At 53.1% G+C, this 56,635-nt stretch carries 54 protein-coding genes (2 of these 54 only partly in view); 33 read left to right on the top strand and 21 right to left on the bottom strand.

The window, feature by feature from the left end:
• Positions 1-190, bottom strand: the 5' portion of a protein-coding gene (locus OGV69_RS01180) for a GNAT family N-acetyltransferase (protein WP_069325170.1). The gene continues 401 nt to the left of window position 1, outside the view; only the first 190 of its 591 coding nucleotides appear in the window; the start codon lies at positions 188-190; the stop codon falls past the left edge of the window.
• A gap of 232 nt (positions 191-422) precedes the next feature.
• On the opposite strand from OGV69_RS01180, the gene OGV69_RS01175 reads away from it, so the two are divergent.
• Positions 423-899: a GNAT family N-acetyltransferase gene (locus OGV69_RS01175; RefSeq protein WP_069325171.1), complete on the top strand. Its 477-nt coding sequence runs from the start codon at positions 423-425 to the stop codon at positions 897-899.
• A 158-nt stretch (positions 900-1,057) separates the two neighbouring features.
• Here the strand turns inward: OGV69_RS01175 and OGV69_RS01170 are convergent, their stop codons facing one another.
• Positions 1,058-1,219, bottom strand: a complete 162-nt coding sequence (locus OGV69_RS01170) for a hypothetical protein (RefSeq protein WP_006688333.1) — start codon at positions 1,217-1,219, stop codon at positions 1,058-1,060.
• Between the two features lie 141 nt (positions 1,220-1,360).
• Here OGV69_RS01170 and OGV69_RS01165 point away from each other — a divergent pair, with 141 nt between their 5' ends.
• Together OGV69_RS01165 and rluF are read left to right on the top strand one after the other, a co-directional pair.
• Positions 1,361-1,726, top strand: a complete 366-nt coding sequence (locus tag OGV69_RS01165) for a hypothetical protein (RefSeq protein ID WP_069325172.1) — start codon at positions 1,361-1,363, stop codon at positions 1,724-1,726.
• Positions 1,727-1,990: 264 nt separating this feature from the next.
• Positions 1,991-2,866: a 23S rRNA pseudouridine(2604) synthase RluF gene (gene rluF, locus OGV69_RS01160; protein WP_069325173.1), complete on the top strand. Its 876-nt coding sequence runs from the start codon at positions 1,991-1,993 to the stop codon at positions 2,864-2,866.
• Here the strand turns inward: rluF and OGV69_RS01155 are convergent.
• The 3 genes from OGV69_RS01155 to lysC form a co-directional block, all read right to left on the bottom strand.
• A complete protein-coding gene (locus OGV69_RS01155) occupies positions 2,863-3,135 on the bottom strand; it encodes a YjbD family protein (protein WP_003826541.1) in 273 nt (90 codons plus the stop codon). The genes rluF and OGV69_RS01155 overlap by 4 nt on opposite strands.
• Before the next feature lie 143 nt (positions 3,136-3,278).
• Positions 3,279-4,205 carry a ketopantoate/pantoate/pantothenate transporter PanS gene (gene panS / locus OGV69_RS01150; RefSeq protein ID WP_069325174.1) on the bottom strand — a complete coding sequence of 309 codons (927 nt, stop codon included), beginning with the start codon at positions 4,203-4,205 and terminating at the stop codon, positions 3,279-3,281.
• Between the two features lie 92 nt (positions 4,206-4,297).
• Complete coding sequence (gene lysC / locus OGV69_RS01145) at positions 4,298-5,647, bottom strand: lysine-sensitive aspartokinase 3 (protein ID WP_038636225.1); 1,350 nt, start codon at positions 5,645-5,647, stop codon at positions 4,298-4,300.
• Between the two features lie 314 nt (positions 5,648-5,961).
• Between lysC and pgi the strand changes: the two genes are divergently transcribed.
• The 5 genes from pgi (at position 5,962) to OGV69_RS01120 (ending at position 11,985) form a co-directional block, all read left to right on the top strand.
• Positions 5,962-7,611, top strand: a complete 1,650-nt coding sequence (pgi, locus tag OGV69_RS01140) for a glucose-6-phosphate isomerase (RefSeq protein ID WP_069325175.1) — start codon at positions 5,962-5,964, stop codon at positions 7,609-7,611.
• 421 nt (positions 7,612-8,032) lie between these two features.
• Positions 8,033-8,275, top strand: coding sequence for an exopolysaccharide production protein YjbE (yjbE, locus tag OGV69_RS01135; RefSeq protein ID WP_003826562.1), 243 nt, complete (start codon positions 8,033-8,035; stop codon positions 8,273-8,275).
• A 241-nt stretch (positions 8,276-8,516) separates the two neighbouring features.
• Complete coding sequence (locus tag OGV69_RS01130) at positions 8,517-9,155, top strand: YjbF family lipoprotein (RefSeq protein ID WP_069325176.1); 639 nt, start codon at positions 8,517-8,519, stop codon at positions 9,153-9,155.
• Positions 9,152-9,889 (top strand): capsule biosynthesis GfcC family protein, encoded by a 738-nt coding sequence (locus OGV69_RS01125; protein ID WP_204564441.1) that lies wholly within the window; start codon positions 9,152-9,154, stop codon positions 9,887-9,889. The genes OGV69_RS01130 and OGV69_RS01125 overlap by 4 nt, the downstream gene beginning before the upstream one ends.
• The gene (locus tag OGV69_RS01120) at positions 9,889-11,985 is read left to right on the top strand and encodes a YjbH domain-containing protein (protein WP_038636233.1); all 2,097 of its coding nucleotides are present in this window, start codon (positions 9,889-9,891) and stop codon (positions 11,983-11,985) included. The genes OGV69_RS01125 and OGV69_RS01120 overlap by 1 nt, the downstream gene beginning before the upstream one ends.
• Positions 11,986-12,059: 74 nt before the next feature.
• On the opposite strand, the gene OGV69_RS01115 is transcribed toward OGV69_RS01120, so the two are convergent.
• Together OGV69_RS01115 and OGV69_RS01110 are read right to left on the bottom strand one after the other, a co-directional pair.
• Complete coding sequence (locus OGV69_RS01115; RefSeq protein ID WP_069325179.1) at positions 12,060-12,512, bottom strand: acyltransferase; 453 nt, start codon at positions 12,510-12,512, stop codon at positions 12,060-12,062.
• Between the two features lie 13 nt (positions 12,513-12,525).
• Positions 12,526-13,035 carry a GNAT family N-acetyltransferase gene (locus tag OGV69_RS01110; protein ID WP_069325180.1) on the bottom strand — a complete coding sequence of 170 codons (510 nt, stop codon included), beginning with the start codon at positions 13,033-13,035 and terminating at the stop codon, positions 12,526-12,528.
• Between the two features lie 139 nt (positions 13,036-13,174).
• Here OGV69_RS01110 and psiE point away from each other — a divergent pair, with 139 nt between their 5' ends.
• The gene (gene psiE, locus OGV69_RS01105; RefSeq protein WP_003031674.1) at positions 13,175-13,585 is read left to right on the top strand and encodes a phosphate-starvation-inducible protein PsiE; all 411 of its coding nucleotides are present in this window, start codon (positions 13,175-13,177) and stop codon (positions 13,583-13,585) included.
• Between the two features lie 45 nt (positions 13,586-13,630).
• Here the strand turns inward: psiE and xylE are convergent, their stop codons facing one another.
• From xylE to malE, 4 genes are all read right to left on the bottom strand, one after another.
• On the bottom strand, positions 13,631-15,106 hold the full coding sequence (gene xylE / locus OGV69_RS01100; RefSeq protein WP_038636240.1) for a D-xylose transporter XylE: 1,476 nt from the start codon (positions 15,104-15,106) through the stop codon (positions 13,631-13,633).
• Between the two features lie 323 nt (positions 15,107-15,429).
• On the bottom strand, positions 15,430-16,320 hold the full coding sequence (gene malG, locus OGV69_RS01095; protein ID WP_038636242.1) for a maltose ABC transporter permease MalG: 891 nt from the start codon (positions 16,318-16,320) through the stop codon (positions 15,430-15,432).
• A gap of 14 nt (positions 16,321-16,334) precedes the next feature.
• Positions 16,335-17,879 carry a maltose ABC transporter permease MalF gene (gene malF, locus OGV69_RS01090; RefSeq protein ID WP_069325181.1) on the bottom strand — a complete coding sequence of 515 codons (1,545 nt, stop codon included), beginning with the start codon at positions 17,877-17,879 and terminating at the stop codon, positions 16,335-16,337.
• A 130-nt stretch (positions 17,880-18,009) separates the two neighbouring features.
• On the bottom strand, positions 18,010-19,200 hold the full coding sequence (malE, locus tag OGV69_RS01085) for a maltose/maltodextrin ABC transporter substrate-binding protein MalE (RefSeq protein ID WP_032940895.1): 1,191 nt from the start codon (positions 19,198-19,200) through the stop codon (positions 18,010-18,012).
• Positions 19,201-19,560: 360 nt separating this feature from the next.
• Between malE and malK the strand changes: the two genes are divergently transcribed.
• From malK to ubiA, 5 genes are all read left to right on the top strand, one after another.
• Positions 19,561-20,670, top strand: a complete 1,110-nt coding sequence (gene malK, locus OGV69_RS01080; RefSeq protein WP_038636246.1) for a maltose/maltodextrin ABC transporter ATP-binding protein MalK — start codon at positions 19,561-19,563, stop codon at positions 20,668-20,670.
• Between the two features lie 91 nt (positions 20,671-20,761).
• Positions 20,762-22,120, top strand: a complete 1,359-nt coding sequence (locus OGV69_RS01075; protein WP_069325182.1) for a maltoporin — start codon at positions 20,762-20,764, stop codon at positions 22,118-22,120.
• A 113-nt stretch (positions 22,121-22,233) separates the two neighbouring features.
• Entirely contained in the window at positions 22,234-23,181 is a 948-nt protein-coding gene (gene malM / locus OGV69_RS01070; protein ID WP_069325183.1) for a maltose operon protein MalM, read from the top strand.
• 180 nt (positions 23,182-23,361) lie between these two features.
• Positions 23,362-23,859 carry a chorismate lyase gene (ubiC, locus tag OGV69_RS01065; RefSeq protein WP_038636252.1) on the top strand — a complete coding sequence of 166 codons (498 nt, stop codon included), beginning with the start codon at positions 23,362-23,364 and terminating at the stop codon, positions 23,857-23,859.
• 13 nt (positions 23,860-23,872) lie between these two features.
• A complete protein-coding gene (ubiA, locus tag OGV69_RS01060) occupies positions 23,873-24,745 on the top strand; it encodes a 4-hydroxybenzoate octaprenyltransferase (protein WP_069325184.1) in 873 nt (290 codons plus the stop codon).
• A gap of 54 nt (positions 24,746-24,799) precedes the next feature.
• On the opposite strand, the gene plsB is transcribed toward ubiA, so the two are convergent.
• Entirely contained in the window at positions 24,800-27,220 is a 2,421-nt protein-coding gene (plsB, locus tag OGV69_RS01055) for a glycerol-3-phosphate 1-O-acyltransferase PlsB (protein ID WP_038636254.1), read from the bottom strand.
• 171 nt (positions 27,221-27,391) lie between these two features.
• Between plsB and OGV69_RS01050 the strand changes: the two genes are divergently transcribed.
• The 4 genes from OGV69_RS01050 (at position 27,392) to OGV69_RS01035 (ending at position 30,276) form a co-directional block, all read left to right on the top strand.
• The gene (locus tag OGV69_RS01050) at positions 27,392-27,760 is read left to right on the top strand and encodes a diacylglycerol kinase (protein ID WP_003826594.1); all 369 of its coding nucleotides are present in this window, start codon (positions 27,392-27,394) and stop codon (positions 27,758-27,760) included.
• A gap of 109 nt (positions 27,761-27,869) precedes the next feature.
• Positions 27,870-28,478: a transcriptional repressor LexA gene (lexA, locus tag OGV69_RS01045; protein ID WP_003826596.1), complete on the top strand. Its 609-nt coding sequence runs from the start codon at positions 27,870-27,872 to the stop codon at positions 28,476-28,478.
• Between the two features lie 131 nt (positions 28,479-28,609).
• Complete coding sequence (dinF, locus tag OGV69_RS01040) at positions 28,610-29,935, top strand: MATE family efflux transporter DinF (protein ID WP_069325186.1); 1,326 nt, start codon at positions 28,610-28,612, stop codon at positions 29,933-29,935.
• 131 nt (positions 29,936-30,066) lie between these two features.
• Positions 30,067-30,276, top strand: coding sequence for a CsbD family protein (locus tag OGV69_RS01035; RefSeq protein WP_006688302.1), 210 nt, complete (start codon positions 30,067-30,069; stop codon positions 30,274-30,276).
• 41 nt (positions 30,277-30,317) lie between these two features.
• On the opposite strand, the gene zur is transcribed toward OGV69_RS01035, so the two are convergent.
• A complete protein-coding gene (gene zur, locus OGV69_RS01030; protein ID WP_038636258.1) occupies positions 30,318-30,836 on the bottom strand; it encodes a zinc uptake transcriptional repressor Zur in 519 nt (172 codons plus the stop codon).
• Between the two features lie 114 nt (positions 30,837-30,950).
• On the opposite strand from zur, the gene OGV69_RS01025 reads away from it, so the two are divergent.
• The 3 genes from OGV69_RS01025 to pspG all read left to right on the top strand — a co-directional run bounded on the left by OGV69_RS01025 (position 30,951) and on the right by pspG (position 32,921).
• On the top strand, positions 30,951-31,439 hold the full coding sequence (locus OGV69_RS01025) for a cupin domain-containing protein (RefSeq protein ID WP_069325187.1): 489 nt from the start codon (positions 30,951-30,953) through the stop codon (positions 31,437-31,439).
• Positions 31,440-31,545: 106 nt separating this feature from the next.
• Positions 31,546-32,544, top strand: a complete 999-nt coding sequence (gene dusA / locus OGV69_RS01020; RefSeq protein WP_286468998.1) for a tRNA dihydrouridine(20/20a) synthase DusA — start codon at positions 31,546-31,548, stop codon at positions 32,542-32,544.
• Positions 32,545-32,678: 134 nt separating this feature from the next.
• Positions 32,679-32,921 (top strand): envelope stress response protein PspG, encoded by a 243-nt coding sequence (gene pspG / locus OGV69_RS01015; RefSeq protein ID WP_016155352.1) that lies wholly within the window; start codon positions 32,679-32,681, stop codon positions 32,919-32,921.
• 164 nt (positions 32,922-33,085) lie between these two features.
• Here pspG and OGV69_RS01010 read toward each other — a convergent pair whose 3' ends face one another.
• Positions 33,086-34,069, bottom strand: a complete 984-nt coding sequence (locus tag OGV69_RS01010; protein WP_038642960.1) for a quinone oxidoreductase — start codon at positions 34,067-34,069, stop codon at positions 33,086-33,088.
• Between the two features lie 64 nt (positions 34,070-34,133).
• Here OGV69_RS01010 and dnaB point away from each other — a divergent pair, with 64 nt between their 5' ends.
• The 5 genes from dnaB (at position 34,134) to OGV69_RS00985 (ending at position 39,545) form a co-directional block, all read left to right on the top strand.
• Complete coding sequence (dnaB, locus tag OGV69_RS01005) at positions 34,134-35,549, top strand: replicative DNA helicase (RefSeq protein ID WP_003826610.1); 1,416 nt, start codon at positions 34,134-34,136, stop codon at positions 35,547-35,549.
• A gap of 145 nt (positions 35,550-35,694) precedes the next feature.
• The gene (gene alr, locus OGV69_RS01000) at positions 35,695-36,774 is read left to right on the top strand and encodes an alanine racemase (RefSeq protein WP_069325108.1); all 1,080 of its coding nucleotides are present in this window, start codon (positions 35,695-35,697) and stop codon (positions 36,772-36,774) included.
• Positions 36,775-36,909: 135 nt separating this feature from the next.
• Entirely contained in the window at positions 36,910-38,103 is a 1,194-nt protein-coding gene (gene tyrB / locus OGV69_RS00995; RefSeq protein WP_069325109.1) for an aromatic amino acid transaminase, read from the top strand.
• 245 nt (positions 38,104-38,348) lie between these two features.
• Positions 38,349-39,062, top strand: coding sequence for an acid phosphatase AphA (gene aphA, locus OGV69_RS00990; RefSeq protein ID WP_038636269.1), 714 nt, complete (start codon positions 38,349-38,351; stop codon positions 39,060-39,062).
• Between the two features lie 126 nt (positions 39,063-39,188).
• Complete coding sequence (locus OGV69_RS00985; protein ID WP_038636271.1) at positions 39,189-39,545, top strand: MmcQ/YjbR family DNA-binding protein; 357 nt, start codon at positions 39,189-39,191, stop codon at positions 39,543-39,545.
• Between the two features lie 85 nt (positions 39,546-39,630).
• On the opposite strand, the gene uvrA is transcribed toward OGV69_RS00985, so the two are convergent.
• Positions 39,631-42,453 carry an excinuclease ABC subunit UvrA gene (uvrA, locus tag OGV69_RS00980; protein WP_069325110.1) on the bottom strand — a complete coding sequence of 941 codons (2,823 nt, stop codon included), beginning with the start codon at positions 42,451-42,453 and terminating at the stop codon, positions 39,631-39,633.
• Between the two features lie 251 nt (positions 42,454-42,704).
• On the opposite strand from uvrA, the gene ssb1 reads away from it, so the two are divergent.
• Positions 42,705-43,229 carry a single-stranded DNA-binding protein SSB1 gene (gene ssb1 / locus OGV69_RS00975; RefSeq protein ID WP_069325111.1) on the top strand — a complete coding sequence of 175 codons (525 nt, stop codon included), beginning with the start codon at positions 42,705-42,707 and terminating at the stop codon, positions 43,227-43,229.
• A gap of 65 nt (positions 43,230-43,294) precedes the next feature.
• Here the strand turns inward: ssb1 and OGV69_RS00970 are convergent, their stop codons facing one another.
• The gene (locus OGV69_RS00970; RefSeq protein ID WP_038636276.1) at positions 43,295-43,576 is read right to left on the bottom strand and encodes a YjcB family protein; all 282 of its coding nucleotides are present in this window, start codon (positions 43,574-43,576) and stop codon (positions 43,295-43,297) included.
• A gap of 549 nt (positions 43,577-44,125) precedes the next feature.
• Here OGV69_RS00970 and pdeC point away from each other — a divergent pair.
• Positions 44,126-45,712 (top strand): cyclic di-3',5'-guanosine monophosphate phosphodiesterase PdeC, encoded by a 1,587-nt coding sequence (gene pdeC, locus OGV69_RS00965; protein ID WP_204564449.1) that lies wholly within the window; start codon positions 44,126-44,128, stop codon positions 45,710-45,712.
• A 2-nt stretch (positions 45,713-45,714) separates the two neighbouring features.
• Here the strand turns inward: pdeC and soxS are convergent, their stop codons facing one another.
• A complete protein-coding gene (soxS, locus tag OGV69_RS00960) occupies positions 45,715-46,038 on the bottom strand; it encodes a superoxide response transcriptional regulator SoxS (protein ID WP_005132611.1) in 324 nt (107 codons plus the stop codon).
• Positions 46,039-46,124: 86 nt separating this feature from the next.
• Here soxS and soxR point away from each other — a divergent pair, with 86 nt between their 5' ends.
• From soxR to OGV69_RS00945, 3 genes are all read left to right on the top strand, one after another.
• Positions 46,125-46,583 (top strand): redox-sensitive transcriptional activator SoxR, encoded by a 459-nt coding sequence (gene soxR, locus OGV69_RS00955; protein WP_003826630.1) that lies wholly within the window; start codon positions 46,125-46,127, stop codon positions 46,581-46,583.
• 608 nt (positions 46,584-47,191) lie between these two features.
• The gene (gene ghxP, locus OGV69_RS00950) at positions 47,192-48,541 is read left to right on the top strand and encodes a guanine/hypoxanthine transporter GhxP (protein WP_038636284.1); all 1,350 of its coding nucleotides are present in this window, start codon (positions 47,192-47,194) and stop codon (positions 48,539-48,541) included.
• Positions 48,542-48,697: 156 nt separating this feature from the next.
• Entirely contained in the window at positions 48,698-50,344 is a 1,647-nt protein-coding gene (locus tag OGV69_RS00945; protein WP_038636287.1) for a Na+/H+ antiporter, read from the top strand.
• A gap of 49 nt (positions 50,345-50,393) precedes the next feature.
• Here OGV69_RS00945 and OGV69_RS00940 read toward each other — a convergent pair whose 3' ends face one another.
• Positions 50,394-51,284, bottom strand: a complete 891-nt coding sequence (locus tag OGV69_RS00940) for a LysR family transcriptional regulator (protein ID WP_038636290.1) — start codon at positions 51,282-51,284, stop codon at positions 50,394-50,396.
• Between the two features lie 101 nt (positions 51,285-51,385).
• On the opposite strand from OGV69_RS00940, the gene OGV69_RS00935 reads away from it, so the two are divergent.
• A complete protein-coding gene (locus tag OGV69_RS00935) occupies positions 51,386-51,796 on the top strand; it encodes a CidA/LrgA family protein (RefSeq protein WP_038636293.1) in 411 nt (136 codons plus the stop codon).
• Positions 51,789-52,478, top strand: coding sequence for an LrgB family protein (locus tag OGV69_RS00930; protein ID WP_038636296.1), 690 nt, complete (start codon positions 51,789-51,791; stop codon positions 52,476-52,478). Before OGV69_RS00935 ends, OGV69_RS00930 begins: the two co-directional genes overlap by 8 nt.
• Positions 52,479-52,523: 45 nt before the next feature.
• Here OGV69_RS00930 and actP read toward each other — a convergent pair whose 3' ends face one another.
• From actP to acs, 3 genes are all read right to left on the bottom strand, one after another.
• Entirely contained in the window at positions 52,524-54,173 is a 1,650-nt protein-coding gene (gene actP, locus OGV69_RS00925; RefSeq protein ID WP_042312968.1) for a cation/acetate symporter ActP, read from the bottom strand.
• The gene (locus OGV69_RS00920; protein WP_006688274.1) at positions 54,170-54,484 is read right to left on the bottom strand and encodes a DUF485 domain-containing protein; all 315 of its coding nucleotides are present in this window, start codon (positions 54,482-54,484) and stop codon (positions 54,170-54,172) included. Before OGV69_RS00920 ends, actP begins: the two co-directional genes overlap by 4 nt.
• A gap of 237 nt (positions 54,485-54,721) precedes the next feature.
• Positions 54,722-56,635 carry the 3' portion of an acetate--CoA ligase gene (gene acs / locus OGV69_RS00915; RefSeq protein ID WP_038636301.1) on the bottom strand. The gene runs 45 nt beyond the window's last position, so 1,914 of the gene's 1,959 nt are visible here — the last part of the coding sequence; its start codon lies off the right edge, out of view — the gene reads right to left on this strand; its stop codon occupies positions 54,722-54,724.

Below are 56,635 nucleotides of genomic sequence, written 5' to 3'. Positions count from 1 at the left end.
GCATGACTGTGCCTTCAGTTTGCCCCTTCAGGGCTTTCTGAATGTACGAATCAGCTGTGTCAGCAGACGGAACTACCGTAAATGGCAGGGACCAGAGTTCCCCATCCGCAGCCGCATCAATCAATAGCTGAGCATCTGTCTTAAGCAGAGGACGGAGCGTGACAAGAGATCCTTGCAATGTAGGCGTCATATTTGTGACCTTACAGTTATTTTGTGTCGATGGATAGGACTGCATAATCCTGTACCGAATGACTTACTATGCTCCGTTTACATTTAATAATCGACTTCTGCTTACTGCTCATGATGGCAGCTTGTCCGCTCCGTGCCTGGAGTGGACTTTCCTCTTTTGTAAAACAAAGATATTGAAACGAAACCGTTTCATGATAAATCTATAAATATAATAAGACGAAAAGGAAGAACAAATGAAAATCAGACTTGCAGTACCTGAAGAGGCAGAGGAATGCTGGAATATAAGGAATCTTTCTATTCGGGAAGGATGTAAGCCAAGTTATTGTGCCAGGGTGCTTGAGGCCTGGACGCCTGAAGCTATGCCTGAACATTACAGAGTGGTTATTACGGAAAATCCTTTCTTTGTTGTCGAGCTGCCTGATGCAGGATTGGTAGCAACGGGATATCTGGATCTTACCCAAGGTAGCGTAGAAGCTATTTTTACATTGCCGGATTATTTTGGTAAAGGTTTTGCTAGCCTGATTATTGAAACGATTAAAGCTGAAGCGATTAAAAGAGGGGTGAAACAGTTAACCTTGACCTCAACGCCAAACGCGCAAACTTTCTACGAAAAGCATGGTTTTATGTTTATCAAGGAAACTACATCCCCATCAAGACTTGCCCAAACAGATCTGCGTTGCATGGATATGTCCATCGCATTATCAGCCTGAGTTTTCTTTTGTTCTGGCAGGAAAGCTCACCAACGGAAATCTAATCGCTACGAGGTCAGTACAGCAGCTTCGAAGCCTTGGGCTGACATAACTCATATGTTCAATGTCCGTTCCCCGCTCTAAACAGACCTTCAGAAAACGATACATAATGCCGACCACTAGACTTCGATCCCTTTCTGCTTCAGCTCTTTTCTGATAATACGCTTAATCCATGCTGCCAACGATTCATCGCCATCCTGCCGCTGTGCTTCTTCCATCGCTTTGCGAAGTTCCGGATCCAGACGGAATTGAAACGGAGGATTGCCTCTTCTTTCGTTCATGTGTGTTGACACCTTAATTACACAAGAGTGGTGTGAGTATGTGTGATGACACATTACTCTCACACACCCAAAATGACAACGCCCCGAAAGTGCGGGAACACGATCAGGGCGTCTAACCACAACATTATACGAGGTAATGCTATGGCTGATGCTAATAGTACCACTAACGCCTGTTTTGCGTCTTCTTCTCCCATTCCGCAAGCCGATCTGCTTTATTTTCCCCTCACCGAGGCGTTCCGCCATCTTGATTGTAGCCGTCTTACTAGCGAAGAAAATCTGGCGCTATCGTTTGGCTGCGAAGAGGCGCTGGCAGGGCTGTACCAGACGCTGAATTTTATGGGCGAAAGCCTGCTGACCATGGCGGGTGAAGGCCAGGAACATTTTGCGTATGAGAGCGTATGCCAGTTAGGACACAGTCTGGTCAACATCAGCCAGTTGATTCCCGCACTGGCGCAGCTGGAAGCAAAAGCTGACCAGCAACTGTTTGTCAGCGACTCCCTAAACTAATCTGGAAAGCGCCTCGCAGACTTCTTCTTCGGGGCGTGACAGACCTGAAAAAGCGGCATAGTTTCAATCGCACATTTACACGCTGTTCTTTTTTATCGCCCGCAAGGTAGGGTATATTTCGCTTTTAATACACAAAATCATTCAAGTTGTATCAAGGCGGCAAGGGAACGAATCCCTGGGAGCATAGATTGCTATGTGACCTGGGGGAGTGAGGGCAGCCAACGCAGAGACAGCTTGAAGGATGAAGTGTATACAGGAGAAACTATGCTGCCCGACTCATCTATCCGACTAAATAAATACATCAGTGAAAGCGGAATCTGCTCGCGTCGCGAGGCGGATCGCTTTATCGAACAAGGGAATGTCTTCCTGAATGGCAAACGCGCCACCATTGGCGATCAGGTAAAGCCTGGCGACGTCGTAAAAGTGAATGGTCGGTTGATTGAGCCGCGTGAAGCGGAAGATCTGGTCTTTATCGCGCTGAATAAGCCGGTTGGGATTGTCAGTACCACCGAAGACAGCGAACGCGACAACATTGTTGATTTCGTGAATCACAGCAAGCGTGTATTCCCAATCGGTCGTCTGGACAAAGATTCCCAGGGACTTATCTTTCTGACCAACCACGGCGATCTGGTGAATAAAATCCTGCGTGCCGGTAACGATCACGAAAAAGAGTATCTGGTGACAGTAGATAAGCCGGTCACTGATGACTTTATCCGTGGAATGGGGGCTGGTGTGCCAATCCTCGGCACCGTCACCAAAAAATGTAAGGTGAAGAAAGAAGCGCCGTTTGTGTTTCGTATCACGCTGATTCAGGGGCTGAACCGCCAGATCCGCCGCATGTGCGAGCACTTTGGCTATGAAGTTACCAAACTTGAGCGTACGCGTATCATGAACGTTAGTTTATCCGGCCTGCCGCTTGGCGAATGGCGCGACCTGACGGATGACGAACTGATCGAACTCTTTAAGCTGATCGAGAACTCGTCCTCGGAAGCCAAACCGAAGGCGAAAGCGAAGCCAAAAACCGCAGGCATTAAGCGCCCGGTAGTGAAAATCGAAAAATCTGCGGAGAAAGAGAAATCGCGCCCGGCAGCAAACGGCAAACGCTTTACCTCGCCGGGGCGTAAGAAGAAAGGGCGTTAACGTCTGCCGCGCGTTGGCGTATTCGCTGACCAGGAAAACGATGCTTCCGCATCCGGTTTATAAGCCTGCTTTTTCTTTAACTGGCGGGCTTTTTTTGCTTCCGCTTCGCGCAAGGCCATCAGTTTATCGATGTACTCTTTCTTGATGCTGTTGGTCTCTGCGTTGGTCAGCAGCCGACCATGCGCTATGCGCGCGCGGTCGAGCAGCGTTTTCAGTTCACGCTGCTCGCGCTCGGTCATCTCTTTTTGGGTAATGCGGGGGAGTGCCATAGGGGTGCCCTCTGTTAGCCGATGTCCTCAGTGTACGGCAAAGTGCAGAGGCTGGGTAGGCCGGATAAGGCGTTAGCCGCCATCCGGCGACGTGTACGCACTATGCTTGATAGCGCTACACTTATCAGGCCTACAGCCGACAATTAGCGGCGTGCTTTCTCTTTAATCGGCTTACCGGACCAGTAGCCTGCCAGCAGCGAACCGGAAAGGTTGTGCCAAACGGAGAACAGCGCGCCGGGCAGGGCGGCAAGCGGGCCGAAATAGATTTTGCCCAGCGCAGCGGCCAGGCCTGAATTCTGCATGCCGACTTCGATAGCCAACGTACGACAGGTCGACTCGTCGAAACCAAACAGTTTTCCGCCCCAGTAGCCGCCGAGCAGGCCAATGGTGTTATGCAGGATAACGGCGATAATCACCACAAAGCCAACGGACGCAATGTGCGAAGCGGAGCCTGCCACGACGGCGCTGATGATCGCCAGGATGCACACCATAGAAAACGCGGGCAGAAACGGCTCGACGGCTTTTACGACACGTGGGAACAGATGGTGAATGACCAGTCCCAGGGCAATCGGAATGACCACGATCTGCAGAATACTCAGCAGCATACCCATCACATCCACCTGAATATGCGCATCGACATACAGCCGTGTCAGCAGCGGTGTGGCGACGACGCCGACCAACGTTGAAACGGATGAAATAGTCACGGAGAGCGCCACATCACCTTTTGCCAGATAGATCATGACGTTAGACGCTGTTCCACTGGCGACGCTACCGACCAGCACCATGCCTGCGGACAGTTCCGGCGGCATATTAAAAGCCAGCGCCAAAATCCAGGCGGCGAGCGGCATCACCAGATAATGCAGGAAAATACCCGCGGCGACGGGCGCAGGACGTGAGAGTACACGTTTAAAGTCATCCACCTTCAAATGGACGCCCATGCCGAACATAATCAGCATCAGTAACGACGGCACGAATGGCCCGACAGGTGTAAAGGTGGAGGGCGTGTAATACGCAATAACAGAGAGCAGCAGCGCCCATAATGGGAACAGCCGCGTCAGAGTAGCGAGCATGTTATATTCCTTGCGATTGAAATGTGTTGTGTTGTTATAAAAAAGCCGGGTTCGAGCCCGGCTATAGTTATTGTTTATCGCGTGATGAAATATTATTCAAACAAATTATGGTGCAGCTTCTGTACCACCTGTTCGGCTTCGGTACCTGGCACCAGGAAGCACAGGTTATGGCTGGACGCGCCGTAGCAAATCATGCGGATGTTGAACGGCTCCAGTACGCCGAACACCTCTTTACCCACGCCGCAGGCTTTGGACAGGTCGTTGCCAATCAGCGCCACCAGCGCCAGGTCTTCTTCCACTTCAACCCGACACAGGGCAGACAGTTCCATCAGCAGAGACTGTGTTAACAGCGTATCGCCAGTAGACGTTGAACCGGTGGTATCCAGCGTCAGCGCCACGCTGACTTCCGATGTGGTAATTAAATCTACCGAGATGTTGTGGCGCGCCAGGATGCCGAACACTTCCGCTAAAAAGCCGCGAGAGTGCAGCATATTCAGGCTATGCAGCGTTAGCAGCGTTTGCTTACGGCGTAGCGCCAGGGCACGGAACAACGGTGGATTTTGGGTTTTATTGCATACCAGCGTACCGCCTGCTTTTGGATCCTTACTGGAGCCAACAAACACCGGGATATCGCTACGTACGGCAGGTAACAGGGTTGCCGGGTGCAGCACTTTCGCGCCGAAGGTCGCCATTTCCGCGGCTTCTTCGAAGGCGATTTCATCAATACGTTTAGCGGCTGGAACGACGCGCGGATCGGTGGTGTAAATGCCGGGAACATCGGTCCAGATATCGACGCGCGTTGCGTGCAGCGCTTCAGCCAGCAGGGCGGCCGTATAATCACTGCCGCCGCGTCCCAGCGTGGTAGTGCGGCCTTTGCTTTCGCTGCCGATAAAGCCTTGGGTAATCACCAGACCTTCACTCAGACGTGGGGCTAACTGAAGCGTTGCCAGTTCGGCCAGCGCCGCGACGTCGGGTTCTGCACGACCGAAACGATCGTTAGTGCGCATCACTTTACGCACGTCAAACCACTGCGCTTGCACGTTGCGCTCACGCAGGATCTCAACAAACAGGAGGGTAGACATCAGCTCGCCGTGGCTGACCAGTTCGTCGGTCAGCGCGGTTGAGGTCGCCAGTGACGCCGCCTCTGCCAGCGTGGTGATGTTTTCCAGCAGGCGTTCGATCTCTTCACGAATCACGTTTGGATAACGCAGGCGTTCCAGAATATTGAACTGAATTTGACGAATGGCGTCGAGTTTTTCGAAGCGCTCGGTTGGCTCCAGCCCTTCCGCCAGAGCAACCAGCAGGTTGGTAATGCCTGCCGATGCGGAAAGCACCACTAATCGGACGTTCGCATCAGAAAGCACCACATCAGCGCTGCGATTCATGGCATCAAAGTCCGCCACGCTGGTACCGCCAAACTTGGAGACAACTACATCAGTCATAACTACCTCGTGTCAGGGAGTGAATAGAGCGACCATGGCACATAAGGCAGAACGGAAACCGGTGCAGGCGCAAATGCAAATACCGTATTTATAAATAAAATGTGTAGCTTGCACTGTCAACGCTGGGATTATGCGGATTTTTCATGCTGCAACTGCGTTGAGTAACGGTACTAATAACAACGCTGATAACGGCTATACTTTGTAGCCTCGTTTGGCGGATGCCCTGGCAATGGCATTAAAACAATCACACTTTTCTGTGACTGGCGTTACAATCGATCTCAGTCACAATTCTCAAAATCAGAAGAGTATTGCTAATGAAAAACATCAATCCAACGCAGACCTCAGCCTGGCAGGCACTACAAAAACACTTTGAAGAGATGAAAGACGTTACTATCGCCGATCTGTTCGCGAAAGATAGCGATCGTTTCACCAAATTTTCCGCGACATTTGACGATCTGATGCTGGTGGATTTCTCCAAAAACCGCATCTCTGAAGAGACGCTGGCCAAACTGCAGGATCTGGCGAAAGAGACCGATTTGGCAGGCGCCATTAAGTCCATGTTCTCCGGTGAGAAAATCAACCGTACCGAAGACCGTGCCGTGCTGCACGTGGCGCTGCGTAACCGTAGCAATACCCCAATCATCGTTGACGGCAAAGATGTGATGCCGGAAGTGAACGCGGTGCTGGAGAAGATGAAATCCTTCTCGGAAGCGATCATTTCCGGAAACTGGAAAGGCTATACCGGCAAAGCCATTACTGATGTAGTGAACATCGGTATCGGCGGTTCCGACCTTGGTCCGTTCATGGTGACCGAAGCGCTGCGTCCGTATAAAAACCATCTGAACATGCACTTTGTGTCTAACGTCGATGGGACGCACATCGCTGAAGTGCTGAAGAAAGTGAACCCGGAAACCACGCTGTTCCTGGTCGCTTCTAAAACCTTCACCACCCAGGAAACCATGACTAACGCCCATAGCGCGCGCGACTGGTTCCTGAAAACCGCCGGTGATGAAAAACACGTTGCCAAGCACTTCGCAGCCCTTTCCACTAACGCGAAAGCGGTCGGCGAATTCGGTATTGATACCGCCAATATGTTCGAATTCTGGGATTGGGTTGGCGGCCGTTACTCCCTGTGGTCAGCGATTGGTCTGTCGATCATCCTGTCCGTCGGTTTCGACAACTTCGTAGAGCTGCTGTCCGGCGCGCACGCGATGGACAAACACTTCTCCACTACCCCTGCGGAGAAAAACCTGCCGGTGCTGCTGGCGCTGATCGGTATCTGGTACAACAATTTCTTCGGTGCTGAAACCGAAGCGATCCTGCCGTATGACCAGTATATGCACCGTTTCGCGGCCTACTTCCAGCAGGGCAATATGGAATCCAACGGTAAATACGTGGACCGTAACGGCAATGCGGTGGATTACCAGACCGGCCCAATCATTTGGGGTGAGCCGGGGACTAACGGCCAGCATGCGTTCTACCAGCTGATCCACCAGGGTACAAAAATGGTGCCGTGCGATTTCATCGCCCCGGCTATCACCCACAACCCGCTATCGGATCACCATCCGAAACTGTTGTCTAACTTCTTTGCTCAGACTGAAGCGCTGGCGTTCGGTAAATCTCGTGAAGTGGTTGAGCAGGAATACCGCGACCAGGGTAAAGATCCGGCAACGCTGGAACACGTGGTGCCGTTCAAAGTGTTCGAAGGCAACCGCCCGACCAACTCCATCCTGCTGCGTGAAATCACGCCGTTCAGCCTGGGGGCGCTAATTGCGCTGTATGAGCACAAAATCTTTACTCAGGGCGCAATCCTGAACATCTTCACCTTTGACCAGTGGGGCGTTGAGCTGGGCAAACAGCTGGCAAATCGCATCCTGCCTGAGCTGAATGATGATAAAGAGATTACCAGCCATGATTGCTCGACTAACGGTTTGATTAACCGTTATAAGTCCTGGCGCGCCTGATGACGCTGCGCTTATCCGGCCTACAGGCACACATTTGTAGGCCGGATAAGGCGTTTAGCCGCCATCCGGCATTAATGCAATAAAAAAGCCGATATTAATATCGGCTTTTTTTATAAGATTGCTCCAGGATCTCGACATTTTTGCTTCACACCTTAATTGAGTTTAATCCTAAAATAATTAACTTAACGGAATTTGATTTCTGTCCTTTTCAGAATTTACGGATATTGTATTTCTGGTGTGTATATTTTAACTGATTGATTTTACTGTTTAATGCTATTAATTAATAATAGCAATCTACTTTCTTTTCTCATTATCCTAAATTCCCGCCAGGCGTAATTTGCACACTTTGGCTTGTGTATACTCGATCTCGCCCGAAATTCTTTTGGGTAAATCTCCATTCATTAAATGAAGGGAATTTGTGATGAAAAAAGTTCTGTATGGCCTTTGGGCTATATCTGCGCTTGCGGCGACCTCTGTCTATGCTGCCCCCGTTCAGGTGGGTGAAGCTGCAGGGTCGGCTGCCGCGTCGGTTTCGGCAGGAAGTTCCTCTGCCACCAGCGTGAGCACCGTAAGTTCTGCGGTGGGGGTGGCCCTTGCGGCGACCGGTGGTGGTGATGGTTCTAATACCGGAACGACAACCACGACAACCACCAGTACCCAGTAATACCGGTACGTAGCCCCTAAATAATTCGCGTTGCAGGAAGGCGGCAAGTGAGTGAGTCCCCGGGAGCATAGATAGCTATGTGACCGGGGTGAGTGAACGTAGCTAACGCATCTGCAACGTGAAGTATGACGGGGATTAATTCTAACCACACTTCGGTGTGGTTATTTTGAATTGCCAAAAGCCTGCGGGATTTGTAGGCCGGGTAAGCGTTGCGCACCCGGCAATAATGCGGAGAAGTGTCGTGAAGCGACCAGCGCTCATATTGGTTTGCCTGTTACTACAGGCGTGCTCGGCCACCACCGAAGGGCTGGGCCATTCGCTGTGGGAGAGTGTGTTTGGTACTCCCGGCGTTCAGATGACGGATGATGAAATCCAAAACATGCCCTACGCCAGCCAGTATATGCAGCTCAATGGTGGTCCACAGCTGTTTGTCGTACTCGCGTTTGCAGAAAACGGACAACAGAAATGGGTGACTCAGGATCAGGCCATTCTCGTCACGCAGCATGGGCGCATTGTGAAAACGCAGCTCGGCGGTGACAACCTGATTGAGGTGAATAATCTGGCAGCGGACCCGCTCATCAAACCCAATCAGATAGCCGATGGCGCAACATGGACCCGCACGATGGGCTGGACTGAACATCAGCAGGTGCGCTATGCCACCGCCCGCTCTGTTTTCACATGGGATGGCACTGACAGTATTCAGGTCGGCAGCGATGAAACGCCAGTGCGCGTCCTTGATGAAGAGATAACGACCGATCAAACGCGCTGGCATAACCGCTACTGGATCGATAGCGAAGGGCAAATCCGTCAGTCGGAACAGTATCTGGGAGCTAACTTCTTCCCGGTGAAAACCACGCTGATTAAGGCGGCAAAGTCATGATGAAACGAGCCGTAATGGCGCTGGTTTTTAGCCTGAGCGCACCCTCTATTTTTGCTGCGGGCAATGTCAAAGTCATGATTGCAGGCAGCGCTGAACCCAAAATATTGACCGGTGCGGAGCGTCTGATCGATCTGGTTGGACAGCCGCGGCTGAGTAATAGCTGGTGGCCCGGAGCGGTCATCAGCGAAGAGCGGGCAACGGCGGCGGCAGAACGCCAGCAGCAGACACTACTGGCTCGTCTGGCAGCGCTGAGTGCTGAAGAAAGCGGTGACGATGCGGCGGCTATCAACGCATTACGCCAGCAAATTCAGGCGCTGAAGGTGACCGGCAGACAGAACATTAACCTTGACCCGGATGTGGTGCGCGTCAGCGAGCGAGGCAACCCGCCGTTGCAGGGCAACTACACGCTATGGGTTGGATCGCAGCCAACGGATATCACATTGTTTGGTTTGCTAAGCCGTCCGGGTAAACAACCGTTTGTGCCCGGGCGTGATGTCGCCAGCTATCTCGATGGGCAAAGTCGGCTCAGCGGTGCGGATCGCAGCTACGCGTGGGTCATCTATCCCGATGGACGCTCGCAAAAAGTCCCTATCGCTTACTGGAACAAACGTCACGTTGAGCCGATGCCCGGCAGCATCATTTTTGTCGGACTCTCTGATGTCTTCTGGAGCAGTACCCCGGATGAAATCAATGCCGATATTCTTCACACCCTGACCCAGCGGATACCTGAATAATGAGAAAAACTTATCTGCTCAGCTTACTGGCGCTGGGCGTAAGCGTTGCCTGTCACGGTGAAACATGGCCTGCGCCCATTGGTCCATCCCAGTCCGATTTTGGCGGCGTGGGCCTGCTGCAAACCCCGACTGCACGTATGGCGCGTGAAGGGGAAATGAGCCTCAACTACCGGGACAACGATCAGTACCGCTACTACTCTGCGTCGGTGCAACTGTTCCCCTGGCTGGAAACCACGCTGCGCTATACCGATGTACGTACCAAAAAATACAGCAGCGTAGAGTCATTTTCTGGCGATCAGACATACAAGGATAAAGCGTTTGATCTCAAACTGCGGCTGTGGGAAGAGAGCTACTGGATGCCGCAGGTGGCCGTTGGCGCGCGGGATATCGGCGGGACGGGTCTGTTTGATGCGGAGTATATTGTAGCGAACAAAGCCTGGGGCCCGTTTGATTTCTCGCTCGGTCTGGGCTGGGGGTATCTTGGCACCAGCGGCAACGTCAGCAATCCGTTTTGCTCATACAGCGATAAATTCTGTCATCGCGATAACAGCTACAAGCAGGCTGGTTCTATTGACGGCAGTCAGATGTTTCATGGTCCGGCATCGTTATTTGGCGGCGTGGAATATCAGACACCCTGGCAGCCGCTGCGCCTGAAACTGGAGTATGAAGGCAATAATTACCAGCAGGATTTTGCGGGCAAGCTGGATCAAAAGAGCAAGTTTAACGTCGGCGCTATCTATCGCGTCACCGATTGGGCCGACGTTAACCTCAGCTATGAGCGCGGGAACACCTTTATGTTTGGGTTTACGCTGCGGACTAACTTCAACGACTTGCGACCAAACTATAACGATAACGCCCGTCCGAAGTATCAACCACAGCCGCAGGATGCGATTCTGCAACATTCGGTAGTGGCGAATCAGTTAACGCTGCTGAAATATAACGCCGGGCTGGCGGATCCCAAAATCCAGGTGCAGGGCGATACGCTGTATGTGACCGGCGAACAGGTGAAATACCGTGATTCGCGAGAAGGGATCGAACGCGCCAATCGGATCGTGATGAACGATCTTCCCGACGGGATCCGCACGATCCGGATTACCGAAAATCGCCTTAACTTGCCGCAGGTGACGACCGAAACGGATGTTTCCAGCCTTAAGCGACACCTGGAAGGTGAGCCGCTGGGTCATGAAACACAACTGGCGCAAAAACGCGTTGAGCCCGTGGTGCCGAAAACGACCGAGCAGGGTTGGTATATTGATAAGTCTCGCTTTGATTTTCATATCGATCCGGTGCTCAATCAGTCGGTGGGCGGCCCGGAAAACTTCTATATGTACCAGTTGGGCGTAATGGGAACTGCGGATTGGTGGGTGACCGATCATCTGCTGACCACCGGGAGTTTGTTCGCCAACCTCGCCAATAACTATGACAAATTTAACTACACCAACCCGCCGCAGGATTCGCATTTACCACGCGTGCGTACTCATGTGCGCGAGTATGTGCAAAACGATGTCTACGTGAATAACCTGCAGGCCAACTACTTCCAGTCACTCGGAAACGGGTTCTACGGACAGGTTTACGCTGGTTACCTGGAGACCATGTACGGCGGGGCGGGAGCCGAGGTGTTGTATCGTCCGTTAGACAGCAACTGGGCGTTTGGCATTGACGCCAACTATGTGAAACAGCGTGACTGGCGTAGCGCGCAGGATATGATGAAATTCACCGACTACAGCGTGAAGACCGGGCATTTGACGGCTTACTGGAATCCTTCATTCGCCCAGGATGTACTGGTGAAAGCCAGCGTCGGCCAGTATCTGGCGGGAGATAAGGGTGGCACGCTGGAAATTGCCAAACGCTTCGACAGCGGTGTGGTGGTGGGCGGCTATGCGACCATCACCGACGCCTCGCCGGATGAGTACGGAGAGGGCGATTTTACCAAAGGGGTGTACGTTTCTGTGCCGCTGGATCTCTTCTCTTCAGGCCCAACCCGCAGTCGTGCGGCGATTGGCTGGACACCGTTGACGCGTGACGGTGGGCAGCAGCTTGGACGTAAGTTTGGTCTGTATGATATGACCAGCGACAGAAGCGAGAACTTCCGTTAATGTTTGATCAACCGCTGCGCTTATCCGGCCTACATTGCCGGTCGGATAAGGCATTTATGCCGCCACCCGGCAACTTACAAACGACGCAATAATTTTGCCGGGTTGCCCGCGTACACGCCTTTCTCGGTAATCGATTTTGTCACCACGCTTCCCGCGCCGATGACTGCGCCATCGCAGATTGTGACTGCCAGAATGGTCGCCCCACTGCCGATAGAGACATCATTACCAATCGTAATTCTTCCCCAACTGGTGCGGTCGGCATTGGGTTTTCCTTGCCGAAACATATCGTTAGCGAACATCACGCCATGACCGATAAAACAGCGGGAACCGATGGTGACATATTCGCAGATGAAGGTGTGCGACTGAATTTTGCTATCTGCGCCAATCTGCGTGTTGCCCTGGATTTCAACAAATGGTCCGACAAAAACGTTGTCTTCCAGTATGCAGTCGTACAGGTTCGCCGGTTCATAAACCACCACATTCTCACCGCACGTGACGTTGCGGACAGCGGATTGACGAATATTCATCATTTATATCCTCTTAAATCTGCTTTTCCATAACGTACAAAATACTGGTCTGGGAGGCGGTAGTGAAAGCAGTTTCCTTCACAAGCGTCATCCCTTGCCGTTCATAGAACTGCCGTGCCTTAGGATTATCAGCCAGTACCTCAAGCCAGAGCCATTTTTCATCCTGCTCTTTGGCCTGGCGAATAACTTCGGCAAAAAGCTGCTCACCGTACTGTTTGCCCGTTGCATCTGGCATCAGGTAGATCTTATGTAGCAATGCCCCTGAACGCTCTTCTGGATCAATAGAGTGGCGGAGACTGTATTTGGCAAAGCCAACCGGCGCGTCGGCAAAGGCGATAAGCCAGAAGGTTCCGGGTTCGGCCAAACTGCTGGATATCGCTGGTAAGGAATATTCCTGCTCAAGATAAGCGTCGAGCTCGCTTGGGTTTTTCCACAAAGGCGCAAAGTGATGTCGATAGCTGATATAGCCCATTGCGCTTAGCAAGCTGGCATCGTCGACGGTTGCCATTTCAATCTTAAGCATTTCTATTCCGTTCAAGATGTTAGTGTCAGAAGCATTGTTGCACTATTATTGAGCTGCACAAAACATAAACAAAAAATGTAGATCTCTGTCACATTTCTGCGTTATACAGGAACCTTGTTACTGAACAGGAGGGGCCGTTATGACGTCGTTATCTCGTCCGCGCGTGGAGTTTATCTCCACCATCTTGCAGACCGTGTTGAATCTGGGGCTGTTGAGTCTGGGCCTGATCCTGGTTGTATTCCTTGGGAAAGAAACGCTACACCTGGCGGATGTACTGTTCGCGCCTGAACAGACCAGCAAGTATGAGCTGGTGGAAGGGCTGGTGGTTTACTTTCTCTATTTTGAATTTATCGCGCTGATTGTGAAGTACTTTCAGTCAGGGTTTCACTTTCCGCTGCGCTACTTTGTTTATATCGGGATCACCGCAATTGTGCGGTTGATCATTGTCGATCATAAAGCGCCGATGGATGTATTGATCTATTCTGCGGCGATCCTGCTGTTGGTGATTACGCTGTGGCTGTGTAACTCTAAACGGCTGAAGCGAGAGTAAAAGACAACACGCCGCAATCCGGCTGCGGCGTGTTGTATATCAGGTTTACTGCGCAGAGGCTGGCTGGGTTTTCTCTGCTGCGGGTTCCCACAGTTCTTCAAGTTCTTCCAGCGTTTTGCCTTTGGTTTCCGGCACGAACTTCCACATAAACAGCGCCGCCAGAATCCCCATACAACCGTAAATCCAGTAGGAGAAACCGTTGTGGAAATGGGAAACCAGCCACGAATTTTTGTCCATCATCGGGAAGGTCCAGGAGACGAAGTAGTTCGCCAGCCACTGAGCGGCGACGGCAATGGCGAGCGCTTTGCCACGAATCGCATTCGGGAAGATTTCTGCCAACAGCACCCAACAAACCGGTCCCCAGGACATGGCGAATGCGGCGACGTAAAACAGCATCGACAGCAGCGCTATCAGCCCGGAAGCCTGGGTGTAAAACGCGGTGCCAAGGCTGAACATCCCAAGAGCCATACCCAATGCGCCAATTATTTGCAGCGGTTTGCGACCAAATTTGTCCACCGTCATGATTGCCAGTACGGTGAAGCTCAGGTTGATTACGCCGACAATAATAGTCTGCAAGAGCGCCACGTCGGTGCTGGCCCCTAACGTTTTAAACACTTCCGGCGCGTAGTACAGCACGACGTTAATACCGACAAACTGCTGGAAGATGGAGAGCATCACGCCGATGACGATAACGCCCACACCAAACATCAACAGGCGTCCGCCGGTTTTACGGCCATGCTCCAGTGACTGATTGATCTCCTGCATGGCCTGGGTGGCGAGGCTGTTGCCCATAATTTTGCGCAGAATGCCCTCCGCCTGCTCGTGTCTGCCACGCGCCATCAGCCAGCGCGGGCTTTCCGGTACGGTGTACAGCAGCAGTAAAAACAGCAGGGCGGGAATGCTTTCGGAAGCAAACATATATCGCCAGCCATCGGTATTCAGCCAGTTAGCGTCACCGGAACGGGCAATGAAATAGTTAACGCAATACACCAACAGTTGACCAAAAATAATGGCGAACTGGTTAAAGGAAACCAGTTTCCCACGAATATGCGCTGGAGCCAGTTCTGCAATATACATCGGTGAGAGCATTGAGGCTAAACCAACGCCAATACCACCAATGATGCGATAAATAACAAATTCGGGGACGTATCCGGCCAAATAAACAGGCACGGCATTATCTGGGTTAATCGTGGTAAATCCTAATTCTGGCCACGCAGAACCAATACCGGAAATAAAGAACAGCAGGGCGGCGATTTTCAGCGAGTCCCGGCGACCGAAGCGGTTACTGCAATAACCGCCCAGCGCACCGCCGATGATGCAGCCAATTAACGCGCTGGCAACGCAAAAGCCTAACAGCGAGTTGGCGGCGGATTCACTTAAATGTTGCGGGGCGACAAACACGGTATTTAAGGATTCTACCGTTCCGGATATGACGGCGGTGTCATAGCCGAATAATAGCCCTCCTAATGTTGCTACTAATGTAATCGAAAAAATATAACTGGAATTATATTGGGTGTTCATTCAGACCTGCCTTAGAGGATACAGCTCTTTTGATCAGTGTCGTGATGGTGGATTTAACAGGCAGGGAAGACAATTATCATTTTTTACATTGCAATTATGTTTTGTCTTTTCTGTGATCTTAATTCTGTTTAATTTGTCTGTTTTCAGGTGGTAAATATAATTGCAGTGATGGGGGCCACGAAAGGAAATAATCGTAACAGCAATGCAAAATAACATAAAAAAGGGCGCTCCGTAGAGCGCCGAATAACAGTCACAGGTTGGGATAACATAAGTTGAGGGTTGCAGTGGCATTGCCCGTTGCCGGGCAGGTACTTCGATAAAACTTAACCTTTCACACCACCCGCCGTCAGACCGTTGACCAGCCAGCGCTGTGCCAGCAGGAACACCAGAGTGATCGGAATAGCGGAAAGTACAGCAGCGGCGGCAAAGTCGCCCCACAAGTAGTTCTGTGGATTGAGGTACTGCTGCATACCAACCGCAAGGGTGTAGCTGTTCACATCACGCAGCAGCAGTGACGCGACCGGTACTTCGGTAATAGCGGCAATGAATGACAGAATAAACACGACCGCCAGAATTGGTACGGAAAGCGGCAGCAGTACCAGGCGGAATGCCTGCCACGGTGTGGCGCCATCCAGCGCGGCCGCTTCTTCCAGCGAACCGTCGATGGTTTCAAAATAGCCCTTAATTGTCCACACATGCAGCGCGATACCGCCGAGATAGGCGAAGATCACGCCGCCGTGAGTGTTCAGGCCGATAAATGGAATGTACTGGCCCAGGCGGTCAAACAAGGCGTACAACGCGACCAGAGACAGCACCGCCGGGAACATCTGGAAGATTAGCATCCCTTTCAGCAGGGTCGCTTTACCCGGGAAGCGCATACGGGCAAAGGCGTAAGCACAGGTGGTGGAAAGCGTCACAATACCAATCGCGGTAATGGTGGCGACTTTCACCGAGTTCCACAGCCACAGCAGCACCGGGAACGGCGGCGGAGTGACGCGGCCATCCGCATGTTCTACGCTAAAGCCCAGCGCCAGTTTCCAGTGTTCCCAAGAAATATTATCCGGGATCAGGCTGCCAGTAGCGAAGTTACCTTCACGCAGCGAAATGGCGATGACCATCAGCAGCGGGAACATGATCGCCGCGATAAAAATCAGCAGCCCTAAGTGCGTTGCGAATAAACGTAACTTTTGTGATTTCGGTTGGACCATAGCCATTGTCGTTGTCTCCCTTAATCAAACTTCATACGTGTGGCTTTCAGGTTCACAATCGCCAGCGCGCCAACCAGCAGGAAGATCAGGGTGGCAATCGCCGCCGCCAGCCCGAAGTCCTGACCGCCGCCGCCTTCAAAGGCGATACGGTAGGTGTAGCTGACGAGCAGGTCGGTGTAACCGGCAGGCGTAGTGGTGCCGAGGCGATCCGGGCCGCCGTTGGTCAACAGTTGAATCAGCACGAAGTTATTAAAGTTAAAGGCGAAGCTGGCGATCATCAGCGGCGTCAGCGGCTTAATCAGCAGCGGTAATGTAATTTTAAAGAAGTTCTGGAACGGACCCGCGCCGTCCATTGCCGAGGCTTCATACAGATCGTCAGGAATCGCTTTCAGCAGCCCCATGCACAGGATCATCATGTACGGGTAACCCAGCCAGGTGTTAACGATGATAATCATCGAACGCGCGGTGGTTGGATCGCTAAACCAGGCCGGCTTGATACCAAACAGCGCGCTGAGCATCATGTTGATTTCACCAAAACTCTGGTTGAACAGCCCTTTGAAAATCAGAATCGAGATAAACGACGGTACGGCGTAGGGCAGAATCAGCAGGACGCGGTAAATCGCTTTGCCCTTCAGAGATTCCCACTGCACCAGACAGGCCAGCACCATACCCACAGCCACGGTCAGAATCACCGTCAGGACTGAGAACACTACCGTCCAGATAAAGATGGCGAAGAACGGTTTCTGGATGCCCTCGTCGGTAAATACGCGGGTGAAATTGTCCCAGCCGATGGTGACGGTATAGCCCGGGCTGAGTTTTTCAGTACCCCAGCTACCGTCTGCGTTAATGGTCTGATAATAACCAATATCGTTATTAGCGCGGTACTTCACGCCGCTTTGGTTGTTGGTGAGCGTCCCATCATCGGCCAGAGAGTAGAGCGGCTGCGTACCTGAGAACTGACGCAGTGAACTCATGATGACTTTGCTTTCGTCCGGCAGAATGGCTGTTAGCTGAGTCAGCGCCTGACGATTCTGGGTGATGATGCGCAGCGTCGCACGTTCGCCCGCTGGTAGCGCCTCGGTTTCTTTTAACTGCAGCTTCTGTTCGCCGCCAAATTTAAAGGCGTCGGAAACATAATTTTTTCCCGTTTCACCGTCGGTGAGGGCCAGTTGCCACTCATCACCCGCCGGATACAGGCCAAAGTTGTAAGTTTTACCTGCCTGATAAGAACGATCCATCAGGACTTGTTGAGCACGTTCAAAGGTCAGTTGGTTGGTGCTGCTGTAGTTGGTAAAAGCAATGGCGATGGTACAAATGAGCGGAAACAGGACAAACAGCCCCATACCGGCCACGCCAGGATAAACATAGCGCCAGGCATAGGCTTTACGGTTAGCGAAAATATACAGGCCAACAGAGCTTAAAATTAGCGTCATGATGGCAAACAGATACTCCCCCTGAGCGTACATCAAAACAACAAGGTAACCGACCAGCAGACCAAGCAGACCCATTACTGACCATTTCAGCATGTCGCTTTGCCACCAGTGTTTCTTTTTAATGACATCCATGGGGTTCAATCCTCAACAACAATGAAAACCTGTTGGTCAGCGTGCCTGATGGCGCTGCGCTTATCAGGCCTACATACGTTGTAGGCCGGATAAGGCATGTATGCCGCCATCCGGCACGTTCACAACTGTATTACTTGGTGATACGACCCTGCGCGTCTTTCAGCGCGGCATCGACGGTCTGACGACCGCTGGCGGCGTTGATCACTGCGGTACGCACGGCATACCAGAATGCGGACATCTGCGGGATGTTCGGCATGATTTCGCCTTTCTGGGCGTTATCCATGGTGGCCGCGATACGCGGGTCTTTCGCTAACTGTTCCTGGAAGGATTTCAGCGCAACCGCGCCCAGTGGTTTGTCCTTGTTCACTTCATCCAGACCCTGGTCGGTCAACAGGTAGTTTTCGAGGAACTCTTTCGCCAGTTCTTTGTTCGGGCTGGCGGCGTTGATACCCGCGCTCAGTACGCCAACGAACGGTTTAGACGGCTTGCCTTTGAAGGTTGGCAGCAGCGTAACGCCGTAGTTCACCTTGCTCTTATCGATGTTGGACCACGCCCACGGACCGTTGATGGTCATCGCGGTATCGCCTTTGTTAAAGGCCGCTTCGGCGATGGAGTAGTCGGTATCCGCATTCATGTGTTTGTTTTTGATCAGGTCGACCAGGAAGGTCAGGCCCGCTTTCGCGCCAGCGCTATCCACGCCCACGTCTTTCACGTCGTACTTGCCGTTTTCAAACTTGAACGCGTAACCGCCGTCGGCGGCAATCAGCGGCCAGGTGAAGTACGGTTCTTGCAGGTTGAACATCAGCGCGGATTTACCTTTCGCTTTCAGCTCTTTATCCAGCGCCGGAATTTCTTCCCAGGTTTTCGGTGGGTTCGGAACGAGGTCTTTGTTGTAAATCAGCGACAGCGCTTCCACGGCGATCGGGTACGCAATCAGTTTGCCGTTATAGCGTACGGCATCCCAGGTGAACGGATAGAGCTTGTCCTGGAACGCTTTGTCTGGCGTGATTTCAGCCAGCAGGCCAGATTGTGCGTAGCCGCCAAAACGGTCATGCGCCCAGAAGATGATGTCCGGGCCGTCGCCAGTCGCGGCAACCTGCGGGAACTTCTCTTCCAGCTTGTCCGGGTGCTCAATGGTAACTTTGATACCCGTGTCTTTCTCGAATTTTTTACCCACTTCAGCGAGGCCGTTATAGCCTTTGTCGCCGTTAATCCAGATGACCAACTTACCTTCTTCAATCTTGGCGAGAGCCGAGGCGGAAAACATCATCGTCGTTAATGCAGACAATGCGAGGATGCGTGCGCCAGTTTTGATATTCATAGTTCCCATCCTGTTTGGTGATTTTGCAGAGGTGGCTTAACGGGTACTAGTTTCTTTATACGGCAACCTCTTTCCATCCTCCTTACACCTACGCCCCACCCGTTCTTTATGTGATCTGTGTTACATAAATGTGAGTATTGCGCACTGGCGCACATAAAACCCCACCCATTTTTGCAAGCTGCATCACGAAATTCCTCTGAGGCTGGTGGTCCGGGTCTCAGACGCTGCGCTCTCATCCTCCCGCCTCCTCCCCCATAAAAAAGCTGGGGGGTGGAGGATTCACGCCCGTGAGGGATAACGCATAGTCAGTCCATCATGAATGTTGCTGTCGATGACAGGTTGTAACGAAGGGAGAAGGGCATGGCGAGCGTACAGCTGCGAAATGTAACGAAAGCCTGGGGTGACGTGGTGGTATCGAAGGATATCAATCTCGACATTCACGAAGGGGAATTCGTGGTGTTTGTCGGACCGTCAGGCTGTGGTAAGTCGACCTTGCTGCGTATGATCGCCGGACTTGAAACCATCACCAGCGGCGACCTGTTTATCGGGGAGACCCGGATGAACGATATTCCGCCCGCCGAACGCGGTGTGGGCATGGTCTTCCAGTCCTATGCGTTATACCCCCATTTATCCGTCGCGGAAAACATGTCGTTCGGCCTTAAACTGGCCGGTGCGAAAAAAGAGGTAATGAACCAGCGCGTTAATCAGGTAGCTGAAGTTCTGCAACTGGCGCACCTGCTGGACCGTAAACCGAAAGCGCTTTCCGGTGGCCAACGTCAGCGTGTGGCGATTGGCCGTACGTTGGTTGCCGAGCCGCGAGTATTCCTGCTGGACGAACCGTTGTCGAACCTTGACGCCGCGCTGCGCGTCCAGATGCGTATTGAAATCTCCCGCCTGCATAAACGTCTTGGCCGCACGATGATTTACGTCACCCACGATCAGGTCGAAGCGATGACCCTGGCAGACAAAATTGTGGTGTTGGATGCCGGTCGTGTGGCGCAGGTCGGTAAACCCCTGGAGCTGTACCACTATCCTGCCGACCGCTTTGTCGCGGGCTTTATCGGTTCGCCAAAGATGAACTTCCTGCCGGTGAAAGTTACCGCAACGGCAATTGATCAGGTGCAGGTTGAATTACCAAACCGCCAGCAAGTCTGGTTACCCGTCGACAGTGCCCGCGTTCAGGTGGGCGCCAATATGTCTTTAGGTATCCGCCCGGAACATTTGCTGCCCAGTGAAATCGCCGATGTCACCCTCGAAGGTGAAGTCCAGGTGGTCGAACAACTTGGTCACGAAACACAAATTCATATCCAGATCCCCGCCATCCGTCAAAACCTGGTTTACCGCCAGAACGACGTGGTGTTGGTAGAAGAGGGTGCCACATTCGCTATCGGCCTGCCGCCAGAGCGTTGCCATCTGTTCCGTGAGGATGGCACTGCATGTCGTCGGTTGCACCAGGAGCCGGGCGTTTAAGGTCCCCATAAAAAAACGAAACGCAAAACCATTCGCAGTTTCAGAAGGTGGCAGCGTTTAAAGAAAAGCAATGATCTCAGGAGATAGAACGATGATTACTCTGCGCAAACTTCCTCTGGCGGTTGCTGTGGCAGCAGGCATTATGTCTGTTCAGGCAATGGCTGTGGATTTCCATGGTTATGCTCGTTCCGGTATCGGTTGGACGGGTAGCGGCGGCGAACAACAATGTTTCCAGGCAACAGGTGCACAAAGTAAATACCGTCTCGGTAACGAATGTGAAACCTATGCGGAAATCAAATTAGGTCAGGAAGTGTGGAAAGAAGGCGATAAGAGCTTCTACTTCGACACCAACGTCGCCTACTCCGTAGCACAGCAGAATGACTGGGAAGGAACTGATCCAGCCTTCCGTGAAGCCAACGTGCAGGGTAAAAACCTGATTGAATGGCTGCCAGGCTCTACTATTTGGGCTGGTAAGCGCTTCTACCAACGTCATGACGTACACATGATCGACTTCTACTACTGGGATATTTCAGGTCCTGGCGCCGGTATTGAAAACATCGATCTGGGCTTCGGTAAACTGTCTCTGGCCGCGAGCCGTTCTCAGGAAGCGGGTGGTTCATACACGTTCAGCAGTCAGAATATCTATGATCGTACCAAAGACACCGCTAACGACGTATTTGACGTTCGTTTAGCGCAGTTGGCAACAAACACTGATGGTATGTTGGAACTGGGTGTTGACTACGGTCGTGCGAATACGACAGATGATTACAGCCTGGCAGACGGCGCATCAAAAGATGGCTGGATGTTCACCGCTGAACATACCCAGAGCATGCTGAAGGGCTACAACAAGTTTGTTGTTCAGTACGCGACAGACTCCATGACCACGCAGGGTAAAGGTCTGAACCAGGGTTCTTACGGTTCTTCTACTACCACCATTGAAGATCCCGTTACTGGTGTGAAGACCAATTACGCCAATAACGTGATTAATAACAACGGTAGCCTGGTGCGTATTCTCGACCACGGCGCTATCTCCCTGGGCGACAAATGGGATCTGATGTACGTCGGTATGTACCAGAACCTCGATATGGATAACGATCTGGGTACCGAATGGTACACCGTCGGTATCCGCCCGATGTACAAATGGACGCCAATCATGAGCACCCTGATGGAAGTCGGCTACGACAACGTCAAATCTCAGCAGACTGGCGATCGTAACAGCCAGTACAAAATCACCCTCGCGCAACAGTGGCAGGCTGGCGACAGCATCTGGTCCCGCCCGGCAATTCGTGTCTTCGCAACCTATGCCAAGTGGGATGAGGAGTGGGGCTACGTCAAAAAGGGTAACGACGTAACCAAATATGCAGCCGCAACGAACTCTGGTATCAGCACCACCAGCCGTGGTGACAGCGATGAGTGGTCCTTCGGTGCTCAGATGGAAATCTGGTGGTAATTCAGCACTAACCTGACGTAAAGACCGAAAGAGGGGCGTAAGCCCCTCTTGATTACGGTTTAGCGCGCTATTGCCTGGCCACCGCTGAACCCATGCTATCTGAGGTGATAACAATGAAAATGAAGAAAAGTCTCGTTGCCCTTTGTTTATCTGCAGGGTTATTTGCCAGCGCGCCTGGCATCAGCCTGGCCGATGTGAATATTGTTCCGCAGAACACCACCGCGGCGCCTGCTATTCCCACTGCTGCGTTGCAACAGTTAACCTGGACGCCTGTTGATCAATCCAAAACTCAGTCCACGCAGCTTGCGAGCGCGGGCCAGCGTTTGGATGTTGCTGGAATTACCGGTCCGGTCGCGGCCTGGAGCGTACCGGCCAATATTGGCGAGTTAACTCTGACGCTAACCAGTGAAGTAAACAAACAAACCAGCGTATTTGCGCCAAACGTCTTAATTCTTGATCAGAACATGACGCCATCTGCGTTCTTCCCCAGCAGCTATTTCACCTACCAGGAGCCCGGCGTAATGAGTGCCGATCGCCTGGAAGGCGTAATGCGTCTGACGCCAGCGCTGGGCCAGCAAAAGCTTTATGTTCTGGTCTTTACGACGGATAAAGACCTCCAGCAGACCACGACCCTGCTTGATCCGGCAAAAGCCTATGCCAAGGGGGTCGGTAACGCCGTTCCCGATATTCCGGACCCGATCGCGCGTCATACCACCGATGGTCTGTTGAAATTGAAAGTCAAAACCAGCTCGTCCTCCAGTGTGTTGGTCGGGCCGCTGTTCGGTTCTTCCGGCCCTGGCCCTGTCACTGTCGGCAATACCGCAGCGCCTGCGGTGACTTATGCTGCTCCGGCAGCAGCGGTTGCCGCTCCTGCGCCGCAGCCGGTGAAGAAAAGTGAGCCGATGCTGAACGACACCGAAAGCTATTTTAATCAGGCGATTAAGGATGCCGTGGCGAAAGGCGATGTCGATAAAGCGCTGAAGCTGCTTGATGAAGCTGAACGTCTGGGATCCAAATCAGCCCGATCCACCTTTATCAGCAGTGTAAAAGGCAAGGGGTAAACATCTCCCCACATTGTTGATTTTGCAACAACTGGTGCGTCTCCTGGCGCACCTTTTTTTATCCTTCAGTGCGAATTGTTACGCTTATGTTGCTCTGCCGATCACTTAATTGTGTTTGCTCACCCCGTAATGCCTTTTCTGCGATACAATGCCTTTAGGTTATAAATCGGAGAGTAAGGCATGCCACACCCTGCGTTAACGCAACTGCGTGCGCTGCGTTATTTTGATGCGATCCCGGCGCTGGACCCGCAACTGCTCGACTGGTTGTTACTGGAAGATTCCATGACCAAACGTTTTGAGCAGCAGGGCAAAGAAGTCACCGTCACGTTGATTCGCGAAGCGTTCGTTGGGCAAAATGAGGTGGCTGAAGAACTGACGCTGCTGCCTAAAGAGTCCCGCTATTGGTTACGCGAAATCCTGTTATGCGCGGATGGTGAACCCTGGCTTGCCGGGCGTACCGTGGTGCCTGAATCCACCCTGTGTGGCCCTGAACTGGCCTTACAAAACCTGGGGAAAACCCCGCTCGGACGCTACCTGTTTACGTCATCGACATTGACCCGAGATTTTATTGAGATTGGCCGCGATGCAGCGCTGTGGGGGCGTCGTTCCCGCCTGCGGCTGAGCGGTAAGCCGTTGATGCTTACCGAGCTTTTTCTGCCTGCATCGCCGTTGTACTGAGAGGAAGATAAAGATGGAGTGGAGTCTGACGCAGAATAAGCTGCTGGCGTTTCACCGCTTGATGCGTACGGATAAGCCAATCGGCGCCTTACTGCTGCTCTGGCCTACGCTGTGGGCATTATGGGTAGCAACCCCTGGTATGCCGCAACTGTGGATCCTGGCGGTTTTTGTCGCCGGCGTATGGTTAATGCGCGCTGCCGGATGCGTGGTGAATGACTATGCCGACAGGAAGTTTGACGGCCACGTTAAGCGTACCGCGAATCGACCACTGCCGAGCGGGGCTGTCACCGAGAAAGAAGCCCGAACGCTGTTTGTCGTACTGGTATTGCTGGCCTTCCTGCTGGTATTGACGCTCAATACGATGACCATTTTGTTGTCCGTTGCGGCACTAGCGCTGGCGTGGGTTTACCCGTTTATGAAGCGCTATACGCATCTGCCGCAGGTGGTGCTGGGGGCGGCGTTTGGCTGGTCGATCCCGATGGCGTTCGCCGCCGTGAGCGAGTCTGTACCGCTGAGCTGCTGGCTGATGTTCCTCGCCAATATCCTCTGGGCGGTGGCCTATGATACGCAGTATGCAATGGTTGACCGCGATGATGACCTGAAGATCGGTATTAAATCGACCGCGATTCTGTTCGGCCAGAACGACAAGCTGATTATTGGTATTCTGCAGGTGGGCGTGCTGGTGCTGATGGCGCTGGTGGGCTGGTTAAACGGGTTGGGGCTGGGCTATTACTGGTCTCTGTTAGTGGCTGGGGCGCTGTTTGTGTATCAGCAGAAACTGATCGTCAACCGTGAACGTGACGCCTGCTTTAAAGCGTTTATGAACAATAACTATGTTGGTCTGGTGCTGTTCTTAGGCCTGGCAATGAGCTACTGGCATGTTTGAGTTTGGCTTAGCCTGCAAAATAAAAACCGGTCATTTCGACCGGTTTTTTTATGCTTACTCGCCTTGTGTGGCGCTCTCGATGGTCAGACGCACATCCGACGTGACCAGTTCGGCCAGCATCTGATAGATCTTCATCGTCTCTTCCGGTTCGGCATCTCCGGTATCGCTGATATATCCTTCGTCACGCAGCGTCAGCACCAGAGAGCTGAACACGGCCTTGTCGAAGAATTCCGGCGCGTTAATGCCATGCAGGACGGAAAGACGCTGTGCCACGGTGCGGCTCTCTTTCTCCAGCGTACCACGGTTGATAGATGGGTTAGCGCTCAGCAGCCAGAAGGTAATAGCGTAGCGCTGCAACGTCTCACGAGCACCCGCCGCCAGCAGCTGTAGCGTACGGGAGCGGGCCGGATTGATATGCAGTTCGTCATCGTCCAGGGTGATGAGTCCCTGGCGCTGCATTTCGCTGGCCAGTTCGTCGATCACGCCAGCGAGTTCGTCACGCTCCCAGCGCAGGAACAGCTCCGCTTTCAGCATTGGGTATAGCGCTTCAATATGCTGCAGCAGCGCGGCGCGTGAAATATGACGATGCTGGGTTACGATGGCCGCCATTAACGAAGGCAGAACCAGCATATGCGCAATGTTGTTGCGGTAGTACGTCATCAATACCGCCTGCTCGCGCGGCAGAATGATGATGTCGCCAATGGTGTCTTTCTCGACCTCAAACTTGTTCATCTGCAAGGCATGGTCAATCAGTTCACTGGCGCTCTGCGCAGGAACCGTCGCATCCGGGGCATACGGTACGTTGCGCAGCAGACTCAGATAGCAATCGAGTTGTTCAGTCAACTGCTCACGGGTCAGAGAGCGCTGGCGGGAAGCCAGTAACGCGGTACAGCACAGGTTCATGGCGTTGGCCGCGCCTGCGTTGTTAATGCGTACCATCAGATCGGCGGCAATGTTATTTACCGTCGGCGTCAGCCAGGCTGGACGGATAGACTCGATAGGATCGATAGATTCACGCCACTCCGGCACATGCTGGTTGAGGTAAGTCATCAACGGCATCGGCTCGCCAAAGTTAACGTAACCCTGACCCAGATTACGCAGCTTGCTTAAGCCACGCAGCATTTGCGGCAGGCTCTCTTTCTCTTTCGTCGCGCCCCGCAGTTCTTTCGCATACGTGCCCACTTCCATGACGTGCTCGTAGCCGATGTAGATCGGTACGAGGGTAATCGGACGCGTACCGCCGCGCAGCATCGCCTGAATGGTCATCGACAGCGTGCCGGTTTTCGGGTCGAGCAAACGACCTGTTCGTGAACGACCGCCTTCGACAAAGTACTCAACCGAGTAGCCGCGGCTGAACAACTCGCCCAGGTATTCGCGGAAAACGGTGGAATAAAGCTTGTTGCCCTTGAAGGTACGACGAATAAAGAACGCGCCCAGGCGGCGGAAGATCGGACCTGCTGGCCAGAAATTCAGGTTGATGCCTGCCGCGATGTGCGGCGGAACCAGACCCTGATGATACAGCACGTACGACAGCAGCATATAGTCCATATGGCTGCGGTGGCACGGAACATAGACGATTTCATGGCCATCGTGCGCCAACTGGCGTACACGCTCTGCATTATGAACGTTAATTCCTTGATACAGACGGTTCCAGGTAAAGCCCAGAATGCGGTCTGTCAGACGGATCATCTCGTAGGAGAAGTTGGCGGCAATCTCTTCCATCAGCGCTATCGCATTTTGCTGCGCTTTTTCGTGGGAGATTTTTTTACTGCGCGCTTCATCTTCTACCGCGCGCGCGATAGCTTTTGAGGCCAACAGCTTGTTAAACAGATCCTGACGGGCAGGGAGGCGCGGACCGACTGCGGCCAGGCGCTGGCGAGCAAAGTGCATACGCGCTACGCGCGCCAGCTTCTGGGCGATAATTTTATCTGTACCGTGTTCATCCGCCATGCGACGCAGGGAAACCGACGGGGAGAAGCGGACAAAGCTGTCGCGACCCAGCCAGGACACAGCAAAGAATTTTTGTACGCCGTTCAGCATACGTAGCGGCGGGTTGACCTCGCCTTTTTCGCGCCCAGGCGCACGGCCAAACATCACCGAAACCGGCACCATCTGCACATCCAGGTCTGGATTGCTGCGATGCAAGTCGAGATAGTTATGGAACAGCTTAATAGACTCTTCTTTTGGCGTGTAATAGGTGAAGACACGTGGGCCGCCGTGAATAAACACGTAGCGCGGCAGTAGAGTTCCGTCTATCTCCAGCGGTTCCAGGGGATCCGGGAGATCGTGCGCCAGACATTGGGCGCGCAGCGTCAGCAAGTCTGCTTTGGAGTTGTACGGTAGGACGTACATAATGGGGCGAGAAGTATCGAGCCCCAATTCCGGTGCGGGTTCCGCCGGAATAGACTTGCTTTTTACCAGTACGCTTAATGGTAAATTCAGTAATTTGTAGTAAATTCGTGGCCAGCCGGACATAAACGATGTAAAGCCTCTGGTTAATAATGCAAATGCGCTGCAAGGATATCAGAAAGTTTAGTGAATTTCTGGTGTATCCGGTCATACTTCGCGCTGCTTTGCCACACCCTGAAACAAACGGGGTAACGTTACAATGACATTGACGCTAATAATGTAAAAAGGTTCTTTTTGATGGCCAATAATACCACTGGATTCACCCGAATTATCAAAGCTGCAGGCTATTCCTGGAAAGGTTTTCGCGCCGCATGGATTAATGAGGCGGCATTTCGCCAGGAAAGCGTTGCCGTTCTGCTAGGCGTTGCCATCGCCTGCTGGCTGGACGTCGACGCCATTACGCGCGTGTTGCTGATTGGTTCCGTGATGCTGGTGATGATCGTTGAAATTCTTAACAGTGCGATAGAGGCGGTGGTTGATCGTATCGGTTCCGAGTACCACGAACTGTCTGGTCGTGCGAAAGACATGGGGTCGGCGGCGGTATTGCTGTCGATTTTTGTCGCCTTGATCACCTGGGGCATCCTGTTGTGGTCGCATTTGCGATAAAGATTCCACAACTTCATCATTCTCCTGTTTTTTGTGCAGTTTGCGGTTCCAAAATCACCTTTAGCTGTATATACTCACAGCATAACTGTATATACACCCAGGGGGCGGAATGAAAGCGTTAACGGCCAGGCAGCAAGAGGTGTTTGATCTTATTAGAGATCACATTAGCCAGACAGGTATGCCACCGACGCGTGCGGAGATCGCGCAGCGTTTGGGGTTCCGTTCCCCAAACGCTGCTGAAGAACATCTGAAAGCGCTGGCGCGTAAAGGCGTGCTGGAAATTGTATCCGGCGCATCGCGTGGTATTCGTCTGTTGCAGGAAGAAGAAGAAGGTTTACCGCTTGTCGGGCGCGTTGCGGCAGGTGAGCCACTTCTGGCGCAGCAACACATCGAAGGCCATTATCAGGTCGATCCTTCACTGTTCAAACCGAACGCCGATTTTCTGCTGCGCGTCAGCGGTATGTCGATGAAAGACATCGGGATTATGGACGGTGATTTGCTGGCCGTGCATAAAACACAGGATGTGCGTAACGGTCAGGTTGTTGTCGCGCGCATTGACGACGAAGTGACGGTGAAGCGCCTGAAAAAACAGGGCAACAAGGTTGAACTCCTGCCAGAAAACAGCGAATTCAAACCCATTGTGGTCGACCTGCGCGAGCAAAACTTCACTATTGAAGGGCTGGCGGTAGGCGTCATTCGTAACGGGGAATGGCTGTAATACTCTGTTGAGTCCCTGTAGGCCGGATAAGACGTTTGCATCGCCATCCGGCAACTCGCCCGGTGGCACTGCGCTTACCGGGCCAGGGCAACATCTTCCAGTACGTCTAACTTTTTTTCAGGCTCTATTTCATGCCTTTCTTTACCTCCTCCGACAAAGCACTCTGGCGTCTTGCCTTACCGATGATCTTCTCCAATATCACCGTTCCCTTGCTGGGATTGGTCGATACCGCGGTCATTGGTCATCTGGATAGTCCGGTCTATCTTGGCGGCGTTGCCGTTGGCGCCACCGCGACCAGTTTTCTCTTTATGTTGCTGCTTTTTTTACGCATGAGCACCACAGGTCTTACCGCCCAGGCATTTGGCGCGAAAAATCCGCAGGCACTGGCGCGTGCGCTGGTGCAGCCGCTAATGCTGGCGCTGGGGGCGGGGCTGCTTATCGCACTGTTTCGGACGCCGATTATCGATCTGGCTCTGCATATTGTCGGCGGCAGTGAAGCCGTACTGGAGCAGGCCCGACGTTTCCTGGAAATCCGTTGGTTAAGCGCCCCCGCCTCGCTGGCGAATCTGGTACTGCTCGGCTGGCTGCTTGGCGTTCAGTATGCGCGGGCGCCGGTTATCCTGCTGATTGTCGGTAATGTTCTCAATATTGTGCTCGATTTATGGCTGGTGATGGGCCTGCATATGAACGTGCAGGGCGCGGCGCTGGCGACGGTCACCGCCGAATATGCCACCTTGCTGATCGGTCTGTTAATGGTACGCAAAGTCCTGCATATGCGCGGAATTTCGCTGGCAATGTTGAAACAGGCCTGGCGTGGCAATTTCCGCCGCTTACTGGCGCTTAACCGCGACATCATGCTGCGCTCGCTGTTGCTACAGCTCTGTTTCGGTGCCATTACGGTGCTGGGCGCGCGCCTGGGGAGCGATATCATTGCGGTAAATGCCGTTCTGATGACCCTGCTGACCTTTACCGCCTACGCGCTGGACGGGTTTGCCTACGCCGTTGAAGCGCATTCTGGTCAGGCCTATGGTGCACGGGATGGCAGCCAGTTACTGGATGTCTGGCGCGCAGCCTGCCGACAGTCCGGTCTCGTGGCGATTCTGTTTTCGCTGGTTTATGCCCTGTTTGGCGAGCACATTATAGCGTTGCTGACCTCGCTCCCGCAGATTCAACTGCTGGCCGATCGTTATCTTATCTGGCAGGTGATTTTGCCGCTGGTTGGCGTCTGGTGTTATTTGCTGGACGGTATGTTTATCGGCGCAACACGGGCTGCAGAAATGCGCAACAGCATGGCCGTTGCCGCCGCGGGATTCGCATTAACGTTACTGGCTTTACCGCTGCTGGGTAACCACGGTTTGTGGCTGGCACTCACTGTGTTTCTCGCCCTGCGCGGGCTTTCGCTGGCCTTTATCTGGCGACGTCACTGGCGCAACGGGACGTGGTTCGTTGAAGCCTGACGGTTAAAAATTCTGAATAGTGAATCGAATGCCGAATCAGTGACTACACTTATTCTCACGTCCAGCAGAAAAGATAGCGGAGTTGGACGAGATACTCTGGCTATTCACAACCTAACGATGAGGATTTGATGATGAATAAAGACGAAGTCGGCGGCAACTGGAAACAGTTCAAAGGTAAAGTGAAAGAGCAATGGGGCAAACTGACCGACGATGATATGACGGTCATTGAAGGCAAACGTGACCAACTGGTCGGTAAAGTCCAGGAGCGTTACGGTTATGCAAAAGATCAGGCGGAGAAAGAAGTCACTGACTGGGAAACCCGCAACGATTACCGCTGGTAATTAGTCCCCTCCTGAGAGTACAAGGATGTACGCTCTCTGGCTTAGCGACCGACTTTCTTTTTCACCAGAATTGAGTGGTCATGCTGACATTCGCCTGGATGGCGACAGGCTTCAACCTCCACGCATGCCGGGCACAGCCCGTGAGCTTCAATCACGTTATGCCGCAGAGCAAAACCCATTTTTGCCGCCAGCATATGCATGATGTCTTCCACACCTTCCGCACACTCTTCTTTTACCACGCCACAGCGATCGCAAATAAACATCGCAGAACTGTGGGTCGGTTGATCGAACAGGTGACACAGCACGTAGCTGTTGGTCGATTCCACTTTATGTACAAAACCTTGTTCCAGCAGAAAATCGAGCGCACGATAAACGGTCGGTGGCTTGGCCTGCGGCTCGGTTTCCCGTAGCAGGTCGAGCAGGTCATAAGCGCTAATAGCGCCTTCCTGCAGGCTCATCAGGCGCAGCACTTCGAGGCGCTGTGGCGTTAGCCGCACGTTGCGTTGCGCACAGAGTTTTTCAGCTTGAGCCAATAACTCCTGCGTGGTGGTTTTGTCCATTTGGCGCCTCGATTTGTGTGAAAGGTTAATCCCTTACTTTATCATGTTCTGCTTAAAACGCCGAGATCCGCCGCTGTGTGCTATACCTGACGCATCGTATTCTGGAGAATCCACATGAAAAGACCCGACTGTATTCGCCACTGGCGAGAGGTGGAGGGGGCTGATGACTCCACCTACCCCGACAGCAATGAACTTTTTGCTATTGGCGCGCCGCTTGCCCGTAAACTGGGGTTAGGAAGACTAGGTATTCATCATGAACGCCTGCCGTCGGGGCGTCGCACATCTTATCCTCATGCCGAAAGCGATGAAGAAGAGTTTATCTATGTGCTGGAAGGTTATCCGGAAGCCTGGATTAACGGCTATTTATGGAAGCTCGAACCTGGCGACAGCGTCGGTTTTCCGGCAGGAACCGGGGTGTGCCACACCTTTATCAATAACACCAGTGAAGAGGTGCGCTTGCTGGTCGTGGGTGAGGCAAACAAAAAATATAATCGCATTTATTACCCGCTTAACCCGGTCTATGCCGCCACGCGCGAGGATCGCTGGGTTGACCATCCGCCGCAGTTTTTTGGCCCACATGACGGCAAGCCGGGGCGCAAATAACGCTCTGTGAGAATATGCTGTGCGAGCCACGATGATGGGGCGCACTATCGCATCGGTCTATGCTATAGTAGCGCCCCTTTTTTAACCGGATGCTTGAATATTCGCCATGCTGCCTGAATCTCAGTCTACCGCTTTTCCCGCTCATCGTTTTTCTATCGCGCCGATGCTCGACTGGACGGACAGACATTGCCGCTACTTTTTGCGCTTACTGTCCCGCCAGACGCTGCTGTATACGGAGATGGTGACCACCGGAGCGATCATTCATGGTAAAGGCGATTATCTGGCGTATAGCGAAGAAGAACATCCGCTCGCGTTGCAACTGGGCGGGAGCGATCCGGCTGCGCTGGCGCAGTGTGCGAAGCTCGCTGAACAGCGGGGCTATGACGAAATTAACCTCAACGTGGGTTGTCCTTCCGACCGCGTACAGAATGGCATGTTTGGCGCCTGTCTGATGGGGAATGCGCAACTGGTCGCCGATTGCGTCAAGGCGATGCGCGATGTGGTGTCGATTCCGGTGACGGTGAAGACCCGAATCGGCATTGATGATCAGGACAGCTACGAATTCCTGTGCGATTTCATCAACACGGTATCTGGCAACGGCGAATGCGAGATGTTCATCATTCACGCCCGCAAGGCCTGGCTGTCCGGGTTAAGCCCGAAGGAAAACCGCGAGATCCCACCGCTGGATTATGACCGTGTTTATCAGTTAAAGCGTGATTTCCCGCATCTGACGATGTCGATCAACGGCGGTATTAAATCGCTGGAAGAAGCGAAAAAGCATCTGCAACATATGGATGGCGTGATGGTGGGGCGTGAAGCCTATCAAAATCCCGGAATTCTGGCGTCGGTCGACCGCGAAATTTTTGCTGCCGCTACTCATGATGCCGATCCGGTCGCCGTGGTGCGTGCCATGTACCCATATATTGAGCGTGAACTGAGTCAGGGCACTTATCTGGGGCATGTGACGCGCCATATGCTGGGACTGTTTCAGGGAATCCCCGGCGCACGTCAGTGGCGTCGTTACCTGAGTGAGAACGCGCATAAAGCCGGAGCCGATATTAACGTCCTGGAATATGCTTTGAAGCTGGTGGCCGATAAGCGTTAGTTTCTCACTAAAAGTTAGTTAATTTCACCACACCCTGTGCGTTGTCACAGGGTGTTTTGTTTTATAAATCAGTACATTAACTTTGGCATGTTTCTTGTAAAGGAATGAAGAGTATTTTATTTCGGGAGAGAGTCATGCTGGAACTACTTTTTGTGATTGGATTTTTTATCATGCTGATGGTCACCGGCGTCTCGTTGCTGGGGGTGCTGGCCGCGCTGGTGGTAGCCACCGTCGTCATGTTTTTGGGCGGGCTATTTGCCTTGATGATTAAACTGTTGCCCTGGCTGTTACTGGCCGTTGCCGTGGTGTGGGTGATCAAGGCGATAAAAGCGCCAAAAGTCCCACAGTATCAGCGCAATAACCGCCGATTTTACTAAGGTATTGAGTGGTCCGTCACAACCTGAAACATTGCCTTTAGAACCAAATAGGAATTGATTATCAAATCTGTCACTATTGCCTGGTTAACGAATTCATCGAGCTGTACCCTACATACAGCCGAACTAAAAAAAAGAAAGGGCTTCCTGCGGGAAGCCCTAATTCTTTACGGGATTAGCAGACTCGATCCCTGCGTGGCGCGACTTTCCAGCACTTCATGAGCACGCTGCGCGTCGTGCAGCGCAAATGTCTGACCAGGTGCGACATCCACTTTGATCACCCCGCTGGCAATCAGCGAGAACAGCTCATTGCTGGCTTCGGTTAATTCATGGTGGTTGGTGATGTAACCCTGGAGCGAAGGGCGGGTCACGTACAGCGAACCTTTCTGATTCAGAATCCCTAAATTTACACCTGTCACGGGTCCGGACGCGTTGCCAAAACTGACCATCAGTCCGCGACGCTGCAGACAATCGAGAGACGCCTCCCAGGTATCTTTCCCCACCGAGTCGTACACCACCCGCACTTTTTTACCGCCGGTGATCTCTTTTACCCGCTCAACAATGCTTTCTTCACGATAGTTAATTACCTGCCACGCGCCGGCCTGCTGCGCAATTTGCGCTTTTTGCGCATTGCCGACGGTGCCAATCAGTTTCGCTCCCAACGCTTTCGCCCACTGACAAGCGATCAGACCGACGCCACCTGCGGCTGCGTGGAATAAAAATGGTTCGTCAGGCTGGATTTCATAGGTTTTGCGCAACAGGTAAAAAACGGTCAGCCCCTTCAGAAACGAGGCGGCTGCCTGTTCAAACGAGATAGCGTTAGGCAGAATAGCGGCTTTATCAGCCGGCACGTTATGCACTGAGCTGTAAGCGCCAAGCGCAGACTGAGCATACACCACGCGATCGCCAGCTTTGATGTGCGTCACTTTGCTGCCAACTTTGCTGACCACGCCTGCGGCTTCGGTACCCAGACCGCTGGGCAGAGAAGGCGGCGGATAAAGACCACTGCGGATGTAGGTGTCGATGTAGTTGATCCCTATCGCTTTATTCTCGACCTGGATTTCGTTTTCCGCCGGGTCAACCGGCGTAAACTCCACAGCCTTGAGTACATCAGGCCCACCATGCTTGTGAAATTCAATACGTGTTGCCATGCTTCCTCCAAAAGAAATGTGGTAATCTTTCGACCCAATCATTATCTCGGTAACTCCATTCACTATGGCAGGAAATAAACCCTTCAACAAACAACAGACTGATGCTCGTGAGCGCGATCCCCAGGTCGCCGGGCTGAAAGTACCGCCGCACTCGATTGAAGCGGAACAGTCGGTGTTGGGCGGTTTAATGCTGGATAACGAACGCTGGGATGACGTGGCCGAACGCGTGGTCGCGGAGGATTTTTATACCCGCCCGCACCGGCATATCTTTACGGAAATGCATCGCCTGCAGGAGATGGGAAAACCCATCGATCTGATTACCCTGGCAGAGTCGCTGGAGGTTCAGGGCCAACTGGACAGCGTCGGCGGTTTTGCGTACCTGGCTGAGTTATCGAAAAATACGCCAAGTGCGGCCAACATTAGCGCTTATGCGGATATCGTCCGCGAACGTGCCGTTGTCCGTGACATGATTTCGGTCGCGAACGAAATTGCGGAAGCCGGATTCGATCCGCAAGGACGTTCCAGTGAAGACCTGCTGGATCTCGCGGAGTCTCGCGTCTTTAAAATCGCTGAAAGCCGCGCCAACAAAGACGAAGGCCCGAAAAACATTACCGATGTGCTCGACGCTACCGTCGCGCGTATCGAGCAGCTATTCCAGCAGCCGCACGACGGTGTCACCGGGGTGAACACCGGTTATGACGACCTCAACAAAAAAACCGCTGGTTTGCAGCCGTCAGACCTCATCATCGTCGCCGCGCGTCCGTCGATGGGTAAAACGACATTTGCAATGAACCTCGTCGAAAATGCGGCGATGTTGCAGGATAAGCCGGTTCTTATCTTTAGTCTTGAAATGCCCTCAGAGCAGATCATGATGCGTTCCCTGGCCTCGCTTTCACGCGTAGACCAGACAAAAATTCGTACTGGTCAACTGGATGACGAAGACTGGGCGCGAATTTCCGGAACAATGGGTATTTTGCTGGAGAAACGAAACATCTATATTGATGACTCCTCCGGCCTGACGCCAACGGAAGTGCGTTCGCGTGCCCGTCGTATCGCCCGTGAACACGGCGGTATCGGACTTATCATGATCGACTACCTGCAGCTGATGCGCGTGCCGTCGCTTTCCGACAACCGTACGCTGGAAATTGCTGAAATTTCCCGCTCGCTGAAAGCGTTAGCGAAAGAACTGCATGTGCCGGTGGTGGCGCTGTCGCAGCTTAACCGCTCTCTGGAACAACGCGCCGACAAGCGTCCGGTCAACTCAGATCTGCGTGAATCCGGCTCCATCGAGCAGGATGCCGACTTAATCATGTTTATCTATCGTGATGAGGTTTATCACGAAAACAGCGACTTAAAAGGCATCGCCGAAATTATTATTGGTAAGCAGCGTAACGGTCCGATCGGAACGGTTCGCCTGACTTTTAACGGACAGTGGTCGCGATTCGACAACTATGCGGGCCCACAATACGACGACGAATAAATCTCCGTCATCCTTCATGCTGCAGATGCGTTGACTTCGCCCGTTCACCCCGGTCACTTAGTTTACTAAGCTTCCGGGGATTCTCAGGCTTGTCGCCTTTCTGCAACACGAATGATTTAGGAGATTCTTTTATTAAGGAATACACATGCAAGCGGCAACTGTAGTTATTAACCGCCGCGCTCTGCGACACAACCTGCAACGTCTGCGTGAACTGGCTCCTGCCAGTAAACTGGTTGCGGTCGTGAAAGCGAACGCTTACGGCCATGGTCTGTTAGAGACCGCGCGAACGCTCCCCGATGCGGACGCTTTTGGTGTCGCTCGTCTTGAAGAAGCCCTGCGGCTGCGCGCGGGTGGGATCACACAGCCTATCCTGTTGCTGGAAGGTTTTTTCGATGCCACCGATCTGCCGACTATCTCCGCGCAGCGTCTGCATACCGCCGTACACAACCTGGAGCAGCTCGAGGCCCTGGAGGCCGCAAAACTGGCTGAGCCGGTCACCGTCTGGATGAAACTCGACACGGGCATGCACCGCCTGGGCGTGCGTCCTGAGCAGGCCGAGGCGTTTTATCAGCGCCTGACGCAATGTGAAAATGTGCGCCAGCCGGTCAATATCGTCAGCCACTTTGCACGCGCGGACGAGCCTGAGTGTGGCGCGACTGAAAAGCAGCTCGATATCTTTAATAGCTTCTGTGAAGGCAAACCGGGGCAGCGTTCGATTGCCGCATCCGGTGGTATTCTGCTGTGGCCGCAATCTCACTTCGACTGGGCGCGTCCGGGGCTGATTCTGTACGGTGTATCACCGCTGGAAAACCACTCTATCGGTGCCGATTTTGGCTGCCAGCCGGTGATGTCGCTAACCTCCAGCCTGATTGCGGTGCGTGATCACAAAGCGGGCGAACCGGTCGGCTATGGCGGTACCTGGCAGAGCGAGCGCGACACGCGTTTAGGCGTGGTGGCGATGGGTTATGGTGATGGTTACCCGCGTGCGGCGCCGTCTGGAACACCGGTGCTGGTCAATGGCCGTGAAGTGCCGATCGTTGGTCGCGTCGCGATGGATATGATCTGCGTCGATTTAGGCCCTGAGGCACAGGATAAGGCCGGTGATTCAGTGATTCTTTGGGGTGAAGGTTTGCCCGTGGAACGCATTGCTGAAATGACGAAAGTAAGTGCTTACGAACTTATCACGCGCCTGACCTCAAGGGTGGCGATGAAGTATATCGATTAAGTTCATGATATGCCGGACAGGCGGGAACACCGCCATCCGGCAATATGCTCGCCAACTGCAACATCCTCTCGATCTTCTTCCGCTTCCGGTTTATTGTGTTCTTATCCTCTGCCTGTAAACCTGGAGAACCACCTCGTGTTTCAAAAAGTTGACGCCTACGCTGGCGACCCGATTTTATCGCTCATGGAGCGATTCAAAGAAGATTCACGTAGCGACAAAGTGAACCTCAGCATTGGTCTGTACTACAACGAAGACGGCATTATTCCTCAGCTTAAAGCGGTGACGGAGGCGGAAGCCCGACTCAATGCCCAACCGCATGGCGCTTCGCTGTATCTACCGATGGAAGGTCTGAACACGTATCGTAATACCATTGCGCCGCTGCTGTTTGGCGCGGATCATCCGGTTCTCCTGCAACAGCGTGTCGCAACCATTCAGACGCTGGGTGGTTCCGGGGCGCTAAAAATTGGCGCAGACTTCCTGAAACGCTATTTCCCTGACTCTGGCGTATGGGTCAGCGATCCAACATGGGAAAACCATATCGCGATTTTTGAAGGGGCTGGATTCGAAGTGAGTACTTACCCCTGGTATGACAATGAAACCAACGGGGTACGTTTCAATGACCTGCTGGCGACGCTGAATACCTTACCAGCGCGCAGCATCGTGCTGCTGCATCCGTGCTGCCATAACCCGACCGGTGCAGATTTAACCCCTGCGCAATGGGATGCCGTTATTGAGATTCTGAAATCGCGCGATCTGATCCCGTTCCTCGACATTGCCTATCAGGGCTTTGGCGGCGGAATGCAAGACGATGCTTACGCGATCCGCTCTATAGCCAGCGCCGGATTACCCGCTCTGGTCAGTAACTCATTTTCTAAAATTTTCTCTTTATACGGCGAGCGCGTCGGTGGGCTGTCTGTGGTATGTGAAGACGCCGATGCGGCAAGCCGCGTTCTGGGGCAATTAAAAGCGACCGTACGTCGTAACTACTCCAGCCCGCCGAACTTTGGTGCGCAGGTGGTCGCTACGGTACTGGGTGATGACGCGCTGAAAGCCAGTTGGCTGGCGGAAGTCGAAGAGATGCGTACCCGCATTCTGGCAATGCGCCAGGAGCTGGTTAACGTGCTGAGCGCTGAAATCCCTGGTCGTAACTTTGACTATCTGCTGCAACAGCGCGGAATGTTCAGCTATACGGGGCTTAGCGCCGCTCAGGTCGATCGCCTGCGTGATGAGTTTGGTGTGTACCTGATTGCCAGTGGTCGTATGTGCGTGGCCGGATTGAATCACGCTAACGTGCAGCGCGTGGCGAAGGCCTTTGCTGCCGTTATGTAACAATCCGGTTTGCCGGATGGCGGCGTCAACGCTTTATCCGGCCTACAAGAGCATTGGATTTTTTCGTTTGTAGGCCGGATAAGCGTAACGCCATCCGGCACGCTTTTCTGTGTGATCGTGCTCTTTTTCTGTAACAAAACCAGAGAAAATCCTTCCTTTCCCTTCCCTCAGGGGGTAAGGTCAGATAGTTTTTTGACCAGTTGTTAATAAAAAAATGATAACTAACTGACTACTTAGGGAAAAATATGCGCAAGTTTACGTTGGCACTGAGTGCCGTTTGTTTATTGTTCACGTTAAATCAGCCTGCTCAGGCATTAGTTTCTTCTCCCTCGCAGCTCAATCCAGGCACCAACGTTGCAAAACTCGCCGAGCAGGCCCCCATTCACTGGGTTTCCGTGGCGCAAATTGAAAACAGTCTGACTGGACGCCCGCCGATGGCCGTCGGGTTTGATATCGATGATACAGTCCTTTTTTCCAGTCCGGGCTTCTGGCGCGGTAAGAAAACGTACTCTCCGGACAGTGAAGATTACCTGAAGAATCCGGCTTTCTGGGAGAAAATGAACAACGGCTGGGACGAGTTCAGTATTCCAAAAGAAGTGGCGCGCCAGTTAATTGATATGCATGTGCGTCGTGGCGATAGCATTTTCTTCGTCACCGGACGTAGCCCGACGAAGACTGAAACGGTATCGAAAACGCTGGCTGATAACTTTCACATCCCGGCCGCTAATATGAATCCGGTCATTTTTGCCGGCGACAAGCCGGGCCAGAACACCAAAACGCAGTGGTTACAGGATAAAAACGTGCGCATGTTCTACGGCGATTCTGACAATGACATCACCGCCGCTCGCGACGTGGGTATTCGCGGTATTCGTATTTTACGTGCTTCCAACTCCACCTATAAACCGCTACCCCAGGCTGGCGCGTTTGGTGAAGAGGTGATCGTAAATTCTGAGTATTAAAGGCGCAGGCTGCTGTTTGGTGGTTTTTTAAACAAATTTGCGTTACTGGCTTTTACCTTTTGCGGACTTGCTGCACACTGAATAAAAGATGTTCTCATTAGGCGAGTGCTGGTAAGGGGAATGAAGATGACGAATTCGGAGTTGCTGCAATACTGCATGGCAAAAACGGGCGCGGAGCAGAGCGTGCACAGTGACTGGAAAGCCACACAAATCAAAGTCGAAGATGTACTCTTTGCCATGGTAAAAGAGGTAGAAGAACGCCCGGCGGTCTCTCTGAAAACCAGCCCTGAACTGGCGGAATTACTGCGTCAGCAGCATAGCGATGTACGACCAAGCAGGCATCTGAATAAAGCGCACTGGAGCACGGTGTATCTGGACGGCTCGCTGCCGGATTCGCAGATTTATTATCTGGTTGATGCCTCTTATCAGCTGGCGGTAAACACGCTGCCGGAAGATAAACGTCGGATATTGGCGCAGCCCTGATCTGTTTCGCCGGATGCGGCGCAAGCGCCTTATCCGGCCTACAAGAAATTATGCATATTCTGTAGGCCAGATAAGTGTTGCGCAATTACAACAGCGGTTTGAGGAAGCGGGCCGTGTGTGAAGCTTCACACTCAGCGACCGTTTCTGGCGTGCCGGAGACCAGAATTTCCCCGCCGCCGCTACCGCCTTCCGGACCGAGATCGACAATCCAGTCAGCGGTTTTGATTACGTCCAGATTGTGCTCAATCACCACGATGGTGTTGCCCTGATCGCGCAACTGATGCAGCACGTCCAGTAACTGCTGAATATCCGCAAAATGCAGACCGGTGGTCGGTTCATCAAGGATATACAACGTCTGCCCGGTACCGCGTTTTGACAGTTCGCGCGCCAGCTTCACGCGCTGCGCTTCGCCGCCGGAGAGCGTAGTGGCCGACTGGCCGAGACGGATATACGTCAGGCCCACGTCCATCAGCGTTTGTAGCTTACGCGCCAGCGCCGGGACGGCATCGAAGAACTCGCGTGCTTCTTCAATGGTCATATCCAGCACTTCGTGGATGGTCTTGCCCTTGTACTTAATCTCCAGCGTTTCGCGGTTATAGCGCTTGCCTTTACACTGGTCGCACGGCACGTAGATATCCGGCAGGAAGTGCATTTCAACTTTGATCACGCCGTCGCCCTGACAGGCTTCACAGCGTCCGCCGCGAACGTTAAAGCTGAAACGACCCGGCGTGTAACCGCGCGCGCGGGACTCTGGTACGCCAGCAAACAGTTCGCGCACCGGCGTAAACACACCGGTGTAGGTTGCCGGGTTGGATCGCGGAGTACGACCAATCGGGCTTTGGTCAATGTCGATCACTTTGTCGAAATGTTCCAGGCCCTGAACATCGCGGTACGGCGCAGGTTCAGCCAGCGTGGCGCCGTTCAGCGCTGTCTGCGCAATCGGGAACAGCGTGTCGTTGATCAGCGTCGATTTACCGGAACCAGAAACCCCTGTAATGCAGGTGAACAGGCCAACCGGCAGCGTCAGGGTGACATCTTTCAGGTTGTTGCCGCGCGCGCCGGTAAGCTTCAGCACTTTTTCCGGATCGGCCGCCACGCGCTGTTTCGGTACTTCAATTTTACGCTTACCGCTCATGTACTGGCCGGTCAGCGACTCAGGCACCGCCATGATGTCGTCGAGCGTCCCTTCGGCAACCACCTGGCCGCCGTGAACGCCAGCGCCCGGGCCGATATCGATAACGTGGTCAGCGGCGCGGATCGCATCTTCATCGTGCTCGACCACAATCACGGTATTACCCAGATTACGCAGATGGATGAGCGTGCCCAACAGACGTTCGTTATCGCGCTGATGCAGACCAATAGACGGTTCATCCAGGACGTACATCACGCCGACCAGACCCGCGCCGATCTGGCTTGCCAGACGAATACGCTGGGCTTCGCCGCCGGAGAGCGTTTCCGCTGAACGCGACAGCGTCAGGTAGTTGAGGCCGACGTTGACCAGGAATTTCAGACGATCGCCAATCTCTTTAAGAATTTTCTCTGCAATCTTCGCTCGCTGACCGGCAAGCTTCAGGTTGTTGAAGAAATCCATCGCATGACCGATGCTCATGTCGGAAATTGCGGGCAGCGGCGTATTTTCAACAAATACGTGGCGGGCTTCCCGGCGCAAACGCGTCCCTCCACAGCTGGCGCACGGGCGGTTGCTGATGAATTTGGCTAATTCCTCGCGTACCGCGCTGGATTCCGTCTCTTTATAACGGCGCTCCATATTGTGCAATACGCCTTCGAACGGATGGCGACGTACGGACGTATCGCCGCGATCGTTCATGTATTTAAATTCGATATTCTCTTTACCGGAACCGTACAGCACCACTTTATGCACGGCGGGGTTCAGGCTGGCCCATGGGGCTTCGACGTCGAATTTATAGTGTTCCGCCAGTGACTTAAGCATCTGGAAGTAGTAGAAGTTGCGGCGATCCCAGCCGCGGATAGCGCCACCGGCCAGCGACAGTTCCGGGTTTTGAATCACCCGGTCAGGATCGAAATACTGTTGTACGCCGAGGCCGTCACAGGTCGGGCATGCGCCCGCCGGGTTGTTGAATGAAAACAGACGCGGTTCCAGTTCGCGCATGCTGTAGCCGCAGATCGGGCAGGCGAAGTTGGCAGAGAACAGCAGCTCTTCCGCTTTCGGGTCGTCCATATCGGCAACCACTGCCGTACCGCCGGACAGTTCCAGCGCGGTTTCAAACGATTCCGCCAGGCGCTGGGTGAGATCGTCACGTACTTTAAAGCGGTCAATTACCACTTCAATGGTGTGTTTCTTTTGCAGCTCAAGCTTGGGCGGATCGGACAGGTCGCACACTTCCCCGTCGATACGGGCGCGGATATAGCCCTGGCCTGCCAGGTTTTCCAGCGTTTTGGTGTGTTCGCCTTTACGCTCTTTAATTACCGGCGCCAGCAGCATCAGACGCTTGCCTTCCGGCTGCGACAGGACGTTGTCCACCATTTGACTCACTGTCTGCGCCGCCAGTGGAACGTCGTGATCCGGGCAGCGCGGTTCGCCAACGCGGGCAAACAGCAGGCGCAGATAGTCGTGAATTTCGGTAATCGTACCTACCGTGGATCGCGGGTTATGGGATGTCGATTTTTGCTCGATTGAGATGGCGGGAGACAGCCCCTCAATGTGGTCGACATCCGGCTTTTCCATCAGTGACAGAAACTGACGCGCGTACGCGGAAAGGGATTCAACGTAACGACGCTGTCCTTCGGCATACAAGGTGTCGAAAGCGAGCGAAGATTTGCCTGAGCCCGAAAGCCCGGTGACGACAATCAGCTTGTCGCGCGGGATGACGAGGTTGATGTTTTTGAGATTATGGGTGCGGGCGCCCCGAACTTCGATCTTATCCATTCATCTTTCCCGGATTAAACGCTTTTTTGCCTGGCTGCATGGTGCTACCGGCGATCACAAACGGTTAATTATGACACAACCTGACCTGAATGGATATACAGTATTGGAATGCAAAACGCAGGTGTCTGTGCAACAATGTCTATCCGGGGTTGTTTACTGGAATCGATCTCGCAACGTAGTAAAAGCGCTATTGGAAATGCTACAATCCCGCGCTTACACTTATTCAGTAACGTTTTTCAGGAGACACGATCATGGCCAGCAGAGGCGTAAACAAGGTGATTCTCGTCGGTAATCTGGGCCAGGACCCGGAAGTACGCTATATGCCGAATGGTGGCGCAGTTGCCAACATTACGCTGGCTACTTCCGAATCCTGGCGTGATAAAGCGACCGGCGAAATGAAAGAGCAGACTGAATGGCACCGTGTCGTGCTGTTCGGCAAACTGGCGGAAGTAGCCAGCGAATATCTGCGTAAAGGTTCTCAGGTCTATATCGAAGGCCAGCTGCGTACCCGCAAATGGACCGATCAGTCCGGCGTAGAAAAGTACACCACTGAAGTTGTGGTTAACGTTGGCGGCACCATGCAAATGCTGGGTGGCCGTCAGAGTGGTGGTGCTCCGGCAGGCGGCGGTCAGCAGCAGGGCGGTTGGGGTCAGCCTCAGCAGCCGCAGGGCGGCAATCAGTTCAGCGGCGGCGCGCAGTCTCGCCCGCAGCAGTCAGCTCCGGCAGCGCCGTCTAACGAGCCGCCGATGGATTTTGACGACGATATTCCGTTCTAATTTTTCTGCTTTATACGAAAAATTATGGCTACCTCAAAACAGGGGTAGCCATATGTGATTTTTTATCAGTTCAACACCATCGGCCAGTCTGGCGGTGTGTGGCTCATCACTTCAACCATCACATTTTCAATGTTCTTCCAGATTGCGGACATATCCACCAGGGTTATGCCGAGCAGCCCGGTTGCAAACCAGCAGGCGAAAACCAGTCCCAAACCGCTACTAATGACGGCCAGGCCAATATAATCTGATTTACGAAAACGGATATTGAGCGTGCTGGCTAAAAACATCAGCACCGCGCTGAGTAGCTGCCATCGCAGAAGAACCACGCCAGTTGTTATCGTTGCCATGAAAAAACGTCCTCAGAAAGTCTTGATGCCCATGACAGCGCGGGGGTGTTCACCGAGGGTGTAGTACTCTGGCTCTCGACGGGCAATAACACGAATGAAACATTGTTTCTGTTACATGAATTGTGTGAACTATATCACATTTGCTCGTTTGTTCACCAGTGTTAGAGGTTATTTTTGCAGGATAATAACCATGTTATTTGCATGGTTATTTTTAATAAAAAACGATAACAAATAATCTAATAAAAAGATGTATATGGATTACCTGTTATGTTTATCCTAAATTATTCGTTAAGAAATTTAATGAATTTCTTAAACGCGACCAGGATAATGCTCATAAAAAATTACTACTTATTGATAATAATGTTATGAAATAAGCATAACTTTGAGTTTGCCTTACGGAAAAATAATATCAGCATCATCTATTATCAGACTTTTACATAGAGAAGTCTGTTGCTAATAATGATAGATTCATGCAACTTAATCAGTCAGTGTTTATAGCATCCCGCCTAATGGGTTCTGGCATATACGAAACAGGGAAATAGGGCTGACATGAATCACAGTGCGCGACGCAAGATGCTGAAGTTCTTCGGAACATTCATGGTGGTATTGCTCCCCGTGGTGCTGGCGTTATGGTTTGCTCACATCCGGGCGATGTCCGAAACCCGTAATCAACTCAGCTCTTTTGCTCAACTGGTGTTAAATAAAACGGAATTGGTGATCCTCCAGGCTGATTTAGCGCGTGATATGGCCCAGTTGTATCAGGGTAAGATGTGTACCCCTGCCCATCAGAAAAGTATGCTGAATATTATTCGTGGTCGTTTATATATCAGTGAGCTAATTTATGCGCAGGGCGATCATTTTTTGTGCTCTACGTCAATGATGCCGCGAGTCCCATATATTATGGCGACAGCCGACTATAAACGCGCGCCAGACGTCTTCATCTATTACTACCGCGATACCCCCTTTTTCGCCGGCTATAAAATGACGTACATGCAACGAGGAAACTACGTTGTCGTCATCAATCCATTATCTTACAGCGAAGTCATGTCTGATGATCCGGATCTGTCCTGGGGAGTGTATGACACGGTAACGGACACCTTTTTCTCTGCCAGCGAAGGGGCGAATATTGCGCAGTTCTCGCCGCTGATAAGCGGTGAATCCTCAACATTCCAGCAGGGCGAGCGATTCTATACCATCGTACATTCAGAAAAACGCCCCATCGCGATTATTGTTTCGACCTCCGACGCTCGTGTTAATCAGATTTTCTATCATGAGGCGGCGTTAACGATCCCCTTTGGGATTATCTGCAGCATCCTGATACTGCTCATGTGGTGGCGTACGCGTCAGGAATACCTCTCTCCACGCCGCTTATTAAAACGTGCGATCAAGAAACGTCAGCTTTGTCTGTACTATCAGCCGATCATTGACATCAAAAATGGACAATGTGTCGGTGCCGAGGCTTTGCTACGCTGGCCAGGCTGTAACGGTGATGTGATGAGCCCGACGGAGTTTATTCCGCTGGCAGAAAAAGAGGGGATGATTGAGCAGATCACGGATTACGTTGTTGAGGAGGTCTTCAAAGATTTAGGGGCTTTTCTTTCGGCGAATCCTCAGTTGTATATCTCGATTAACCTCTCGGCTTCTGACTTTCATTCATCCCGGCTGATTGCTCTGATTGCCGAAAAAAACCATGAGTACTCCGTGGCGGCCCAGCAAATTAAAGTTGAGATGACGGAGCGCGGCTTTATCGATGTACATAAAATGACACCCATCATCCAGGCGTTTCGGCAGGCCGGTTTTGAAGTGGCGTTTGACGATTTTGGCACGGGATATTCCAACCTCCATAATTTGTCAGCGTTGAATATCGATATCCTGAAGATCGACAAATCCTTTATTAGCACGCTGGCCACTAACAGCACCAGTCACTTGATTGCCGAACATATCATCGAGATGGCGCAAAGCTTAAACCTGAAGACGATTGCGGAAGGGGTGGAAACGGCGGAGCAAATCGGGTGGTTGCTTGAACACGGCGTACAGTATTGCCAGGGCTGGTATTTTGCGAAGGCGCTGCCGCCGCAGGAGTTCATGCATTGGATAAAACGCTCGCCCGCCATACTGACGCAGAGCGGGCAATAATTTTACAGGCGGTGGCGGTAATCGCTGGGAGTACGATCAAACTCTCGGCGAAATACGCGCGAGAAGGTTTGCTGCGATACATAGCCAAGATCCATCGCAATATCGAATATAGGCCGTTCGGTCGTCCGTAGTTCAACGGCGGCCAGCAGAAGCCGACGTTGGCGGATGTAGTCACCCAGCGTCTGACGCATCACCGTGCGGAACATTCTCTGCAAATACCACTTTGAGTAACCTGATTTTTTCGCAACCGCCTCAATGTTCAGCGGTTGATCGATATGTTCATCAATCCATTCAATAAGGGTCTGAATAATCTGCTGATGGGACATAGAGTTGCCTCTTTCTCAGTGTTCGATTCGTCGTTTTGTCTGTGGGCGAGTATAATTCCTCAAGTTAACTTGAGGTAAAGCGATTTATGGAAAAGAAATTACCCCGGATAAAAGCGTTGCTCACGCCAGGTGAAGTTGCAAAGCGTAGCGGTGTGGCGGTATCGACCCTGCATTTCTATGAAAGCAAAGGATTAATCAGCAGTATGCGCAACAGCGGTAATCAGCGTCGATACAAACGCGATGTGTTGCGTTATGTCGCGATTATCAAGATTGCCCAACGTATCGGCATTCCACTGGCCACGATCGGCGACGCGTTAGGTGTATTACCTGAAGGGCATTCGCTCAGTGCCAAAGAGTGGAAGCAGCTCTCTTCGCAATGGCGCGAGGAGTTAGACCGACGCATTCATACTCTGGTGGCGTTACGCGATGAGCTGGATGGGTGTATTGGCTGCGGCTGTTTATCCCGCAGTGATTGCCCGTTGCGTAACCCTGGCGATCAGCTTGGCGAGCAGGGGACCGGCGCGCGCCTGCTGGAAGATGATTGATTGGTTTAAAGTATGTGGCGGATATAACGGTGTAAAACTAAAGCGCCACAGAGGGCGCTTTAGTTTGGTTCCGGTCTTTGTCTTTCACTCTATCCCGTTGGTTCACGGGAGGGTTTCCCCCGACATCAACACCCCTCAGTCGAGCACGTTTGGGGAGGTTCCGGTCTGTGTTGATAATGTAAGTGTAAGCCACCCCTCTCTATTTGCCAGTGAATTGATTGCTTTTTAGCCAAAAATTTTTCCGCATCTTCATGCATTTTTTTGTGCGAGCAGGCGTGAAAAATAAATGCAAATCTTGTAATAACTCAGCGAAATTTGTTGCCAGATTGCGCATTGACGATAACGTTTGCGCATCGTCTGGCTATTTCTTGCGCATTATAAGAAGAAATGAGTAAAAAGCGGCAAAGTTCAGTTGAAAACCAACGTATGATCGCTGGATAATCGTTTGCTTTTTTTTATCACCCGTTTTTTATGCGCGGAGCTAAACGTTTGCTTTTTTGCGACACCCCTATTGACGCAAAGCTGGCACATGGAGAAATCGTTTAGCAGGCAGTGGATTGTCCACCACGCATAATGACGAAAAAATAAACTCTCAGGGGATGTTTTCTATGTCTACGCCTTCAGCGCGTACCGGCGGTTCACTCGACGCCTGGTTTAAAATTTCGCATCGCGGCAGTACCGTTCGTCAAGAAGTCGTTGCCGGATTAACGACGTTCCTGGCCATGGTCTACTCCGTTATCGTGGTTCCGGGGATGCTGGGTAAAGCCGGATTCCCGCCTGCCGCTGTGTTTGTGGCAACCTGTCTGGTTGCGGGCGTCGGTTCTATTGTGATGGGCCTGTGGGCGAACCTGCCGTTGGCGATTGGCTGCGCCATTTCGCTGACCGCGTTTACCGCATTCAGCCTGGTGCTGGGACAACATATTAGCGTGCCTGTGGCGCTGGGCGCGGTGTTCCTGATGGGGGTTCTGTTTACCATCATTTCTGCGACCGGTATCCGTAGCTGGATCCTGCGCAATCTGCCGCAGGGCGTTGCGCACGGTACGGGGATTGGTATCGGCCTGTTCCTGTTATTGATTGCGGCCAATGGCGTTGGTCTGGTGATTAAGAACCCGCTGGACGGCCTGCCGGTTGCGCTGGGTGACTTCGATACCTTCCCGGTGATTATGTCGCTGGTTGGTCTGGCGGTGATTATTGGTCTCGAAAAACTGAAAGTACCGGGCGGCATCCTGCTGACCATTATCGGTATCTCCATCGTCGGCCTGATTTTCGATCCTGCTGTGCATTTCTCCGGTATTTTTGCCATGCCGTCGCTGAGCGATGAAAACGGCAACTCGCTGATCGGCAGCCTGGATATTATGGGCGCACTGAACCCGATCGTACTGCCGAGCGTGCTGGCGCTGGTTATGACCGCGGTCTTCGATGCGACCGGAACCATCCGCGCGGTAGCCGGACAGGCGAATCTGCTGGATAAAGACGGACAAATTATCGATGGCGGCAAAGCGCTGACCACCGACTCCCTGAGCAGCGTGTTTTCTGGTCTGGTAGGGGCTGCACCGGCGGCGGTTTACATTGAATCCGCAGCGGGTACGGCGGCAGGCGGCAAGACCGGCCTGACGGCGATCACCGTTGGCGTATTGTTCCTGCTGATCCTGTTCCTTTCTCCGCTCTCTTATCTTGTTCCTGTTTACGCAACGGCGCCTGCGTTAATGTATGTGGGGCTGCTGATGCTGAGCAACGTGGCGAAAATCGACTTTGCTGACTTTGTCGACGCGATGGCGGGTCTGGTCACTGCTGTATTTATCGTCCTGACCTGTAACATCGTTACCGGCATTATGATTGGTTTTGCTACCCTGGTCATTGGTCGCATTGTCTCTGGCGAATGGCGCAAACTGAACATCGGTACGGTGGTAATTGCTATCGCGCTGGTGGCCTTTTACGCGGGCGGTTGGGCTATTTGATTTTGCTTCGATGACGCTCCTGAAAACGGGTGGCCCAGGCCGCCCGTTTTTATTTTCAGAACACACTCGTTGTCTTTTGCGATACTCTCAAGTAGATAGAATTAAGGCACGACGCCTTTATCATCAATCATAAGAAACATCGCAAACAGGGAACGCATGGAAATCTTTTTCACCATACTCATCATGACCCTTGTGGTCTCGCTGTCGGGGGTATTTACTCGCGTATTGCCCTTCCAACTCCCATTACCCCTTATGCAGATCGCCATCGGCGCCTTGCTGGCGTGGCCGACGTTTGGTTTGCATGTGGAATTCGATCCTGAGCTGTTTCTGGTGCTATTTATCCCGCCGCTGCTGTTTGCCGATGGCTGGAAGACGCCGACGCGTGAGTTTCTGGAGCACGGGCGAGAGATTTTCGGCCTTGCGCTGGCGCTGGTTCTGGTCACGGTGGTCGGGATTGGCTTTATGATTTACTGGCTGGTGCCGGGGATCCCTCTCATTCCTGCTTTTGCACTGGCTGCCGTGCTGTCGCCAACCGATGCCGTCGCCCTTTCCGGTATTGTGGGTGAGGGGCGCATCCCGAAGAAAATCATGGGTATCCTGCAGGGCGAAGCGTTGATGAACGACGCGTCCGGTCTGGTCTCGCTGAAATTTGCCGTTGCCGTGGCGATGGGCACGATGGTGTTTACCGTCGGCGGCGCGACGCTTGAGTTCTTCAAAGTGGCGGTTGGCGGCATCCTGGCCGGTTTTGTCGTCAGTTGGTTATACGGACGCTCCCTGCGTTTTCTTAGCCGTTGGGGCGGTGATGAGCCGGCAACGCAAATCGTCCTGCTGTTCCTGCTGCCGTTTGCGTCTTATCTGATTGCGGAACACATCGGTGTTTCAGGCATCCTCGCGGCGGTTGCTGCCGGGATGACGATTACCCGCTCTGGCGTGATGCGCCGCGCGCCGTTGGCGATGCGTTTACGTGCTAACAGCACCTGGGCGATGCTGGAGTTTGTGTTTAACGGCATGGTCTTCTTGTTGTTAGGACTGCAGTTGCCGGGCATTCTGGAGTCATCTTTGGCGGCGGCGGAAGTCGATCCGAACGTTGAAATCTGGATGCTGTTTACCGATATCGTGCTGATTTATGCCGCGCTGATGTTGGTACGTTTTGGCTGGCTGTGGACCATGAAGAAGTTCAGCCTGCGCTTCCTGAAGAAAAAGCCGATGGAGTTTGGCTCCTGGACGACGCGTGAAATCCTGATTGCCTCCTTTGCGGGAGTTCGCGGGGCCATTACCCTCGCCGGTGTGCTCTCCATTCCTCTGTTGTTACCGGACGGGAGCGGCTTCCCGGCGCGTTATGAGCTGATCTTCCTCGCCGCGGGCGTGATTCTGTTCTCGCTGTTTGTCGGCGTGGTGATGCTGCCGATTCTGCTACAGCATCTGGAAGTTGCAGACCACTCGCAACAGCAAAAAGAGGAGCGCATTGCCCGTGCTGCCACGGCGGAAGTCGCGATTGTCGCGATCCAGAAAATGGAGGAGCGTCTGGCTGCGGATAGCGAAGAGAACATTGATAATCAGCTACTGACCGAGGTGAGCTCCCGTGTCATTGGTAACCTGCGTCGTCGCGCCGATGGGCGAAACGATGTAGAAAGCTCAATGCAGGAAGAGAACCTGGAGCGACGTTTCCGCCTGGCGGCGCTGCGTTCAGAACGCGCCGAGCTTTATCATCTGCGCGCCACGCGTGAAATCAGCAATGAAACGCTGCAAAAGCTATTGCACGATCTGGATTTGCTGGAAGCGCTGTTGATTGAGAACCAATAAAAGGAAGCTCGTTGTAGGCCGGATAAGGCGTTAAGCCGCATCCGGCATTTTACGACTCCTGCGTTAACCAAAACCCTTCGCAGCATTTCAGCCACGCCTGGGCGCTGTGCGACAGATACACACCTTCGCGCCAAATCATGCCCAACTGCCAGCGTAAGTCGCTTTCCAGAGGGATCCAGCGCAGCGTTTGCTTATCCAACCGCTGGCAAATCGGCTCCGGTAAAATGGCGATCCCGACGCCGGCTTGCACCATTGCCGCCAGAAAATCCCACTGCCCGCTGCGCACAGCGATACGCGGTTTTACGTTGTGCTGGTTAAACAACTCAAGCAGTTGACGGCTCAACGCGAAATCTTCGTTGTAGATAAGCAGCGGATGCTCCGCCAGCGCTTCGGGGGAAATGGAGTCGCACGTTGTCCATTGACCGGAGCGGGGGACCAGCACGCAGAGCGGATGACTGAAAAGTGGTAAGGTCGCCAGACCGCTCTCTTCTTCAACCGGCAGCGCGGTCATCGCAACATCCAGATCGCCGTTCATCACCGCCTGCTGGACGGTTAAACCGCCAAATTCAGACACTTTCAGTTCCACGCCGGGATAACGCTGGCGAAAAAGGCTGATGGGGCCAGCCATCAACATACCCACCATGGGCGGGATACCGAGGCGCAGTATTCCCTTGTTGAGGTGATTAATGTCGCTGAGTTCTGCTTCGAGCTGGCGGAACTCGGCGAGGATCGCCAGGCCGCGTTCGAACACGACCTGGCCGGTATCGGTCAACAACAGCCGCCGTCCGTCGCGGATGAGCAACGTGCAATTAAGCTCGTCTTCAAGGTTCTTCAACATTTTGCTGATGGTGGGCTGGGTGACAAAGAGTTTCTCCGCTGCGCGGGTAAAGCTCTGCTGACGCACCACCTCAACAAAATATCGCAGCGTTCTGATATCCATGATTATTCCTTAAGACTATGCCTGCAATGATTTTAATTCATTTCAGTCCTGGACGGGGGCTCTCTATACTGGCGCTCTCTATTTTTTAAGGACATACCCTCATGGCTGTGGCGATAAGCCGCGTGACGCCTGCTGTTATTCATCGACTCCAGATCCCTGTTCAGGTTCTGTTGTACGCAGGTCTCTTTGTTTTTGCTCAATATCTTGTCTCCTGGCTGCATCTGCCGCTTCCTGCCAACCTGGTTGGGATGGTGCTGATGCTGGCGTTGATTGTCTGCCGGGTTATCCCGCTGAACTGGATCCGTGCAGGCGCTCGCTGGTTACTGGCTGAAATGCTGTTGTTTTTTGTCCCGGCGGTGGTCGCCGTCGTTAACTATACGCAACTGCTACTGGTTGATGGATGGCGTATTTTTGCCGTTATTGCGATAAGTACGATGATGGTGCTCGGCGCAACGGCATGGGTCGTGGATAAAGTGTATCGCTATGAAATGAGCAGGTTAAACCGTGAGTAATTTCCAGTTAAGCGTGCTGTGTCTGGTGATTACGCTGGGCATCTATTTTGCCAACAAGCGCCTGTATCGCCGCTTTCGTAAATTACCGCTGATGCCGTTAGTGCTTACTCCGGCGCTGTTGGTGCTGATGTTGGTCTTTGGACATATCTCCTGGCAAAACTATATTGGTGAATCGCACTGGCTGCTATGGCTGCTAGGTCCCGCAACCATTGCCTTCGCCGTTCCGGTTTATGACAACCTCGCCGTGATTAAACGTCACTGGATGTCGCTGACGGCGGGTGTGGTGACGGCGACACTGGTGGCGGTCACCAGTTCCGTCTGGTTAGCGCGCCTGTTTATGCTGCCTGATGAAATTCAGCGCAGTCTGGCGGTGCGGTCCGTTACTACGCCATTTGCGCTGGCGGCGGCAGAGCCATTGGGCGGTCAGCCGGATCTGGTGGCATTGTTCGTGGTCGTGACGGGCGTATTCGGGATGGCGGTCGGCGATGTGCTGTTTTTGCGGCTCTCTATTCGCGAAGGGATGGCGAAAGGCGCAGGTTTTGGCGCAGCATCGCACGGCGCAGGCACGGCTCGCTCATATGAGCTCGGCCAACAGGAGGGCGTAGTGGCTAGCCTGGTGATGATGCTTTCCGGCGTGGTGATGGTGCTGGTATCGCCGCTGGTCGCAAGGCTGATGTTCTGAGAAAGGCAGTAATCCTCCGGCCCGGAAGCCGGAGGAGAGGGAAGATTAGTGCGCGCGACCTTGTTCTACGCCATACCCAGTCTGGGAACGGATGAACTGAGCACGGAACTGCTCGCGTTCGCGGTTACCTTCTTCTGAGTTATCGGTGGCAGAGAAGAACCAGATCCCGAGGAACGCAACGCTGATGGAGAACAGCGCCGGATATTCATACGGGAAAATGGCTTTTTCGTGACCCAGGATTTGTACCCAAATTGTTGGGCCAAGCACCATCAGCACGACGGCCGTCAGCAGACCTAACCAGCCGCCCATCATTGCGCCACGCGTGGTCAGTTTTGACCAGTACATGGAGAGCAGAATGATGGGGAAGTTACAGCTGGCTGCGATAGCAAATGCCAGTCCCACCATGAAGGCGATGTTCTGGTTTTCGAACAGCACGCCGAGCACGATGGCAATCACACCCAGCACCAGTACGGTAATTTTCGACACCTTCAGCTCTTCGCGCTCGGTTGCGCCTTTGCGGAATACGTTGGCGTACAGGTCGTGAGAAACTGCCGATGCCCCCGCCAGCGTCAAACCAGCAACCACTGCCAGAATGGTGGCAAACGCCACTGCCGAGATGAAGCCGAGGAACAGGTTCCCGCCCACTGCATTCGCCAGATGTACCGCCGCCATGTTGTTACCGCCGATAAGCGCGCCAGCAGCGTCTTTATACACAGGGTTCGCGCCAACGAGCATGATCGCGCCAAAGCCGATGATAAAGGTCAGGATGTAGAAATAACCCATAAAACCGGTGGCATAGAACACGCTCTTACGCGCTTCGCGGGCATCGCTGACCGTGAAGAAACGCATCAGGATGTGCGGCAAGCCCGCCGTACCAAACATCAGGCCGAGACCTAACGACAGCGCGGAGATCGGATCTTTCACCAGCCCGCCCGGGCTCATAATGGCTGAACCTTTCGGGTGTACCGCCATCGCTTCGGTGAACAGATTGTTGAAGCTAAAGCCGACGTGCTTCATCACCATAAAGGCCATAAAGCTGGCGCCGAACAGCAACAGAACGGCTTTAATGATCTGTACCCAGGTGGTTGCCAGCATGCCGCCAAACAGGACGTACATCATCATCAATACGCCAACCAGCACGACGGCAATGTGGTAGTTCAGGCCAAACAGCAGCTCAATCAGTTTACCCGCGCCGACCATCTGCGCGATCAGATACAGCGCGACCACCACCAGGGAACCACACGCCGAGAGAATACGAATCGGACCTTGCTTCAGGCGATAAGAGGCCACGTCGGCAAAGGTGTAGCGACCAAGGTTACGCAGGCGTTCAGCAATCAGGAACAGGATAATCGGCCAGCCGACCAGGAAGCCGAGCGAGTAAATCAGTCCGTCATAACCGGAGGTAAAGACCAGCGCGGAAATCCCGAGGAACGATGCAGCAGACATATAGTCGCCCGCAATCGCCAGCCCGTTCTGGAAGCCGGTGATGTTACCGCCAGCGGTGTAGTAGTCATTACGCGAACGCACGCGTTTAGACGCCCAGTAGGTAATACCAAGCGTAAAGATGACGAAAATCAGGAACATGATAATCGCCTGCCAGTTGGTTGGCTGGCGTTGGACTGCTCCGCTTATAGCATCCGCCGCGTTTGCGGCGAAGGGCAGCGTGGCGGCAAGCGCCGTCAGGACTCTCTTCATGATGCTTTAACCTCATGCAGAACCGCATTGTTCAGGCGATCGAATTCACCGTTTGCCCGCCAGATATAGATCCCGGTCAGGATGAAGGAGATAAGGATCACGCCGACCCCAATCGGAATACCCCGGGTGACGCTGGTTCCCGCGTGCAGCGGAGTACCCAGCCAACCAGGCGCAAAGGCAATCAGTAAAATAAAGCTGATGTAAACTGCCAGCATGATGATGGACAGAATGGTGGCAAACCGTTGCCGTTTTTCAACTAACTCCCTGAAACGCGCACTGTCTTCTATCCGCTGATAAATATTGTCATTCATCACAGAGCTCTCCAGAGGTCCCCCTGCGTCTTTCGCGCTACAGGTTCGTTGGCCGCACTCGCCCACCCCAGTCACATAGTGAACTATGCTCCTGAGGATGTGCTCGCTTGCCGCCTTCCTGTAACACGAAATCCTTTGGGGGAGGGTTTTTATATTTCCCTCCCGCTCAGGGGAGGGGTAGGGATAGGATTTGTAGGCCCGATAAGCAGCGCGCCATCGGGCATTTCACGGTTATGGTTATGATGGCATCGCGATGGCCTGCTTCTCTTCGAGCAGTTTCTCAACGACGCCTGGATCGGCGAGGGTTGAGGTATCGCCCAGATTGCTGGTATCGCCCGCCGCGATTTTGCGCAGAATGCGGCGCATAATTTTGCCGGAGCGGGTTTTCGGCAGTGAATCGGTCCAGTGCAGCACATCTGGCGTTGCCAGCGGGCCAATTTCTTTACGCACCCAGTTGCGAACTTCGGCATACAACTCAGGCGACGGTTCTTCGCCGTGATTCAGCGTGACGTAGGCGTAGATCGCCTGGCCTTTAATATTATGCGGAATACCGACCACCGCGGCTTCGGCAATCTTCGGATGCGACACCAGCGCCGATTCGATTTCTGCCGTGCCCAGACGGTGACCAGAGACGTTTAGCACATCGTCCACACGTCCGGTGATCCAGTAATAACCATCTTCATCACGGCGTGCGCCGTCGCCGCTGAAGTACATATTTTTGAAGGTAGAGAAGTAGGTCTGTTCAAAACGTTCATGATCGCCAAACAGCGTTCTCGCCTGGCCTGGCCACGAGTCAATAATCACCAGGTTGCCTTCGGTTGCGCCTTCCAGCGGATTACCTTCGTTATCGACAATCGCAGGCTGCACGCCAAAGAACGGACGGGTTGCGGAACCGGCTTTCAGCTCGGTGGCGCCCGGCAGCGGGGTGATCATGAATCCACCGGTTTCGGTCTGCCACCAGGTATCGACGACCGGACATTTTTCGTTGCCGATCTTCTTCCAGTACCACTCCCACGCTTCCGGGTTGATTGGCTCGCCAACGGAACCCAGGATGCGCAGCGACGAACGGTCAGTACCTTCAATCGCTTTATCGCCTTCTGCCATCAGAGCGCGGATGGCGGTCGGCGCGGTATACAGAATATTGACCTGGTGCTTATCCACAACCTGCGCCATACGCGCCGGGGTAGGCCAGTTGGGCACGCCTTCGAACATCAGCGTGGTTGCGCCGCAGGCCAGCGGACCGTACAGCAGGTAGCTGTGCCCGGTTACCCAACCCACGTCAGCGGTACACCAATAGATATCGCCCTGATGGTAGTCAAACACGTACTTAAAGGTGGTTGCGGCGTAGACCAGATATCCGCCAGTGGTGTGCAGCACGCCCTTCGGCTTGCCGGTTGACCCGGAGGTGTACAGGATAAACAGCGGATCTTCAGCATTCATCTCTTCCGGCTGATGTTCCGGGCTGGCTTTCTCGATAAGATCGGACCACCACAGGTCACGACCTTCCTGCCATTCTGTTTTTCCACCGGTACGTTTGAGAACGATAACGTGTTCGACGCTTTTCACGTTCGGGTTTTTCAACGCATCATCGACGTTCTTTTTCAATGGGATAGCGCGTCCGGCGCGCACGCCTTCATCGGCGGTGATCACCAGGCGAGAATTGGAGTCGATGATACGTCCGGCGACGGCTTCCGGGGAGAAACCACCGAAGATGACCGAATGCACCGCGCCAATACGGGCGCAGGCCAGCATGGCGACCGCCGCTTCCGGCACCATCGGCATATATATGGCCACCACATCACCTTTTTTAATGCCTAAATCCAGTAACGTATTGGCAAAACGACAGACATCGCGATGCAGCTCGCGGTAGGTAATATGTTTGCTTTGGCTGGCGTCGTCGCCTTCCCAGATGATGGCGGTACGATCGCCATTTGCCTGCAGGTGACGGTCAAGGCAGTTTGCCGCCAGGTTTAGCGTGCCATCCTCATACCATTTAATAGAGACGTTGCCTGGCGCAAACGAGGTGTTCTTCACCTGGCTGTACGGCTTGATCCAATCAAGAATCTTTCCCTGCTCGCCCCAAAATGTGTCGGGTTCGTTAACAGATTGCTGGTACTTCGCTTCGTACTGCTCCGGATTTATCAGGCAACG

The sequence above is a fragment of the Citrobacter sp. Cc139 genome (assembly GCF_030334645.1).
Lineage (GTDB): Bacteria > Pseudomonadota > Gammaproteobacteria > Enterobacterales > Enterobacteriaceae > Citrobacter > Citrobacter werkmanii.
This window is presented reverse-complemented; position numbering and strand designations above follow the sequence as displayed.

What these genes read in the sequence shown, in the direction of transcription:
- OGV69_RS00940 (WP_038636290.1), bottom strand. Translation starts at nt 51,284, where the DNA reads ATGGATATCAGAACGCTGCGATATTTTGTTGAGGTGGTGCGTCAGCAG.
- dnaB (WP_003826610.1), top strand. Translation starts at nt 34,134, where the DNA reads ATGGCAGGAAATAAACCCTTCAACAAACAACAGACTGATGCTCGTGAG.
- OGV69_RS01170 (WP_006688333.1), bottom strand. Translation starts at nt 1,219, where the DNA reads ATGAACGAAAGAAGAGGCAATCCTCCGTTTCAATTCCGTCTGGATCCG.
- malF (WP_069325181.1), bottom strand. Translation starts at nt 17,879, where the DNA reads ATGGATGTCATTAAAAAGAAACACTGGTGGCAAAGCGACATGCTGAAA.
- malM (WP_069325183.1), top strand. Translation starts at nt 22,234, where the DNA reads ATGAAAATGAAGAAAAGTCTCGTTGCCCTTTGTTTATCTGCAGGGTTA.
- malE (WP_032940895.1), bottom strand. Translation starts at nt 19,200, where the DNA reads ATGAATATCAAAACTGGCGCACGCATCCTCGCATTGTCTGCATTAACG.
- OGV69_RS00920 (WP_006688274.1), bottom strand. Translation starts at nt 54,484, where the DNA reads ATGAATGACAATATTTATCAGCGGATAGAAGACAGTGCGCGTTTCAGG.
- OGV69_RS01175 (WP_069325171.1), top strand. Translation starts at nt 423, where the DNA reads ATGAAAATCAGACTTGCAGTACCTGAAGAGGCAGAGGAATGCTGGAAT.
- malK (WP_038636246.1), top strand. Translation starts at nt 19,561, where the DNA reads ATGGCGAGCGTACAGCTGCGAAATGTAACGAAAGCCTGGGGTGACGTG.
- OGV69_RS01125 (WP_204564441.1), top strand. Translation starts at nt 9,152, where the DNA reads ATGATGAAACGAGCCGTAATGGCGCTGGTTTTTAGCCTGAGCGCACCC.
- OGV69_RS01075 (WP_069325182.1), top strand. Translation starts at nt 20,762, where the DNA reads ATGATTACTCTGCGCAAACTTCCTCTGGCGGTTGCTGTGGCAGCAGGC.
- OGV69_RS00985 (WP_038636271.1), top strand. Translation starts at nt 39,189, where the DNA reads ATGACGAATTCGGAGTTGCTGCAATACTGCATGGCAAAAACGGGCGCG.
- pgi (WP_069325175.1), top strand. Translation starts at nt 5,962, where the DNA reads ATGAAAAACATCAATCCAACGCAGACCTCAGCCTGGCAGGCACTACAA.
- panS (WP_069325174.1), bottom strand. Translation starts at nt 4,205, where the DNA reads ATGCTCGCTACTCTGACGCGGCTGTTCCCATTATGGGCGCTGCTGCTC.
- pdeC (WP_204564449.1), top strand. Translation starts at nt 44,126, where the DNA reads ATGAATCACAGTGCGCGACGCAAGATGCTGAAGTTCTTCGGAACATTC.
- OGV69_RS01025 (WP_069325187.1), top strand. Translation starts at nt 30,951, where the DNA reads ATGAAAAGACCCGACTGTATTCGCCACTGGCGAGAGGTGGAGGGGGCT.
- OGV69_RS01010 (WP_038642960.1), bottom strand. Translation starts at nt 34,069, where the DNA reads ATGGCAACACGTATTGAATTTCACAAGCATGGTGGGCCTGATGTACTC.
- dinF (WP_069325186.1), top strand. Translation starts at nt 28,610, where the DNA reads ATGCCTTTCTTTACCTCCTCCGACAAAGCACTCTGGCGTCTTGCCTTA.
- ghxP (WP_038636284.1), top strand. Translation starts at nt 47,192, where the DNA reads ATGTCTACGCCTTCAGCGCGTACCGGCGGTTCACTCGACGCCTGGTTT.
- xylE (WP_038636240.1), bottom strand. Translation starts at nt 15,106, where the DNA reads ATGAACACCCAATATAATTCCAGTTATATTTTTTCGATTACATTAGTA.
- lysC (WP_038636225.1), bottom strand. Translation starts at nt 5,647, where the DNA reads ATGACTGATGTAGTTGTCTCCAAGTTTGGCGGTACCAGCGTGGCGGAC.
- OGV69_RS00945 (WP_038636287.1), top strand. Translation starts at nt 48,698, where the DNA reads ATGGAAATCTTTTTCACCATACTCATCATGACCCTTGTGGTCTCGCTG.
- dusA (WP_286468998.1), top strand. Translation starts at nt 31,546, where the DNA reads ATGCTGCCTGAATCTCAGTCTACCGCTTTTCCCGCTCATCGTTTTTCT.
- OGV69_RS01120 (WP_038636233.1), top strand. Translation starts at nt 9,889, where the DNA reads ATGAGAAAAACTTATCTGCTCAGCTTACTGGCGCTGGGCGTAAGCGTT.
- aphA (WP_038636269.1), top strand. Translation starts at nt 38,349, where the DNA reads ATGCGCAAGTTTACGTTGGCACTGAGTGCCGTTTGTTTATTGTTCACG.
- OGV69_RS01155 (WP_003826541.1), bottom strand. Translation starts at nt 3,135, where the DNA reads ATGGCACTCCCCCGCATTACCCAAAAAGAGATGACCGAGCGCGAGCAG.
- yjbE (WP_003826562.1), top strand. Translation starts at nt 8,033, where the DNA reads ATGAAAAAAGTTCTGTATGGCCTTTGGGCTATATCTGCGCTTGCGGCG.
- uvrA (WP_069325110.1), bottom strand. Translation starts at nt 42,453, where the DNA reads ATGGATAAGATCGAAGTTCGGGGCGCCCGCACCCATAATCTCAAAAAC.
- psiE (WP_003031674.1), top strand. Translation starts at nt 13,175, where the DNA reads ATGACGTCGTTATCTCGTCCGCGCGTGGAGTTTATCTCCACCATCTTG.
- OGV69_RS01115 (WP_069325179.1), bottom strand. Translation starts at nt 12,512, where the DNA reads ATGAATATTCGTCAATCCGCTGTCCGCAACGTCACGTGCGGTGAGAAT.
- alr (WP_069325108.1), top strand. Translation starts at nt 35,695, where the DNA reads ATGCAAGCGGCAACTGTAGTTATTAACCGCCGCGCTCTGCGACACAAC.
- ssb1 (WP_069325111.1), top strand. Translation starts at nt 42,705, where the DNA reads ATGGCCAGCAGAGGCGTAAACAAGGTGATTCTCGTCGGTAATCTGGGC.
- rluF (WP_069325173.1), top strand. Translation starts at nt 1,991, where the DNA reads ATGCTGCCCGACTCATCTATCCGACTAAATAAATACATCAGTGAAAGC.
- OGV69_RS01035 (WP_006688302.1), top strand. Translation starts at nt 30,067, where the DNA reads ATGAATAAAGACGAAGTCGGCGGCAACTGGAAACAGTTCAAAGGTAAA.
- OGV69_RS01165 (WP_069325172.1), top strand. Translation starts at nt 1,361, where the DNA reads ATGGCTGATGCTAATAGTACCACTAACGCCTGTTTTGCGTCTTCTTCT.
- ubiA (WP_069325184.1), top strand. Translation starts at nt 23,873, where the DNA reads ATGGAGTGGAGTCTGACGCAGAATAAGCTGCTGGCGTTTCACCGCTTG.
- soxS (WP_005132611.1), bottom strand. Translation starts at nt 46,038, where the DNA reads ATGTCCCATCAGCAGATTATTCAGACCCTTATTGAATGGATTGATGAA.
- ubiC (WP_038636252.1), top strand. Translation starts at nt 23,362, where the DNA reads ATGCCACACCCTGCGTTAACGCAACTGCGTGCGCTGCGTTATTTTGAT.
- OGV69_RS00935 (WP_038636293.1), top strand. Translation starts at nt 51,386, where the DNA reads ATGGCTGTGGCGATAAGCCGCGTGACGCCTGCTGTTATTCATCGACTC.
- soxR (WP_003826630.1), top strand. Translation starts at nt 46,125, where the DNA reads ATGGAAAAGAAATTACCCCGGATAAAAGCGTTGCTCACGCCAGGTGAA.
- OGV69_RS00970 (WP_038636276.1), bottom strand. Translation starts at nt 43,576, where the DNA reads ATGGCAACGATAACAACTGGCGTGGTTCTTCTGCGATGGCAGCTACTC.
- OGV69_RS01050 (WP_003826594.1), top strand. Translation starts at nt 27,392, where the DNA reads ATGGCCAATAATACCACTGGATTCACCCGAATTATCAAAGCTGCAGGC.
- malG (WP_038636242.1), bottom strand. Translation starts at nt 16,320, where the DNA reads ATGGCTATGGTCCAACCGAAATCACAAAAGTTACGTTTATTCGCAACG.
- lexA (WP_003826596.1), top strand. Translation starts at nt 27,870, where the DNA reads ATGAAAGCGTTAACGGCCAGGCAGCAAGAGGTGTTTGATCTTATTAGA.
- zur (WP_038636258.1), bottom strand. Translation starts at nt 30,836, where the DNA reads ATGGACAAAACCACCACGCAGGAGTTATTGGCTCAAGCTGAAAAACTC.
- pspG (WP_016155352.1), top strand. Translation starts at nt 32,679, where the DNA reads ATGCTGGAACTACTTTTTGTGATTGGATTTTTTATCATGCTGATGGTC.
- OGV69_RS01110 (WP_069325180.1), bottom strand. Translation starts at nt 13,035, where the DNA reads ATGCTTAAGATTGAAATGGCAACCGTCGACGATGCCAGCTTGCTAAGC.
- plsB (WP_038636254.1), bottom strand. Translation starts at nt 27,220, where the DNA reads ATGTCCGGCTGGCCACGAATTTACTACAAATTACTGAATTTACCATTA.
- actP (WP_042312968.1), bottom strand. Translation starts at nt 54,173, where the DNA reads ATGAAGAGAGTCCTGACGGCGCTTGCCGCCACGCTGCCCTTCGCCGCA.